The 57,671-nt window shown below is 64.9% G+C and carries 25 protein-coding genes, 1 pseudogene and 1 CRISPR repeat array (1 of these 27 running past the window's edge); of the genes and pseudogenes, 14 read left to right on the top strand and 12 right to left on the bottom strand.

Annotated features, from left to right (window positions below; translation table 11 throughout):
* From ACPDIX_RS13820 to ACPDIX_RS13800, 5 genes are all read left to right on the top strand, one after another.
* Nucleotides 1-2,106 carry the 3' portion of a hypothetical protein gene (locus ACPDIX_RS13820; protein ID WP_423432387.1) on the top strand. Its footprint begins 858 nt before the window's first position, so 2,106 of the gene's 2,964 nt are visible here — the last part of the coding sequence; its start codon lies beyond the left edge, outside the window; its stop codon occupies nt 2,104-2,106.
* Nucleotides 2,107-2,124: 18 nt separating this feature from the next.
* Nucleotides 2,125-11,511 (top strand): Calx-beta domain-containing protein, encoded by a 9,387-nt coding sequence (locus tag ACPDIX_RS13815; RefSeq protein WP_423432386.1) that lies wholly within the window; start codon nt 2,125-2,127, stop codon nt 11,509-11,511.
* A gap of 103 nt (nt 11,512-11,614) precedes the next feature.
* The gene (locus ACPDIX_RS13810) at nt 11,615-18,769 is read left to right on the top strand and encodes a M36 family metallopeptidase (RefSeq protein WP_423432385.1); all 7,155 of its coding nucleotides are present in this window, start codon (nt 11,615-11,617) and stop codon (nt 18,767-18,769) included.
* A gap of 214 nt (nt 18,770-18,983) precedes the next feature.
* The gene (coaE, locus tag ACPDIX_RS13805; protein WP_423432384.1) at nt 18,984-19,601 is read left to right on the top strand and encodes a dephospho-CoA kinase; all 618 of its coding nucleotides are present in this window, start codon (nt 18,984-18,986) and stop codon (nt 19,599-19,601) included.
* Between the two features lie 146 nt (nt 19,602-19,747).
* On the top strand, nt 19,748-21,898 hold the full coding sequence (locus ACPDIX_RS13800) for a protein-disulfide reductase DsbD family protein (RefSeq protein WP_423432383.1): 2,151 nt from the start codon (nt 19,748-19,750) through the stop codon (nt 21,896-21,898).
* 115 nt (nt 21,899-22,013) lie between these two features.
* Here the strand turns inward: ACPDIX_RS13800 and lpdA are convergent, their stop codons facing one another.
* Both lpdA and ACPDIX_RS13790 read right to left on the bottom strand, forming a co-directional pair.
* Nucleotides 22,014-23,432, bottom strand: coding sequence for a dihydrolipoyl dehydrogenase (gene lpdA / locus ACPDIX_RS13795; protein WP_423432382.1), 1,419 nt, complete (start codon nt 23,430-23,432; stop codon nt 22,014-22,016).
* Between the two features lie 48 nt (nt 23,433-23,480).
* Nucleotides 23,481-24,845 (bottom strand): 2-oxo acid dehydrogenase subunit E2, encoded by a 1,365-nt coding sequence (locus ACPDIX_RS13790; RefSeq protein ID WP_423432381.1) that lies wholly within the window; start codon nt 24,843-24,845, stop codon nt 23,481-23,483.
* A gap of 984 nt (nt 24,846-25,829) precedes the next feature.
* On the opposite strand from ACPDIX_RS13790, the gene ACPDIX_RS13785 reads away from it, so the two are divergent.
* From ACPDIX_RS13785 to ACPDIX_RS13750, 8 genes are all read left to right on the top strand, one after another.
* Nucleotides 25,830-27,827: an alpha-1,4-glucan--maltose-1-phosphate maltosyltransferase gene (locus ACPDIX_RS13785; protein WP_423432380.1), complete on the top strand. Its 1,998-nt coding sequence runs from the start codon at nt 25,830-25,832 to the stop codon at nt 27,825-27,827.
* Nucleotides 27,828-27,847: 20 nt separating this feature from the next.
* The gene (gene treS, locus ACPDIX_RS13780) at nt 27,848-31,225 is read left to right on the top strand and encodes a maltose alpha-D-glucosyltransferase (protein ID WP_423432379.1); all 3,378 of its coding nucleotides are present in this window, start codon (nt 27,848-27,850) and stop codon (nt 31,223-31,225) included.
* Nucleotides 31,222-33,108: a 1,4-alpha-glucan branching protein GlgB gene (gene glgB / locus ACPDIX_RS13775; RefSeq protein WP_423432378.1), complete on the top strand. Its 1,887-nt coding sequence runs from the start codon at nt 31,222-31,224 to the stop codon at nt 33,106-33,108. The genes treS and glgB overlap by 4 nt, the downstream gene beginning before the upstream one ends.
* Nucleotides 33,109-33,131: 23 nt before the next feature.
* Complete coding sequence (locus tag ACPDIX_RS13770) at nt 33,132-35,555, top strand: DUF3536 domain-containing protein (protein WP_423432377.1); 2,424 nt, start codon at nt 33,132-33,134, stop codon at nt 35,553-35,555.
* Between the two features lie 4 nt (nt 35,556-35,559).
* A complete protein-coding gene (gene treY / locus ACPDIX_RS13765) occupies nt 35,560-38,070 on the top strand; it encodes a malto-oligosyltrehalose synthase (protein ID WP_423432376.1) in 2,511 nt (836 codons plus the stop codon).
* Nucleotides 38,067-39,797, top strand: a complete 1,731-nt coding sequence (treZ, locus tag ACPDIX_RS13760) for a malto-oligosyltrehalose trehalohydrolase (RefSeq protein ID WP_423432375.1) — start codon at nt 38,067-38,069, stop codon at nt 39,795-39,797. The genes treY and treZ overlap by 4 nt, the downstream gene beginning before the upstream one ends.
* Nucleotides 39,798-40,101: 304 nt before the next feature.
* The gene (locus tag ACPDIX_RS13755; RefSeq protein ID WP_423432374.1) at nt 40,102-41,415 is read left to right on the top strand and encodes a 4Fe-4S dicluster domain-containing protein; all 1,314 of its coding nucleotides are present in this window, start codon (nt 40,102-40,104) and stop codon (nt 41,413-41,415) included.
* A gap of 221 nt (nt 41,416-41,636) precedes the next feature.
* Nucleotides 41,637-42,179, top strand: a complete 543-nt coding sequence (locus ACPDIX_RS13750) for a BMC domain-containing protein (protein ID WP_423432401.1) — start codon at nt 41,637-41,639, stop codon at nt 42,177-42,179.
* 305 nt (nt 42,180-42,484) lie between these two features.
* Here ACPDIX_RS13750 and ACPDIX_RS13745 read toward each other — a convergent pair whose 3' ends face one another.
* The 7 genes and pseudogenes from ACPDIX_RS13745 to ACPDIX_RS13715 all read right to left on the bottom strand — a co-directional run bounded on the left by ACPDIX_RS13745 (nt 42,485) and on the right by ACPDIX_RS13715 (nt 53,837).
* Nucleotides 42,485-43,954 (bottom strand): glycosyltransferase, encoded by a 1,470-nt coding sequence (locus tag ACPDIX_RS13745; protein WP_423432373.1) that lies wholly within the window; start codon nt 43,952-43,954, stop codon nt 42,485-42,487.
* Between the two features lie 182 nt (nt 43,955-44,136).
* Nucleotides 44,137-44,418 carry a lactonase family protein gene (locus tag ACPDIX_RS13740; RefSeq protein ID WP_423432372.1) on the bottom strand — a complete coding sequence of 94 codons (282 nt, stop codon included), beginning with the start codon at nt 44,416-44,418 and terminating at the stop codon, nt 44,137-44,139.
* Nucleotides 44,419-44,480: 62 nt separating this feature from the next.
* Nucleotides 44,481-45,284 (bottom strand): annotated as a pseudogene (locus ACPDIX_RS13735) (lactonase family protein); the annotation flags it as partial.
* Between the two features lie 968 nt (nt 45,285-46,252).
* The gene (locus ACPDIX_RS13730; protein ID WP_423432371.1) at nt 46,253-46,462 is read right to left on the bottom strand and encodes a hypothetical protein; all 210 of its coding nucleotides are present in this window, start codon (nt 46,460-46,462) and stop codon (nt 46,253-46,255) included.
* Between the two features lie 737 nt (nt 46,463-47,199).
* A CRISPR array of direct repeats spans nt 47,200-50,739; the repeat unit is 36 nt; unit sequence GCTTCAATGGGGCCGCGCTCTTTCGAGCGCGGAAAC.
* A 223-nt stretch (nt 50,740-50,962) separates the two neighbouring features.
* Nucleotides 50,963-52,828, bottom strand: coding sequence for a CRISPR-associated endonuclease Cas4g/Cas1g (cas4g/cas1g, locus tag ACPDIX_RS13725; protein ID WP_423432370.1), 1,866 nt, complete (start codon nt 52,826-52,828; stop codon nt 50,963-50,965).
* 87 nt (nt 52,829-52,915) lie between these two features.
* Entirely contained in the window at nt 52,916-53,206 is a 291-nt protein-coding gene (gene cas2 / locus ACPDIX_RS13720; protein WP_423432369.1) for a CRISPR-associated endonuclease Cas2, read from the bottom strand.
* A gap of 418 nt (nt 53,207-53,624) precedes the next feature.
* The gene (locus ACPDIX_RS13715; protein WP_423432368.1) at nt 53,625-53,837 is read right to left on the bottom strand and encodes a hypothetical protein; all 213 of its coding nucleotides are present in this window, start codon (nt 53,835-53,837) and stop codon (nt 53,625-53,627) included.
* A 576-nt stretch (nt 53,838-54,413) separates the two neighbouring features.
* Here ACPDIX_RS13715 and ACPDIX_RS13710 point away from each other — a divergent pair.
* Nucleotides 54,414-54,572, top strand: coding sequence for a hypothetical protein (locus ACPDIX_RS13710; protein WP_423432367.1), 159 nt, complete (start codon nt 54,414-54,416; stop codon nt 54,570-54,572).
* 91 nt (nt 54,573-54,663) lie between these two features.
* Here the strand turns inward: ACPDIX_RS13710 and ACPDIX_RS13705 are convergent, their stop codons facing one another.
* The 3 genes from ACPDIX_RS13705 to cas7g are packed head-to-tail and all read right to left on the bottom strand — an operon-like array spanning nt 54,664 to nt 57,431.
* Complete coding sequence (locus ACPDIX_RS13705; RefSeq protein WP_423432366.1) at nt 54,664-54,864, bottom strand: hypothetical protein; 201 nt, start codon at nt 54,862-54,864, stop codon at nt 54,664-54,666.
* A gap of 14 nt (nt 54,865-54,878) precedes the next feature.
* Nucleotides 54,879-56,438, bottom strand: a complete 1,560-nt coding sequence (csb2, locus tag ACPDIX_RS13700) for a type I-G CRISPR-associated protein Csb2 (protein ID WP_423432365.1) — start codon at nt 56,436-56,438, stop codon at nt 54,879-54,881.
* Nucleotides 56,439-56,447: 9 nt separating this feature from the next.
* The gene (gene cas7g / locus ACPDIX_RS13695; protein WP_423432364.1) at nt 56,448-57,431 is read right to left on the bottom strand and encodes a type I-G CRISPR-associated RAMP protein Csb1/Cas7g; all 984 of its coding nucleotides are present in this window, start codon (nt 57,429-57,431) and stop codon (nt 56,448-56,450) included.
* Nucleotides 57,432-57,671 lie beyond the last annotated feature (240 nt).

The following is a 57,671-nucleotide window of genomic DNA, read 5'->3' as shown; positions in this document are numbered from 1 at the left end:
CTGACGGAGTTCCTGACGCCCGAGAACTACAATTTCAATCTGACGAACGGTACACTGTACGTTCCGTCGCTGAACCCCGTCGGTGCATTCCAGCCATTCAACTTCTTCCTCAGCGGCGTGGATCCCGGTTTCTTTTCCGCGCTCCCGCAGGTGCCGCCCGAGGATTTCGATGCTTCGATCTATTCGCTGGGCACGAACATCTTTGTGGACACCACGAATTCGGGTTACCGGACACGCGTGATACCCGCGGTCATGGTGCCCTCGGAGACCCAGCCGGGCAGCGCTTTCTCCAACGTGATGGGGCGCATCGAGGTCGTTGCCCGGCGGGCATTGGACCTGACCCAGACCCGGTTGAGCGCGCCCAGCTATTTGCGGCTGGAGTCGCTCGGACACTTCGTCGGCAGCACCAACGCCCAGATCGAGACCCCCTACAGCGCGATCCGGCTCGCCTCGACCAATGGCCTGCTCGAGGTGCGGCAGCTCCAATTGCCGCGGGTGTCGCGCATCGTGGGCGAGCTCCAAGCCTGGGTGGGCATCTGGACCAACATCTCCGCCGCCGGAATCGGTCTGGAGTACAAGGTGTTGATGGTGAGCAACTACCTGAGCGCCAGCTCGGAGCCAATGGTCGAGGGGCTCGAGTTGATGAGTCCGGAGGGGCAACGCGAGGTTCGTATTGCGGACAAACTGAACGTGTTCGGAAGCCTGTTGATTGACGCCGAGCGACTCACCTTGACCACAAATCCGCCCGTGGAGTTGAGCGTCCCGCCGTGGATCGTCCAGCCATTCAGCCCGGCTGGGGAGTTGAATCTTCTCACCAACCGGATCTCCTGGGCGGAGAGCACGCCGCGGCTCCGCTACCTCACCAACTACGGAACGATTGCCATCAGCAACGTAGCAACGTTCACCGGACTGCGGCGGCCGCCGTACCATCCCTCGGCCTTCCAGGAACCATACAACGCATTTGAGAACTACGGTCGCCTGATCGCGGAGGGCCTGGCCATCCAGACCGCCTACTTCAGAAACTGGGGAACCAATCTGGCCACTGTGGGGTCGCTCCAACTGGAGGCGGCGGAAGCTCACTTGGGCAGCGGAGGGACGAATCTGTGGGGTCGGATGTCCGCCCTATTGGCTGACGTGAGCCTGCAGGCCGGCCGACTGGTGGTTACGAACCATGTCGTGGTGGCAGGGCGCAAACTCGTCCTGGGCGCGAACGAATTGCTGAGTGACGCCGACACGACGAACAACGTCTTTTCCGCGCGGGATGGCCTGGCGCTGACGGCCCGGCCCGTTGCCGGCGACCTGCGGGGCACAACGATCACCAACACGGCCGCGCCCTACAGTCAAAATGTGATCGTCTGGACCGGCGAAGACCGCGGACCCATCCCTGCCGGGTTCACGAACAATGTCGCCGTCGGCAGGCTCGTTTTGGACGGGCATTTCGGCTCAACCTTTACCATCCAGGGAACCGGCGAAAGGAATGCCCTCTACGTGGACCAGCTCATCCTGCTCAATTACGCGACCAACGAGCTGAACAACGCGTTTTCGGCGCTAAACATCGCGCCCAATATCACCATATACTATGCGGACCTGCTGGTGGGCACCAACCGGCTGGCCGAACCCGTGGATTCCAGCCGATACAACAACGGGCGCCTGCGTTGGGTGCCCACGTACGCCGGCGGGTTCTACGGCTCCACGAACATTCTCATCGGTACCCGTGAGATCCGGGTGAACACGGCCCTGGCCAGCTCGACCGAGCGCGACTCCGATGGCGACGGCATTCCGAACGCCTCGGATCCGGTGCCGATCCTGGTGCCCGAGGACGTTCCCATCACGGCCCACTGGGAAGGGGCGCAGGGGTTGGTGCTGATCTGGCCCTCTGTTCCGGGGGCGACCAACACGGTCTGGGAGGCCACCTCCCTGGCCGCGCAGGACTGGCGTGTGGTGGTGCAGACGAACTTTGCAACCCTGCCGTTGCCGCCGGCAGGGCCGTGCCCCGCACCGCCCTGCCCCGTCAACATTCTCCCGGGCCGCGCAGCCGTCCGATTGCCGGCCGCGACCCAGGGCGAACGCTTCTACCGGGTGGAGGTGGAAATCCCAGCACGCTAACCGATTTTCGTCTGAACTATGAGGAGATTGACAGGTAAGCCCGGAAACGGCTGGACCCGCCGCTGGACGCAGTGGCTCGTCTGCGGGTTGGCGTTTGGCTGGTCGGTTGCCTCATGGGCCCAGCCGGCCAACGACAACTTCACTGCCGCCGAGGAACTGACAGGCATCCACGGCACGGTCGAGGGCAGCCTGGATCAGGCGACGTTCGAAATCGGCGAGCCCAGTCATGCCGGATTCCCCGTCCCCTCGATTTGGTACCGCTGGACCGCACCGCGCAGCGGGGAGGTGACCTGGGACACCCTGGCCAGCCCGGGTGGGCCGGACACGGTGCTGGCCGTTTATACGGGTGAGACCCTGCAACAGCTGCGGCAGGTGGCGGCAAATGACGATGCGCCGCCGGTAGCATATGCCAAAACGCCCTACGGAAACCTGGGTTCGCTGTTCGGCTTTCTGACAGGCCGGCCCAGTGCACTCCGGTTCCATGCGGAGGAGGGTCGCACCTATTACATCGCCGTCGGCCTGAAGCTTGGCCTGCTGCCGCAGGCCGGCGCGGACGTCATCCTGAGTTGGGCCTATCATTCGGGGGGTGTCTTTCGATTTGCCACTGAGGATATCGCCACAGCCCTGACTCCGGAGGGTCCGCGGCAGGTCCCGGTGGTTCATTGTTCGGAATGGGAGAGTTTGGCCACGGAAGACGCCAGCACTGTCGAGACCTATTACCGGTTCGGAGTGCCCGGTGTGCTGGTGACCGTCACGCGCGTGGGAGGCGCCAGCGGACGGATGCTCGTGGATTACGCCACCGAGGAGATTGCCGAGGACGAGGTCCTCGTACCGGGGCAGGAAATCCCGGCGGTCGCATTCCAGGATTTCATCCCCGTACAGGGAACCCTGGTGTTTGATCATGGCGAGATGACCAAGCGGATTCTGATTCGGATCGTGCCGGATGACATGCTGCCGAACACGAACCGGTCCTTTGCTGTCGTTTTGTCCAATGCACGCCCGGATCCGAATGAATCGCTCGAGGTGGCCCCGCCACGTGTGGACGGTGCCTTTGGCCGCATCCTGGTACGCATCTTGGACACCGACATTGATCCAGTTTGGCAGCGCAACTTTCAGGCCATCGGCACGAATGATCCTCCCGACCTGCTGTTCCAGCCCACGAATGCCATCTTCAATTTCACCCGGGTGGCGTACCGGACGCCCGAGGACGTGAACGAATATTATGCCAGGGTCCGGATCGGGGTAATGCGCTCCGGCACCAACCGCGAATCGGTCACCCTCCGGTATCGCGTGAACAACTTCCTGGGATCCGGGGACCAGGCGGATCCGGCCGAGTTGGACAACAACATATTCCCCCTTCAACCTGGCTCCGATTGTGCCACACCGACGCCCCCGGACGATCCCATTGGCATCCACGGCACCAACTCGGACTTCGAGGTGCTCGGGAATTACAGCTTCCCCGGAGGGGGGAGCTTGGACTGGGGCCAGGACGACTTTCGTGTGAAGGAAATCGAGTTGATCGTGACCAACGACACACTGACGGAATTCAATGAGGACTTTCAGTTGTTCCTGTACCGCAACGTGGACAACCGACCCACGCTGGTCGGAACCATCAACCAGACCACGGTAACCATCCTGTTCGACGATCGCGACCCGCCGGCCGGGTCGGTGGACCAGTTTTACAATCCGGATTTTGGAGCGACGATGGTGCCGGCGGTCACCACCTCGCCGCCGAACCTGCCCAACCCCGGTACCGACGGGGTGGTGTACGACCTGGCGCTGCAGTCCGACAACCGGGCCATCATCGTGGGTGACTTCACCTCGTACAACACCATCGGCAGGTCCAGGATCGCACGGTTGAACGTGGACGGTTCCCTGGACACCAGTTTCAGCCCCGGCACCGGCGCAGACGCCTTCATCGCCGCCATTGCGGCTTCACCCGGTGGCCAATGGGTCATCGGCGGCGGATTCGCCTCCTACAACGGGCAACGTCGGGTGGGCGTGGCGCGGATCAACGCCAACGGTTCGTTGGACCCGACCTTCGACCCGGCCGACGGGCCGAACGGCGCGGTGTGGGCCGTGGCGGTGGCCCCGGATGGCAAGGTTTACATCGGCGGTGAGTTCACCGCGGTCAACGGCATCCCGCGCCCGTACGTGGCTCGGCTGAACCGTGACGGTTCCGTGGACACGGGTTTTGATCCCGGCGTGGGACCGGACGGTCCGGTCTGGGCGCTGGAACTGCAGCCGGACGGCCGGTTGCTGATCGGCGGCGAGTTCTATCGTGTGTCCGGCGTGGTGCGCGGCGGGATCGCGCGTCTCCTGGATGACGGTCGTCTCGACGCCACTTTCAATCCCGGTGCAGGTACCGATGGTCGCGTGTTCGCGATCCGGCGGCAACCGGACGGCCGCGTGCTCATCGGCGGAGAGTTCTCGAGTGTGAATCTGCAGCCGCGAAACAATCTGGCGCGGTTGACGGCCGGCGGCGCGTTGGACCCGGCCTTCGATCCGGGCAGCACCGGCACGGATGGTCCGGTCTACGCCATTGAACTGGCCGGGGGCCGGATCTACATCGGCGGCAGCTTCGATACTTACAACGGCACGCCGCGCCGGAGCTTCGCCCGGTTGTACGAGGACGGCACGTTGGACACGACCTTCCTCGATACTGCCTACAACCAGTTCGCGGGACTGTTCCGGGCGCGATTCGCCGACCCGCGCGGCATTGTCTTCGCCACGAAGATCCAGAGCGACGGCAACGTCCTCATTGCGGGGCTGTTTGACAAGGTGGGTGGCGGCCAGGCATCCGCGCTGGTCCGGCCGGAGGCCAACGGGGATCCCAACCTATGGATCGAGCACAAGTCCCGCGATGGCGTGCGCAACCGGTCCAATGTCGCCCGCCTGGTGGGCGGCGAAACACCCGGACCCGGCAACATTGGCTTTGCCCGGAGTTCCTACACCGCCAACGAAAACCAGTCCATGTTGTCGGTGGACCTGGTTCGAACCAACGGCGCCCTCGGCTATCTGAGCGCCAATTTCGAGGTGGAGGACGGGCTGGCACGAAGCGGCACCGATTACATCTACAACGCCGTGCCGCCGATTTACCTGACATCCTGGCAGGCACCCTGGCCGGCAAACGAGCCCGGCGCCACGACCCGGATGATGAGCGACGGGTTGTTCGGCGACAACTTCGTGCCGACCTCCATCTTCGGCCAGCGCTTTTTCAATTACCGTGAGGGCTGGCTGAACATCACCATCCTGAACGATCAGATCAGCCAGGGCGACCGGAACACGACCTTCCGGCTGGCCAGCCCGACCTTTGCCGATGTCTTCTTCCTGGGCGGGGAGAACATTCCACTGGGCGGGGCGCTCGGACGGTCCCGGGCGCCGCTCAACATCGTGGACGATGACAAACAGGCCGGTGTGCTGGGCTTTGCCTCCACGAACTTCGTGGTGCTGGAAAGCGCCGGACAGGCCGTCATCACCGTCATCCGCACCAACGGCAGCTTCGGCACACTGACCTGTCAGTATGAGGTCATGCCCGGCGGAACAGCCACGCCGAACACGGATTACCAGCCGCGTTCGGGCACCCTGACGTTCCTCAACGGTGTGACCAACCAGACCTTTGTCATTCCCATCTTCAACGACAGCCAGGTCGAGCCGGATGAGACCGTGCGCCTGCGGTTGATTGGTGTCGCGGTGGGCGGAATCAGCAACACGGTGTTGACCATCGTGGATGACGACACGCCCGGTGGCCGGCTGAACTTTGATCCGCCCGTGGTGGGTGGATTGGAGGGATCAGGCCGGGTTCAGGTCACGGTCACACGCCGTGGCAGCAGCAGCGGGACCCTCACGGTGACCGCGGTTACCGAGGACGGCACCGCCACGGCCGGCTCCGACTACCTGCCGGTGAGCACGGTTCTCACCTGGGCCCACGGAGATGTCTCGCCGAAGACTTTCTGGGTCTCGCTGGTGGATGATGGCGCGATCGAACCGGACGAAACGGTCGTGCTTCGGTTGATGGATCCGATGTTGAACGGCGTGCCGAATCCCGGCGCACTCGGCCCGCAAGCGGTCGGTACGCTGTGGATTACCAACGACGACCGGGTGGGATTCGTGGCCTTCCCCTACGCCGAGTACCGCGTCAACGAGAACGGTGGGAAAGCCCTGATCACGGTGGTGCGAACGGACGGTGCGGCGGGATCGGTCACCGTGAATTTCCGGGCCGAACCGGGCACGGCAGTGCCCTTCACGGATTTTGTGCCCACCAACGGCAGCTTGAGCTTCGGTCCCGGCGAGACGGCCAAGAGTTTCGAGATCCAGATCTTGGACGGCCCGTTTGCGGATGCGGCTGACCGTTTTGTCACACTGACCCTTTCCGGGGCCAACCCGGGTTCGGCGCTGGGCCAGCCGGCCACGGCGATCCTGAGGATCGTGGACGATGAAAGTGTAAACGAGCCGGCTGGCGAGTTGGACACGCTGTTCGGATCGGGTCACTTCAATGACGCCGTCCTGGCGCTCGGATTGCAGCCGGACGGCAAGTTGTTGGTCGCGGGTGATTTCACCCTGGCCAACGACGCCATCCGCCTGCGCTTGGTGCGGTTGAACGGAGGGGACGGGTCGCTGGATCCGAGCTTTTCCGCCTCTGTCAATGGCGCGGTGAATGCCCTGCTCCCCCAGGCTGACGGCCGGATCGTGATCGGCGGTGCATTCAGCCAGGTCAACGGCCTTGCCCGACCATTCCTCGCCCGGGTTCAGACCAATGGTGTGGTGGATACCACATTCGATCCGGGTAGTGGACCGGACCAGCCGGTGTTCGCCCTGGCTGAAAGCTGGTGGCAGGGTCAACCCCGGATGGTTGTGGGCGGGGCGTTCGCGACCTATCGCGGCGTGGGGAGGAGAGGTGTGGCCCGGCTGCTCGCCAACGGTGCATTGGACACCAGTTTCGATCCGGGCACGGGTGCCAACGGCACCGTCTACGCGGTGGTTGCCTACCCCACCAACAGCGTTCATGCCGGCAAGATCCTGGTGGCAGGTGAGTTCACAGAGTTCAACGGCCGGACCAGCCCGGGCATCGTGCGACTGAATCCGGATGGCAGCGTGGATCCCACGTTCCGCGTGGGGACAGGCCCCGATGGAGCCGTTCGTGCCGTCCTGCTCCAACCGGATGGACGGATCGTCATCGGGGGCTCGTTCACCAACGTCAACGGTCAGACGCGGGTCCGTCTGGCGCGGTTGCTGGACAACGGGGACGTGGACGCGACCTTCGATCCGGGCGCCGGCGCGGATGACACGGTCTGGGCCCTGGCATTGCAGCGGGATCTGAGAATTGTCGTGGGCGGCGCCTTCCGGCATTGCAACGGCGTGACCCGCGGCGGGATCACCAGGCTCAATCCCGACGGTTCGGCCGATCCGAGCATCAATTTCGGCGCCGGTGCCGATGCATTCGTGGCTGCGGTACTGGTCCAGCCGGACGGGAAGATCATCTTGGGCGGCGGATTCGAAACCTACGATGGACAACCCCGGCGCCGGCTGGCCCGGATCTACGGTGGCTCCGTCTCCGGCAGCGGCCGGATCGAATTCGCCAAGGGCAGGTTCGTGGTCTGGGAGGACCAGACAAATGCCGTGGTGACCCTCCGGCGGCGTGGCGGCACCGCCAACGCACCTGACGGCCAGCCGGTACGGGCCCGGTTCGCCACCGCGGACGGGACTGCCACCAACCAAGTTCACTACGTCGGCGGAAGTTACGAGGTTGCTTTCCCGCAAGCGGAGGTGTTTGCCGAAGTCCAGATCCCGCTGGTGGACGACTTCGAGCTCAACCCGGCTCGCAGCTTCTGGGTGAGCATCACCAACCTTTCGCCGGCCGGTGCGCCGGGATTGGCCCTGGGGAACCAGCCGATTGCCGAGGTCCAGATTGTCAGCGATGACACGGGCGTTTCGTTCTCGCAGCCGAATTTTGCCGTGAGCGAGAACGTGGCGGGTGGGCTGGCCCGCATCACGATCCAACGGCAGGGCAACTTGGAGCGGACCACGGTCGTGGATTTCACCACCACCACGAACGGAACTGCCACCGCGGGAACGGACTTCGTGCATCTGACCAACACCCTGACGTTCCTGCCCGGTGAGACCACCCGGTTTGTCTTCATCCCGATCTTGGACGATGCACAACCCGAGGGCGAGGAAACCGTGACCATGGCCCTCACCAACGTGACCGGCGGGTTCCTGGTCAGTCCGTTCGAGGCCACGTTGACCATCCTGGACGACGAACGTGCGCCGGGCGAAATCCGACTCGTCCAGAGCAACGTGTGGGCCGGTGAAGCCGCCGGTCAGGTGGCCATCCCGTTGGTCCGGACCAACGGTCGCAGCGGCGTCGTCACCGTGGGATACGAGACGCGCGAGATCACCGCCACGGCCGGACTGGACTTTGTTCGTTCGGGCGGGTTCGTGACCTTCGGAGACGGCGAGACCAACAAGGTCATCCTGATACCGATCCTCAACGACAGCCTGGTCGAGGGCGAGGAAACCTTCCTCCTGGTGCTGACCAACGTGACCGGTGGCGCCCGCCTGCAGGGCCCGACCAATGCCGTCGTGACGATTGCCGACGACGAGCTCGGCTTCGGCTTCGCCGCGCCCACGTTCCTGGCATCCGAAGCGGACGGAGGCCTGACCTTCCTGGTCCGTCGCGTCGGTGACACCAACCGGGCGGTTCAGGTCAGTTACACCACCGAGGACGAGAGCGCCACGGCCGGCAGGGACTATGTCGCCACCAGCGGCAGTTTGAGCTTCGCTCCGGGTGAGTCGCTCAAGTCGGTGAGCGTGCCGCTGCTGGAGGATCGGTTGGTCGAGGGCGATGAAACCTTCCGGCTGCGCCTGCTGCAGCCCAGCCCGGGGACGGAGATCATCCAACCCACGGCGGTCGGGGTCATCCTGGACAATGATGCCGGGTTCAAGCTCGCGACAAACCGGTACACGGTCGCGGAGAGTCACACCAATGGCCTGGCCACCAACGTGGTCGTGGAGGTGATCCGGGTCGGTTCGTTGCACGGCACCAACAGCGTGGGGTACACGACCGTTGGTGGTTCGGCCGTGGCCGGGCAGGACTTCGCCACCACGGCCGGCACGCTCGTGTTTACCAACGGCGAATCCATGAAACAGGTGGTGGTGCCCATTTTGGACGACACCCTTGTGGAGGAAACCGAGACCTTCGCCTTCCAGCTGGTCAACCCGGACAGCAACTCCTCGGTGGTGGAGCCCTCCACCGCCACGATCAGCATTGTGGATGACGACGCCGGGTTGCGGTTCCTCGAACCCGCCTACACGATCTCCGAAGGCGGCGTCAGCGTGACGCTCACCGTCGAACGGACCGGCGTGCTCGACACCCCGGTGTCGGTGGAATGGCGGACCGAGGATGGCTCGGCCCGCGCCGGGCAGGATTACGTGCAGGCTTCCGGTCGTCTGAACTTCACCAACGGGGTGGCGAGGCAGACTCTGACGGTGTCTGTGCTGGATGACACGGACGAGGAAGGGACCGAAAGCTTCAGTGTCCGATTGTTCAACGTGACCGGCCCGGCCACTTTGGTGGCGCCCGAATCGGCCACGGTGACGATCGTGGACAACGATGGCGGGGTGGTGGTTCCGGCCGGATCGAAGTTGCTCAGCGATCCCAACGGCAATGGCGCGCTCGATCCGGGCGAACGCGTCACGGTCCGTTTCGCCATGCGCAACGCCGGCACGGTGCCCCTGGGCAATGTGGTGGCCACGCTGCTGGCCACCAACGGCGTGGTCCAGCCCGGGCCGGCCCGTAGTTACGGCGCCCTCGCACCGAACGGCCCCTCGGTGTCCCGGGACTACAGCTTCACCGTCCAGGGAACCAACGGCAGCCTGGTCCGCGCGGTCTTCCTCGTCAGGGACGGTGACCTTGACCTGGGCCGGGTGACGTTCAGCTATCTGGTCGGCACACGGACCGCCACCTTCTCCAACACGGCGCAAATCGAAATCCGCGACGACGCCGCGGCGGTGCCGTATCCGTCGGTCATCAGCGTCACGGGCCTGGTGGGCGTGGTCAGCAAGACCGTGGTGACGCTCACCAACCTGCACCATGCGCGGCCCAGCGACATTGACATGCTGCTGGTGAGCCCCGCGGGCGGGAAGGTGATGGTGATGTCCGATGCGGGTGCCGGTTACTGGGTGACCAACGTGACCCTCACCTTGGACGACGCGGCGGCCCAGCCGTTGCCGGAGACGGCCCCGTTGGTGAGCGGGACGTTCAAGCCCACCAACTACGGCGCCTTCGACCTCCTGGATGTGCCCGCGCCCGAACCGCCCTACGCCACCAGCTTGTCGGCGTTCAACGACACGAACCCGAACGGGCAATGGCGGCTCTTCATCCGGGATGACGCTCCCGCCCAGTCCGGGCACATCCGGAACGGCTGGCTCCTGCAGATCACGACCAGCGGGCGGTTCCTGCCGGAGGCGGATCTCTCCGTGACGGCCGAAACAGCCGCCAGCACGGTGGTGGGCAGCAACTGGGTGTTGACCCTGCAGGTGAGGAACCACGGTCCGTGGGACGTGACCGGTGTCAACCTCACCAACCTGGTGCCGGAGGGCGCCGTCCTGGTGAGCAGTCAGGTCACTCAGGGGCAGATCCAGACCAACAACGGCACCGTACGGTGGTCGGTTGGCGACTTGGCCATGGATCAGGATGCCCGGGCGACACTCGTGCTGCGTTCGGACAACCCGGGCGTGTTGAGCTGGACGGTGGGTGCATGGTCGGCTCAGGCAGAGTCGCACCCCGGCAACAACACGGCCGACCTCCAGGTCGAGGTCCTGTCGCCGCGCGCCGACCTGGAGGTCTTCCTCGCGGATGAACCGGATCCGGTCGCCTTGGGCGGGTTGGTCAGTTACACCGCCTGGATCACCAATCACGGACCGGCCACCGCGGAGCGTGTCACCCTGACCAACCGGTTGCCGGCAGGGTTCGCCGTGGTGCAGACCGCGCCCGGTGTGTATCTCCAGCAGGGTAACCAGCTAATCTTCCGTGACCTGGGTAACCTGGGCGCGGGCGCAGGCATGATGGTGCGTGTGACGGTTCGCCCGGCTGTGGCGGGTGAATTCCCGGTCCGGGTGGATGTGGGCTCGGCCACCGATGACCCGGCCAAGGCCAACAACGTCGCCACCGTGCGCACGACCGTCACAGGTACCGAATTGCGCGCCCGGGTGACCAACGGTCAGCTCGAATTGCGCTGGCCGGTGACAGCGGGCAACGTGGTGCTGGAGCGGGCCGACACGCTCACGCCACCGGTGCAATGGGTGCCAGTGCAGGTGATGCCGGTTCTCGACGGGGATCATTACCGGGTGAACCTGCCGCTCGACGGATCCGGCGGGTTCTTCCGGCTGCGCATGGGCCCGTGACCGGTTGGGAGAAGCGTCAACGCCTGAAACTGCGGCCGGCCGGGCGGTCCCCGGCCGACCGAAGTCGTCAATGGAACGAGATTTAGACCGAGTGAAGCGTCCGATGAACAGGCCAGTGTGGAGACGATGGACCGGGGCGGTCCGGGCCGCCACGGGATTGGTGCTGGCGTGCTGGCTGGGTGGTCTGCCCCAGGCACTCGCCCTCTTGCCGCGAGACCGGGGGACGGCCTTGCCCGACCAGGACTTGCGCGGAACGCCGGGAGTGGCACCCGCCGAGCGTGCCAGACGCGAAGCCGCGCTGGCACGGCTGCAACAGGAACTGCCGGGTACGAAAGTGGACGTCGACCCGGTCGTTGGATCGGCCCGGTTCGTCCGGCGTCTTTCGGGTTTCCTCACACCCGCAGTCGCCGGTACGTGGGCGGGTCCCCGGGCGGCGGCGGTGGCACCGGCCGATCCCGAGGCGATCGTGCGCGCGTTTTTGGATGCCCATCGGGACGTGTTCGGTCACGGCGGAGAAGTGCTGGACCACGCCCGGCGCGTCCGGGACACCGTCAGCCCTCACAGCGGACTCCGCACGGTTGTCTGGCAGCAGGAACTGGCCGGGCGACCGGTCTTTGAAGCCGATTTGATCGCCAACCTCACTGCCCGGGGAGAGCTGGTTACGCTCGCCAGTCGCATGGTCGCCGATCCGGCCGCCGCAGCCGACCTTGGCACCCCGAACTGGGCGGCGCGGCTCGGGCAGACGAGTGTGCGGGAGGCGCAGGCATTGGAAAAGGCGGCCGCAGCCGCAGGCGCGGCAGGCGTGGCCGGGGAAGCCACCGACACCGGCGCGGTCGTGGGTGACGGGTACCGCCGGTACCTCCTGCGGGGTCGGCCCCTGTTGATGCGTGAAGTCTGGCTGCCAGTGGATGGCACACGGTTGCGACCCGCCTGGGAGGTTCATTTCCCCAAGCCCGGCACGCCGGAGGTGTATCAAATGGTCGTGGACGCCGAAACCGGCGAGCTATGGCTGCGTCGGCAAACCACCTTCTTCATCAGCGACGCGTCTTACCGGGTTTATACAAGCGACAGTCCCTCGCCCTTCACCCCCGGGTGGGACACGCCGAACCCCGCGCAGCCACCTTATACAAACCGGATCCTGGTCACGCTGAGCGCGTTGGACGTCACCGCCTCGCCCAACGGGTGGATCAACGACGGCGACAACGAGACGATGGGTAACAACGCCGATTGCTTCCTCGACCGGGACTTCGATTTCCAGCCGGACGGGCCGCGGCCGCAGGGCAATCCCCCGCGCGTGTTCGACTTTCCGCTCGACCTGAACCAGGAACCGATCAACTACACAAACGCCTCCATCGTGCAGATGTTTTACTGGGTCAACTGGTATCATGACCGGCTGTACCAGTTGGGCTTCACGGAAAGCGCGGGAAATTTTCAACGGGACAATTTCGGCCGGGGCGGCCTGGGTAACGACCCCATCATCGGCTACGTCCAGAGCGGCGCGGACGCCGGATTCTTCAACAACGCATTCTTCATCCCTTCACCCGACGGCAGCCCGGGGCAGATTGCCATGTTTCTGTGGGACTTTCCGACGCCCGACCGGGACGGCGATCTGGATGCCGAGGTCATTCATCACGAGGCCACGCACGGCCTGACCACGCGCCTGGTCGGTGGCGGCAACGGCATGACCGCATTGCAGTCCCGCGGCTTGGGAGAGGGTTGGTCGGACTTTTATGCGCTGTCGCTGCTGAGCGAGCCCGGCGACAACGTGGACGGCGTCTACCCGATGGGCGGTTATGTTACGTACCAACTCCTGGGCCTGCGCGAGAACTATTATTTCGGGATCCGCAGGTATCCTTACACCACCGACATGTCCAAAAACCCGCTTACTTTCAAGGACATTGATCCCAACCAGATCAGCCCTTACCCCGGTATCCCGCGCAATCCGATCTGGCCCTACAATCCACAGGAAGCTTCGGAGGAACACAATCAGGGTGAGGTGTGGTGCGCCATCTTGTGGGAGGTCCGGGCGAATCTGATCCGGAAATACGGTTACCCGGGCAACGAGCTGATGCTGCAGTTGGTGACGGACGGTCTCAAACTCTGCCCGCCCAACCCCAACTTCGTGGAGGCGCGTGACGCCATCATCCTGGCGGATCTGGTGGCCACCGGGGGCCGGAATGCCCGGGAGTTGTGGACCGGGTTCGCCAAGCGCGGGCTCGGCTTCAGCGCCAGATCGCCCGACAGCCGGACCACCGTGGGTGTGGTGGAGGCTTATGACACGCCCGGACTCACCGTGGTGGGTGCCATCGTCGCCGGCGGCAACGGAAACGGACTGGTGGACAACAACGAGTGCAACGATCTCTACCTCTTGGTCGCGAACTTCAACAACTTCACCGCCACGCGCGTACGCGCCCGGGTGACCACCACCACGCCGGGCGTGGGCCTGGGCGTGCGGGAGTCGGATTACGTGGATCTTCCGCCGCTGGCCGTGGGTACGAACCTGGTGCCGTTCCAACTCAGCACCGCGCCTTATCTGGTCTGCGGAACACCGGTTGTGCTGCAGGTCTCTCTGGAATCCGAACAGGAACAGGTCACGCAGACCTGGACCCTCAACACCGGCCTGCTGGGCGAGGTGCAACGCTTCGACAGCGAGCAGCGCGTCCCCATCCCGGACAACGACCCGGCCGGCGCCACCTCGACCATCGTCGTGTCCAACATCCCCTCGGCGCTGCGGAAGGTGGCCGTTTCCGTCTACATCACACACACCTGGGTGGGTGATCTCCGGCTGGAACTGATCGCTCCCGACGGCACCAGCGTGTTGTTGAGCGACAGCAATGGCGGCTCCGGCGACAATTACGGCGTGGCCTGCAGCCCGGACCGGCGCCGCACCACCTTCGACGATGACGGACCGCTCTCCATTACCGTGGGCATCCCGCCCTACATCGGGACGTTCCGCCCGCAACAACCGTTGGCCACCCTGGTGGGCAAATCGGGCGATGCGTTGAACGGCCCCTGGCGATTGCGGGTGGTCGACCAGGAGCAGCTCGACACCGGCGCCATCGAGTGCTGGTCGTTGTTCCTCTGGCCGGCCGAGTGTACCGACGGCGGCGGAAGTTGTCCCGGCGCCGACCTCGCCGTCACCATGAGCGCCACCCCGGACCCGGTCTTCCTGGGCAGCAACCTGGTGTACACCATCACCGTCACCAACCGTGGACCTTCGGCAGGCCGCTCCACCGTGGTCCGGCACGAACTGCCATCTGACGTCGTCTACATCAGCTCCCAACCGGGTCGGGGCACCGTCACTCCCGCAGGGAACACGGTGGTTTGGAACGTGGGCGATCTGCCCTTCGCCATGAGCGCCCAACTGAGGGTGACCACCCTGCCGGCCAAGGCCGGGACACTCACCTCTCGCGCGGTGGTGACGTCGCTGGACCCGGACGGAGACCTCAGCAACAACGAGGCAACGGTGGTGACGCGAGCGATGCCCCAGGCATCCGACCTGGTCCTGGAGGCGGCTGCCGACCCCGCATCCGGTTTGCGCGGTCAGCCACTCCAATACCGGTTGCGCGTGCGCAACCTGGGGCCCTCTCCCGCATCCGGTGTGAGAGTCACCAATGAGCTTTCGCCAAGCTACATCTTGCGTGCCATCACACCCTCGCAAGGTTTCTGGAGCGCGACCTCTTCCGGCCTGGTCTGGACTGTTGGCTCGCTGGGTGCGGGTGCACAGGCCGAGCTGCTGCTGGAGGGAACACCCGCGGCCGAGGGCACACTCCTGTGGCGTGCCCACGCGGTCGCGCTGCAGGGCGATCCTTTCCCGACCAACAATGTGACCGAAGTGCGTACCGTGGTGGGCCCGGCGGCGAATCTCGTCCTCCGAGCCGAAGCCCGGCCCAATCCCGCAGTCGTCAATGAACCGTTCCACTACATCCTGACGGTCAGCAACGCCGGGCCGAGCCTGGCGTCAGCCGTGGCACTGAACGCACTTTTCAGCGAGGGCCAGACCGTCGTTTCCAACTTCACTTCCCAGGGTCGTGTGTCCGGCGCCGGCCGCGCTTGGACAGCCGCGCTGGGAACCCTCCTGCCGGGCGAAACTGCAACCGTGACGTTCACGGCCGTGTCGGCCGGTGGCGGCCCCACCCTCCGGGTGGATGTGGCCGCCATCCAGGCTGATCCCGTGGACGCGGACAACCGGGCCACCGTGGCGGTGGTGGTGGCGGAACCCTTCGTCCGGATCGAGGCCGCCGGCGCGACCCTGGTTTCGGAATCGCTCCAACCTGCAAACGGCGCCTTGGACGAAAACGAAACCGTGACCCTCGTGCTTCGACTCCGGAACGCGGGCAACGTGGACAACACCGATCTGGTGGCCACCTTGTTGCCAGGAGACGGCGTGGACAATCCGTCCGGCCCGCAGAGTTATGGGGTGCTGCAGGCGGGCGGGCTCCCGGTCGGCCGGTCGTTCACCTTTACGGCACGTCCCACGGCCGACGGCATCGTCCGCGCCAGGCTCCAGTTGGCGGACAACGGTCAGCCTCTGGGAGACGCCGAGTTTCTCTTCCGCTTGCCGACCGTGTTGACCTTCTCGAACCCGGCGCCGGTTCAGATCCTCGACAATCGCACGGCTCGGCCGTATCCGTCCGTCATCCAGATTGCCGGCGTCGCGGGCACCGTGGGGCGGGTGATGCTCACACTGTCGAACGTTACGCACACATATGCGCCGGACGTCCAGGTGTTGCTGGTGGGACCGCGTGGCCAGAAGAACCTCTTGATGGCCCATGCGGGTGCCCCATACGGCATGGTGGACGCCACGCTGCTGCTGGATGAGGCGGCTGACCAGCCGCTGCCGCAGGATGACGCGTTGGTCAGCGGCCGGTATCGGCCGGCGGCCTATGGCACGGTTGCCAGCTTCGCGGAACCGGCGCCCGCCGCACCGTACGCGGTGGGTCTGTCGTCCTTTGCCGGAGCCGATCCGAACGGCACATGGTCGCTCTACGTGCGGGACGTCACCGCAGGCGATGCCGGACAGATCGCCGGCGGTTGGAGCGTCACGCTCTACATGGTCACGCCCATCAACAAGCTCGCGGATCTGCGCCTGGTTGCGCCCCGATCCGTCCCCGCCCGGGTCGGCGAGACGATCATTCTGAATCTCGTGCTCACGAACCTTGGACCCGACCTGGCGCAGGGCGTGTTGTTGTCCAATGTCTGGCCGGCTGCGCTGACACCGGTCGCGGTGGAAAGTTCCCAGGGATCTGCGTGGGTGGATGGCCAGACCGTGTGGCTCATGCTCGATGAACTGCCGCCGGGCGGGAGCGTTCAAGTGGCCGTCACTGCCGGGGCGAACCTGGCCGGCCTGCACGAAATCGTCACCGGTGTCACGTCAGCCGACGTGGATCTCAACGGCTCGGACAACGCGGCCGTCACCCAGATCGCCGTGGATCTGCCGCAGGCGGATCTCCAACTCGCCCTCGACACCACGAGTCTGAACGCCGTCATCGGCCGGCTGGTGCAGCTGCGGTTGCACCTGAGCAACCTTGGGCCGGAAGTGGCTCTGGAACCCGAGGTGCGCGTCCCGCTGCCGGCAGGCTTGGAGTTCGTGTCCGGCTCCGCCGATGGCGGGTCCGTCGAGCTGGGAGACGGATCGGTGATCGTCCGGTACGGGCGACTGTTGCCCGGCGTCACCACCGAGGTGGTGATCGTCGCCCGGGGTGCACAGGCGGGTGAGGGCGAAATCCGTGCCGAGGCCACCAGTCGGTCGGCCGAAGTGGCTCCCGGCGACAACGTGGCGGTGGCCAGCTTGAGCGTCGTACCCCCGCAACCGAAGGTCGTCATCGCCGGAATGAAGCTGGTGGCCGAGAGCGTGGCTCCCGCCAACGGCGCGCTCGATCCGGGCGAGGAGGTGACGTTGTCACTGGGCCTGCGCAACATCGGCGAGTTGCCCACCCAGAACCTGATGGTCCACCTGGCTGAAAGCGGTGGTGTGGCCGGCCCGGGTCCGGTCCAGAGCTACGGTGCGCTCGAGCCCGGCGGGCCGATCGTGTGGCGGGCCTTCACCTTCACCGTGGACCGCCCCGCCGGCGCGGAGGTCGAAACCACCTGGACCTTGCAGGACGGAGAGACCGAGTTGCCGGGATTGACGCGCTTCCTGCGCGTCACCGAGAAACGGACGGTGGAAAACACCGCTGCGATCACCATTCCCGAGCGTGGACCGGCCACGCCATATCCTTCCGTCATTCATGTGGACGGTCTGCCCGGCGTGGTCACCGGTGTGCGGGTTACCCTCCGCGGGCTGACGCACGGGTATCCGGACGACCTTGATGTGCTGTTGGTCAGCCCGTCGGGCCGCCCCTTGATGCTCATGTCGGACGCCGGCGGTGCGTGGGCGGTGACGAATCTCACACTGGTGTTCGATGGTGCGGCAACCGTGGACCTGCCGGACCGTCAGCCGCTCACCAACGGCGTTTACCGCGCCACCGATTACGAGAATCAGGACAGCCTGCCGCTGCCCGCTCCGCAACGCCCGTACGCAGGCGGTCTTGCCGGTCTGCTCGGTTCGGAACCCAACGGGTCCTGGTCGCTCTATGTGGCGGACGACGTGGCGGGTGAACGGGGGCAGATCGGTGGCGGCTGGGCCCTGGAGCTCGCGACGGCCGAGCCCGTGAGTCCGCTGGCCGCGCTCCGTCTCACCGGCACAGCCTCGGCCGCATCGGTGCCTTCTGGCGGCTTGGTCACCTACACGTGGGAACTGGTGAACGATGGCCCGGCAACGGCCGAGGAGGCCGTGCTCAACGTGAGCCTGCCCGCCGGGGCGGAGGTCCAGCAAACCACCGTGTCCCAGGGCAGCGCGGTCACCAAACCGAGCGGTGTGGAGGTGGCCTTCGGCACGGTGGAACCCGGTTCGGTGGTTCAGGCCCGGTTGACCCTCCGATTGCACGGTACCGGCCCCGTCGCCGTTCAGGCAACCGCGGATGCCGCCACGACGGATCTCGATCCGTTGGACAACGCCAGCAGCTTGGTCACCGAGGTGGTCGGCATCATCCCCGCCCGGCTGGCGGGTGAATACGACCGTGAGGCCGGGCTGTTCCGGGTCACCCTGACCGGTCAGCCGGGACAGACCTACCGGCTGCAGGTCTCGGAAGATCTGCGGACTTGGACGGATCTGCAGAGCCAGACCGTCCCTGCCTCGGGTGAGGTCAAATTCACCGATCCGGACGCAGCCGGGCGCACGCAGCGGTACTACCGCGCGGTGCTGGTGCAACCGTGATCGGAACGGGGCAGGGCTTGGAGCTCGCATCCCCGGTCCGGAGGGAAATGGCTTGCCGGGGAAGACCAATCGGGGGGCACCCGGAAGGTCTGGATGTGCGGCAAACCCGGACCATCCCGAAAACCATGGCCGCCGGCTGAGCTCGACACGCCGGCGGTATCTGGATTCCTGAAGCGTCCCTATAACCGCATGGGCCGGTCTTGAGGTTGTTCTCATGGAACGGATCGGTCTGACAGGCGGGCCGGGCATGGGCAAGACGGCCGTCGCGCGTTTGTTCGAACAACGCGGGGTGCCGGTGGTGGACACCGACGAACTGGCGCGGCAGGTGGTGCAGCCCGGACAGCCCGCCCTGCAGGAGATCGTTGCGGCTTTCGGCTCGGGGGTTCTCGACGACGGGGGACGTCTCCGGCGGGCCGAGCTCGCCCGAATCGTGTTTGCGGATGAACGGGCCCGCCGCACGCTCGAAGCCATCACCCATCCCCGCATTCGCCAGCTCTGGCACACGCAAATGGCGGCCTGGGAAGCGGCTGGGCTGCCGCGCGCCATCGTCGTGATCCCCTTGCTTTATGAAACGGGGGCGGAACGCGAACTGGATCGCGTGGTCTGCGTGGCCTGCAGCCGGGCCACGCAACACCAGCGGCTTCGCCAGCGAGGCTGGTCCGAGGCCGACATCCAGGCGCGCTCCGCCGCTCAGTGGCCTGTGGAAGAAAAAATCGCCCGGGCCGATCATGTCATCTGGACCGAGGGAAGCCTGTGGGCCGCCGAGGCTCAGGTGGACCTGCTGCTGGGTCGTTGGTGCCAAAGGGATGGTGCGTTTGCCGGCGCGGTCTAGCACGCGGCCGGTTCGTGCCCCGGCACGGTGAGTCGTGCGAGGTCGGAGACGGCCGGAACGACCCATCGGGCGGATCAAACTGCGCGGACAAATCGCAGACGTATTGCGTGCACGAGCCGGCATTCCGGCTACTTTGAGTGCGTGTCATGAAAGGGATTCGATTCTGGTGCGTTTGGATCCTGGGCGTTCTCGCCCTGACATCCGGCCGGGCGTCAGCCGCCCACACCCAGGCACGGCTGGTCCTGTCGGCGGCGGAGGTGCGCCCGGGCGACACCCTTTGGGCGGGCATCCATCTCCGCATGGATCCGGAGTGGCACACTTACTGGCGAAACCCGGGTGCCTCCGGCATCGCCACCGAGGTGGAATGGCAGCTTCCCGATTTCATCCGTGCCGGGCCGATTCACTGGCCGCCGCCCGAGAAATATGCGGAGGGCGACCTGGTCACCTACGTGTACCACCGGGAGGTGATGCTACTGATTCCCCTTTCTGTGGCCACCAACGCCCCTCGTGGTGCGGTGGAACTGCGTGCCAGGGTTACTTGGTTGGAATGCAAGGAGTCCTGCCTGCCCGGCACCGCCGAGGTGGGCGCCGCGTTCACCGTGGGGGAGGGCTCGCGCCCTTCTGCCGATGCCGGCCTCATCGAGCGCTGGCAGGCCCGCCTTCCACAGGACGGCATTGCACTGGAGTTCCGCGGCCGATGGGATGCCCCCGCCGGCACGGGTCGAACCCGGCCGGTGGTTTTGGAATGGAAAGATCCGACTGCTGCAGACTCCGGCATGGCAACAGGGTCGTGGGATTTCTTCCCGTATGCCTCCCCGGAGTATGAGGTGCAGGCGCCGACGTCCGTCCTGCCCTCACCGGACGGCCGGGTCCGCGTGCGCAAGGCGGTGGAGACGTTCACGGGGAAGTGGCCGGCGGAATTGTCCGGCCTGGTGATCCGGCAAACGGGCGACACTGTTCAAGCATGGGAGGTTCACGGGCCGGTTCAGGAATCAGAAACAGTGGGCTTCGAGAACGTCGCTGGAGTGCCCGCTTCGAGCACGCCCCTCTCCCTCGGCAGGGTGCTGGTCTATGCCTTCGTGGGTGGGTTGATCCTCAATGTGATGCCCTGCGTGCTGCCGGTGATCGCTTTGAAAATCCTCGGGTTCGTGAACCAGGCGCGTGAAGACCGCCGCCGGGTGCGCCGCCTCGGGTTCGTGTACACGCTGGGGGTCCTGGCTTCATTTGCCGTCCTGGCGATGTTGGTCATCGGCCTGCAAACGGCCGGGCGACAGGCGGGGTGGGGGATCCAGTTCGGCAATCCGTACTTCCTCGTGGCCATGACGGTGTTGGTCACCCTGATTGCTTTGAACCTTTTCGGCGTGTTCGAGGTGACTCTGGGCGGGCGTGCATGGGAGGCGGCCGCACGCCTGACCCGGCGCGAGGGTGCAGCCGGAGCGTTTTTCAGCGGACTGCTCACGACCGTGCTGGCGACCTCCTGCACGGCGCCTTTTCTGGGGGCGGCCGTTGGGTTTGCCTTTGTTCAACCCCCGCCCGTCGTGCTCTTGGTGATGCTCACCGTGGGAGCAGGCCTGGCGTTTCCGTACCTGGTCCTTAGTTGGCAGCCGGGTTGGTTGAAATGGCTGCCCCGGCCGGGACCATGGATGGAACATTTCAAGATCCTGATGGGCTTTCCCATGCTGGCAGCGGCCGTGTGGTTGCTGACCCTCGTGGAGGCGCATTACGGGGATCGCGTCTGGGCGCTGGGCTATTTTCTGGTGGTGCTGGCTGTGGCGGCTTGGTTGTACGGAACGTTCTGGCAGCGCGCCGTCCGCCAAAGCAAGGTCTCGCTGCTGGCCGCGTTGATTCTGCTCGCGGGCGGCTACTGGTACCTGCTGGAAGGGGCGATGCAATGGCGCTCGCCAGCGGCGGCATCTGATGGCCCGATCACGGTTGAGGAGGGCGGGATTCCGTGGCAGGCCTGGAGTCCCCGGGCCGTGGAGGAGGTACGCCGCCAGGGCCATCCGGTGCTCGTGGACTTCACGGCACGCTGGTGTCTCACCTGTCAGGTCAACAAGAGGTTTGCCCTCGAGGTCCCGGCGGTGCGCGAGAAACTGCGGGAGATCGGGGCAGTGGCCTTTCTGGCCGATTACACGCATTTTTCGCCGGAAATCGGTGCCGAACTGAAACGGTTCGGCCGGGCCGGCGTCCCGTTGGTGGTCGTCTATCCGGCGGATCCCTCAAAGGAACCCTTGGTGCTGCCCGAGGCCCTCACGCCCGGCATCGTGCTGGAAGCCCTGGATCAGGCCGCCCGCTGAACGCAGGATAAACAGGGGCCGGAGTTGTCGGGCGGGAACCCACGAGCGAAGGAGTGCCCGCTCCGGCCGACGGACTGCCGGGAGCGGTGTGGTTGACGACCCCGGGCGCAGGGTGTCAGAGCGCGCGCTTGCGGCTCAGCGTGTGGGTGGCGTAGCCGTAATAGGCCTCGGCCGCCTCCATGAGGGTCTCCGAAAGCGTCGGATGGGGATGCACCGTGAGGGCGATGTCCTCGGCGGTGGCACCCATTTCAAGCGCCAGAGTGGCCTCGGCAATGAGCTCGCCGGCGCCGTGCCCCACGATCCCCACGCCCAACACGCGGTCGCTCTCCGGATCCACGATCAACTTGGTCATGCCGTCGGTGCGATCGAAAGAAAGGGCCCGACCCGAGGCGGACCACGGGAAACGGGACACCTCGTGCGGGATGCCGCGTTCCTTGGCCTCGGCTTCCGTCAGGCCGCACCAGGCCAGTTCGGGGTCGGTGAACACGACGGCCGGAATGACGATGTTCTCGAAGCGGCTCTCCTCCCCGTTGATCACTTCGACGGCGATGCGCGCCTCCTTGTGCGCCTTGTGCGCCAAAAGGGCACCTCCCACCACGTCCCCGATGGCGTAAATGCGGGGATCGTCCGTCTGCATGTACTCGTTGACCTTGATGAACCCCTTGTCGGTGAACTGGACCTTGGTGTTTTCCAGTCCCAGATCCTGCGTGTTGGGCACCCGGCCCACGGCCACCAGCACGCGGTCGTAGAGCTCCTCCACCTTCTGCCCGTTGTACTCGATGACGGCGCGAATCTGTTTGCCCGCCGTGGCCATGCTGACGACCTTTGCCTGCAGTCGAATCTCCTTGAACGCCTTTTGAGCGCGCTGGACCACCGGACGCGAAAGATCAGGATCCGCCCCGGCCAGGACCTTGTCCAATGCCTCCACCAACACCACCTCGCTGCCCAGGGCGGCGTAAACGGTGCCCAGCTCCATCCCGATGTACCCGCCGCCCACCACCAGCAGCCGGCGCGGGATCTCCTCCACTTCGAGCGCCTCCGTGGAGGTCATGATCCGGGGATTCCCCAGGTCGAACACCTTGGGCATGGCCGGTAGCGAACCCGTCGCAACGATGGCTTTTTGATAACGGATGAATTTCTGACCCTCCTCGGTCTCCACGCGCAGGGTTTGAGAATCCTCGAAATAGCCGCGCCCGCGCAGGACCTGCACGTTCCGTTTCTGCGCCAGAAAAGCCACGCCTCCTGCCAGCTTCTCCAAAATGGACTCCTTCCATGCCCGCAATTTGTTCAGGTCCACAAAGGGCGGCCCGAAGGCAATGCCGCGATGGGCGGATTCCCGCGTCTCGGTGATCAGATGCGTGGCATGCAGCAACGCCTTGGAAGGAATGCACCCCACGTTGAGGCACACCCCGCCCAGGCGCTTGTCTTTTTCCACCAGGATGACCTTCTTCCCCAGGTCGGCGGCATAGAACGCCGCCGCATAACCGCCGGGGCCCGCACCCACCACCACAAGTTCGGTCTCGATCGGCTGCATAAAACTGGTCCCTCGCCGGGGTTTCAAAGGGCCGCGCCTTTCGCGGCGTCACAACCGGACGGCGTCCTCGGGGAAATCCTCGAGGGCCCGCACCAGATCCACGATGAACCGCGCCGCGGATCCGCCGTCTATGACCCGGTGGTCGTAACTGACGGCCAGCGGCACCATCAACCGGGGCGTGACCTGGCCGTCCCGCACCACCGGCTTGACCGTGCCCCGACCCACCCCGAGGATCGCCACCTCCGGGCGGTTCACAATCGGCGTGAAATGGCCCCCCCCGATGGCCCCCTGATTGGAGATCGTGAAACTGCCGCCCTGCATCTCTTCCCGCGCCAGTTTGCGCTCCCGCGCGCGTTGTGCCAGAGACTCGATTTCCCGGGCCAGCTCCAGCAGCGATTTCTTGTCCGCATCCCGCAGCACGGGCACCAGCAGGCCATGTTCGGTGTCCACCGCCAGCCCGATGTGGTAATACTCCTTGACCACCAGTTCGCGGGCCACCTCGTCCAGACTGCTGTTGAACACCGGATGTTTGCGCAGGGTTTCCACCACGGCCCGCACGATGAAGGGTGTCACGGTGAGTTTGACCCCCTTCTGTTCGTAGGCACCTGCGTGCGCCTTGCGCAGCTCGTTGATCCGGGTGAAATCCGCCTCGTCAAACTGGGTGACGTGCGGAATGGCGTTCCAACTCTGCCACATCCGCCGCGCAATGACTTCGCGCAGCGTGGTGAGCGGCTCGCGCCGGACCGGCCCCCACTTGGAGAAGTCCACCGGTTCGGCAGGAGGAGGCCCTGGAGGAGCCGCGGCAGGAGCGGCCGCCGGCGCGGGCTGCCGCGACACGACCTGCTTGTACTTCACCGCGATGCGCTGCAACCGCTGGATGTAGTTGCGCAGGTCCTGCCGGGTGATCCGCCCGCCCGGATCCGTTCCGCGAACCTTGCTCAGGTCAATCCCCAGTTCCCGCGCCAGACGACGAACCGAGGGCGGTGCCACCGGCGCTGCCACGGGCCGTGGAGCTTCTTCTTCCTCCTCTTCCTCTACCTCCACTGCGTGCTCGAACCCGGCGGCGGCGCCTTCTTCAGCCGGTTCCTCCACTTCTTCCGGAGGCGGCGCGGCGGGTTTCGCCGCGCGCCGGCGGCTTTCCGCAGGCTTGGACGCTCCGGCCTCCGCCGGGGCGGCACCGGCACCGGTTTGAAGCTTCAGGATCCGTTGGCCGACCGAAACCTTCTCGCCCGGCTTGACGCACACCTCGACCACCGTTCCAGCGTGCTCGGCCGGAATGGTGGCGATTGCCTTTTCGTTCTCCAACTCCAGCAGTGGCTGGCCGGGACTGACCGTGTCGCCCGGTTTGACCAGTACACTCACCACCACGCCACTGTCGGCACCTTCTCCCAGAGGTGGAAGTTTGATGTCCATGATTCGCAAACGTCCGGGAATGTTAATCCGGAGGGCCCTGTTGGCAAGCCTCAGCACCCGGCGTTGGCCGCACAACGGCGCCGTTTCGCCGGGCCGCGGCGGAGTCCGGATCCGTCCGCAGCGCGGCGAGCACGGCAGTCTGGAGGGAGTTCCATCGGCACGAACAGCGTCGCGGCAGGGCCGCATGGCACAAGCCTGGGCCGCCACGCCCGGGGCCCCCCCTTCCATGCGCCGTACCCCGGCAGCTTGTGCCCGTGCCCGTCCTCACCCGGAATGCGCAGGCTCCCGAACAGGTCCTTCGGTCTCCTTCCCTGTGCCGGACCGCCGGGTCCCATCAGGGTCCTCTCACGGCTGGCGAACAGGGAGTCCGGAGCACCCCGGCACTTGCTGGCGCCGGAGTCCGTGAGAAAAAAGCTGCCGGGCGGCGGACCGGCTTGTTGATTGGACAAGTCGAGGACCCTGCTCCATAATCATGTGCGATGTTGAAGACCGGATGCAGACTTCGCTCCTGCGGACTCATTCAGGCGGTTTTCTCGGGTGAGCAACATGCGTATGGCGGCTTTTTGCGCGGCCGGAGGCCGCGTGTCCGGGCCACACCTTGTCCCGCCTCGCCGAAACGGGCGGAGCCAGATCGTATACTTTGGGGATCGAGGCGGGGTGCAGGGCCTGCTGCAGGGCCTTGGTGCAACACGGCTCGTCGCGCGACTTCGCCGGCGGCCTGGATCCCTTCTGGGTATGCGTGCCCGGTTTCCTGATCTGTGAACGGGTCGGACGACCCCGTCGGGCTGTGGCCTGACAAATTGGGTTCCCTGGGTCCCACCACGGCCCGGCCCATCGCACGTACCATGAATGAAGAAGAACCGCACCCAGACATCGCTGAAAAGAACGGCCGGACCGGCCATACGCATCGCGCGAACCCGCAAGTCCGCCGCGATCGCGCAGCCGGCCGCGGAATCGCGACCCCCTGAGACGGACCACCCGGGCATGCCCGAAGACCGCGTCGGCCGCGCTCGCGTGATCATCGAGGGTATCGCCCCCGAGATTGATGCTGGACGTTATCCCATCAAACGTGTCGTCGGAGAAAAGGTCGTCGTGGAGGCGGACATTTTCGCCGACGGCCACGACGTCCTGTCCGCCCGGCTGCTGTACCGCCAAGCCGGCGAATGCGAATGGCACGAGACCCCCATGATTCCGCTGGTAAACGACCGGTGGCGGGCGGAATTCGAAGTCACGCAGATCGGCAGGGCTTGGTACTGTCTGGAAGCCTGGGTGGATCATTTCAAAACCTGGCGCCGGGATACTGAAAAAAAGAAAAACGCGGGCCAGGACATTTCCGCGGAATTGTTGATCGGAGCGCGGCTCTTGGAAGAAGCGGCGGAACGGGCTCCGGCCGAAGCGGCCCAGCTTCGTGCCTGGGCGGCGCGGCTGTCCGAAAAAGACCCCGCCACCTTGGAAGAACGGGTCCGACTGGCCCTCGGCGACGAAGTGGCCGCGGTCATGGAACGGTGCCCGGACCGGCGCTTCGCCACGCGCTACGAACGGGAGCTCTGTGTGGTCGTGGACCCCGTGCTGGCCCGTACGGGTGCGTGGTACGAGATGTTTCCCCGTTCCTGTCCGGGCAAAAAGGGTCGCCACGGCACGTTCCGTGATGTGGAGGCGCAGTTGCCGCGCATCGCCGCCATGGGATTCGATGTCCTCTATTTCCCGCCCATCCACCCCATTGGACACACCTATCGCAAGGGCCGGAACAACAACCCGGTCTGCCAGCCGGGTGATCCCGGAAGCCCCTGGGCCATCGGATCGGAAGAGGGCGGTCACACCGCCATTCATCCCGAGCTCGGGACCTTGGAGGATTTCCGGCGGCTCATCACGCGAGCCCGGGAGTACGGGATCGAAATCGCGATGGACCTGGCCTGGCAATGTTCGCCGGATCACCCGTGGGTGCGCGAGCACCCGGAATGGTTCCGCAAACGCCCCGACGGCTCCATCCAATACGCCGAAAACCCGCCGAAGAAGTATCAGGATATCTACCCCCTGGACTTCGAGACCCCCGCCTGGCGTTCCCTGTGGTGGGAACTCAGAAACGTCGTGCAGTACTGGATTGACCAGGGCGTGCGGGTCTTCCGCGTGGACAATCCCCACACCAAGTCGCTCCGGTTCTGGGAATGGTTGATCCGCGAGATCAAGGACCGTCATCCGGAGATCATCTTTCTGTCGGAAGCCTTCACCCGGCCGAAGCTCATGTACGCCCTGGCCAAACTCGGCTTTTCCCAGTCGTACAACTACTTTCCGTGGCGGAACACCAGGTGGGAACTGACCGAGTATTTCCGGGAACTGACCCGCACCCAGGTGCGCGAGTTTTTCCGGCCCAATCTCTGGCCCAACACACCGGACATCCTGACCCAGTACCTCCAGTTCGGAGGCCGGCCGGCTTTCATCATCCGCCTGATCCTGGCGGCCACCCTGGGCGCCAGCTACGGAATCTACGGCCCGGCGTTCGAACTGTGCGTGAACCAGGCCCGCGAACCGGGCAGCGAGGAATATCTCGACTCCGAAAAGTACGAAATCAAGGATTGGAACCTCGACCAGCCGGGCAACCTCACCGACCTGATCGCCCACGTGAACCGCATCCGCCGTGAAAACCCGGCCCTTCACAGCAACGATTCCCTCGAGTTTCACACGGTGGACAACGACCAGATCATCGCCTACAGCAAGGCCACGCCCAACCTTGAGAACATCATCCTCACCGTCGTGAACCTGGATCCCCACCACGTCCAGAGCGGATGGGTCACGCTGAACCTGGAGAGCCTCGGCCTCCAGCCCGACCGGGTCTTCCAGGTGCACGACCTGCTCACCGGCGACCGGTACCTCTGGCAGGGTTCGCGGAACTATGTGGAATTGCGCCCGCATCTCATGCCCGCCCACGTCTTCCGCGTGCGCCGGCACGTCCGAGCCGAACGCGATTTCGACTACTTCATGTGAAAAGCAACCCGAAAAACGCCTTGGCCAGGCGAACCGTATCCTCCGAATCGCTCCCGTCCGAGCCTTACTGGTACAAGAGCGGTGTCATTTACGAGGTCCATGTCCGCGCCTTTTACGACAGCAACGGCGACGGCATCGGGGATTTCCAGGGGCTGACGCAGAAACTCGACTATCTCAAGGACCTCGGCGTCACAGCCGTCTGGCTCCTGCCGTTCTATCCCTCGCCACTGAAGGATGACGGATACGACATCGCCGATTATTACGGGGTGCATCCCATCTACGGCGCCCTCGCCGATTTCAAACATTTCCTGCGCGAGGCTCACCGGCGCGGCCTCCGGGTCATCACCGAATTGGTTCTCAACCACACCTCCGACCAGCACCCGTGGTTCCAGCGCGCCCGGCGTTCCCCGCCGGGATCGCGCTGGCGCAACTTTTACGTCTGGAGCGACACCGCGGACCGTTACAAGGAGGCCCGCATCATCTTCAAGGACGTGGAACATTCCAACTGGGCATGGGACCCGGTCGCACGCGCCTACTACTGGCACCGGTTCTTCTCGCACCAGCCCGACCTCAATTACGACAACCCGGAGGTCCACCGCGAAATCATCAAGGTCGTGGATTTCTGGCTCGACCTCGGCGTGGACGGGCTCCGTCTCGACGCCGTGCCGTACCTCTACGAACGCGAGGGCACCAGTTGTGAGAACCTGCCGGAGACCCACGCCTTTCTCAAGAAGCTGCGCGCCCACGTGGACGAAAAATATCAGGGCCGCATGCTCCTGGCCGAGGCCAACCAGTGGCCCGAGGACGCCGCGGCCTACTTCGGTGAAGGCCGGGGCGACGAATGCCACATGGCCTTTCATTTCCCGCTCATGCCGCGGCTCTTCATGGCCTTGCGCATGGAGGATCGAACCCCCATCGTGGACATCCTCGAACAAACGCCCCCCATCCCGGAAACCGCCCAGTGGGCCCTCTTCCTGCGCAACCATGACGAGTTGACCCTCGAAATGGTCACCGACGAGGAGCGCGATTACATGTACCGGGCCTATGCCCATGTTAATCAGGCCCGGCTCAACCTCGGCATCCGCAGACGCCTCGCCCCGCTCCTGGGCAACGACCGCAAACGAATCGAGTTGCTGAACGCGCTGCTGCTCTCCCTGCCCGGCACGCCCGTCCTCTACTACGGCGACGAAATCGGCATGGGCGACAACATCTTCCTGGGCGACCGCAACGGGGTCCGCACCCCCATGCAGTGGAGCTCGGACAAAAACGCCGGCTTCTCCCGCGCCAACCCGCAGAGCTTGTATCTCCCCGTCATTTACGACCCGGAATACCACTACGAGGTCGTCAACGTGGAGGCCCAACTGCGCAATCCCCACTCCCTGCTGTGGTGGATGCGCCGGTTGCTGGCCCTTCGGAAACGCTGGCGCGCGCTGGGCGAGGGGAAATGCGAGTTCCTCCACCCGGAAAACCGCAAGATCCTCAGTTACCTCCTGCGATACGAGAATGAGACCCTCCTGGTGGTGGCGAACCTGTCGCGGTTTGTCCAGGCGGTCGAACTCGACCTCGCGGCCTTCCGGGGATACGTGCCCGTCGAACTGTTCGGCCGCACGGAATTCCCCGTCATCCGGGATAAGCCCTACTTCCTGACCCTGAGCCCCCACGCCTTTTTCTGGTTCTCGCTCGAACCCAAGAGCGCGGTCCTCACCTGGCTGGCGGGACCCGAGGCCCCCGCCGCCGGGGCGGTCCGGCCCGCACTCGCCGTCCCGGACCGCTGGACCCGGGTCGTCGAGGACACGTACCGCGCACGCTTCGAGGCCGCCCTCCAACAGTGGTTGCCCCACCGGCGGTGGTTCGGTGGCAAGGCCCGGCCCGTCACCGGCCTGCACCTCCGGGAATGGGTGGAAATGCCGCTGGAACACGGATCCGCACTGCTCTGCTTCGTTCAGGTGGACTATGCCCAGGGAGAGTCCGACCTCTACGTGGTCCCTCTGACCTTCGCGCAAAACGAGGTTGCTCAAAAACTGCTCCGGGACAACCCCGCCGCCGTGTTGTGCGACCTCCAGCTCACCCGCACCTCCGACCAGGGCGTCATCCACGATGCCCTCGTGGATCGCGCCTTCTGCCGGAAACTGGCCGAGTGGATCGGCTCGCGCAGCCGCATCCGGGCCGCCGGGGGCGAACTGATCGCCACGCGCACGCCCCTGTTCCGCCGTCTCCTGGAGGGTGCCGCCGTGCCCGAGCCCCAACCCGCCCGCGCTGAGCAGAGCAATTCATCCGTACTCTATGGTGACAAGTTCATCCTGAAACTCTTCCGCCGCGGCGACGTGGGCGTGAACCCGGACCTGGAGATCACACACTTCCTCACCGCCCGCGAATTCCCGTACGCCCAGCAACTCGCCGGGGCACTGGAGTTCGTCCGACAGGACAATCAACGCATCACCCTGGCCACGTTGAACCGGTTCATCCCCGGTGCACGCGACGCCTGGTCCCACACCCTGGACGCACTGGGGCGGTACTTCGATCGCGTCGCCACTTTCCTGCATGAGGGCCGTGTACCACCGGCCGAGCCCGTACCGCCGCCGCGCTGGATACGCCTGGCTGTATCGGAAGAGGTCGGTCAGACCGTCGGCACCTACCTCGAGCTGGCCCGGCTCCTGGGTGAACGCACCGCCGCTCTTCACCTGGTCCTGGCCTCCGAAACCGAAGACCCCGCGTTCGCGCCGGAATCGTTCACACCGCACTATCTCCGCGGGCTGTTTCAAGCGTTGCGAAACCTGGCCCGGCAAAACCTGGGGCTGCTCCGGCACCGGCTGGCCTCCCTGCCCGCCGCAGTCCAACCGCTGGCCGAGCAGGTCCTGGCACGCGAACCCGCCATCATCGGACTGTACCGGCGCTTGTACGAGAAAGGCGTTCAGGCGCGCCGGATCCGGTGTCACGGCGACTATCACCTCGGTCAGGTGCTCTACACCGGCAAGGACTTCGTCATCATTGACTTCGAGGGCGAACCGGCCCTGGCCCTGAGCGAGCGGCGCATCAAACGGTCGCCCTTGCGGGATGTCGCAGGCATGCTGCGTTCCTTCGACTACGCCGCATGGGCCGGGCTGGAAGAGCACATCCAGCGAGGTGGCCTCCAGCCGGAGCAGCGGCCCCGCTACCAACCCTGGGTGAAGTTCTGGGTGCAAACCGTCAGCGCGGTCTACCTGCAGGCGTACCTCGACCAGATCCAGCCCGCTCAACTGCTGCCCCCGTCCGAAGAAGACCTGGCCCTCATGCTGGAAGCCTACCTGCTCAACAAAGCCGTGTACGAACTGGCCTACGAACTGAACAACCGACCGGATTGGATCCGGATCCCCCTGCAGGGAATCCTGCAGCTGCTTCCGGAAGAAGCCCGGCCATGAGTGAATCGACTCTCGTACAACTCGCTTCCTGGCTGGAACCCGCCGAGTGGGAAGCATTTCGCTCCGGCACCTGGTGCCGTGCCTGGCAAAAACTGGGCGCCCGCCCAACCGTTTACCAGGGCACGCCCGGAACCCATTTTGCCGTTTGGGCGCCTCGGGCGGCACGGGTATCCGTAACCGGCGACTTCAACCGTTGGACCCCGCACTCTCACCCGCTCCAGCCCTGGGGCGGAACCGGTTTTTGGACCGGGTTCGTCCCCGGCGTGGGACCTGGCGCAAAGTACCGCTTCCATGTTGTGCCCCGCGTGAGCGTCCGGGGCGTGGACAAGCTGGATCCGTTTGCCTTTCGCCAGGAACTTGGCGGCGAGCCGGTCTCGGTCGTCGGTGTGCCCCACTTTTCGTGGAAGGACGCCCACTGGATGCGCACCCGCGCAGAGGCCCAGTCCCCTGCCAGGCCGGTTTCCATCTACGAGGTCCATCTGGGCTCATGGATGCGTGTGCCCGAGGAGGGAAATCGGCGCCCGACGTATCGCGAGCTCGCACCGCGCCTGGCCGACTATGTGCACCATCACGGCTTTACTCATGTCGAGTTGCTGCCGATCACCGAGCATACCGAAGACGCTTCCCTGGGATACCAACCGCTGAGCTTCTTCGCCCCGACCGCGCGACACGGCTCTCCCGAGGAACTGATGGAACTGGTGGACACCCTGCATCGGGCCGGTGTCGGCGTCGTGTTCGACTGGGTGGCGTGGCGATTCGATGCCGCCCCCTTCGGACACGGCAGGTTCGATGTCGCACCTCTTTACGAGACGGTACCGGCCGATCCCTTGGGCGGACAGGGTTCCGTGCGCTTCGATTTCAGCCGCCCGGAGGTGCGGAGCTTTCTCCTCAGCAGCGCGGTTTTCTGGCTGGAGCATTATCACGGAGACGCACTGCGTCTGGGCCGGTTGAGCCGGTTGTTGGAGCCCGCCGGGGAGCACGGCGGCCCGACCCCGGGGAGCGAAGACCCCGCAGCCATCACCTTCCTCCGGCAGCTCAACCAGATCGTCTCCCGCGAGTGCCCCGGCGCGCTGACCATGGCAGCCGAGACCGGCGGCCGGCTGCAGGTCGCCCGACCGGTTCATTTGGGCGGCCTGGGGTTCGGACGGGAATGGGACGCCGGCTTTGCAGCCGATCTTTTGGACTATCTGAGCCGCGACCCGCTCCACCGCAAGTTCTGCCATGAACTGCTCACCCGCCGCCTGGAAGCACCCTTCCGGCCGAACCTCCTGCTGCCTCTCTCCCATGCGGACGCCTCTCCCGGAGGGCCCTCGTTACTGGCGCGCATGCACGGCGATCCGGGATCCAAATTCGCCCACTTGCGCCTGCTCCTTGCCTGTCTGTTTTTCCAGCCGGGCAAGAAACTCCTGTTCATGGGCGGCGAATTCGGCCAGTGGCAATCCTGGCGGCCGGATACCAGCCTGGATTGGCACCTGATCGCCGACGGCAATCCGCACAACGGACTGCAGAAACTCGTCGGCACGTTGAACGGGCTGTACCGCAACCATCCGGCCCTTCATGCAACCGACGACCATCCGGAGGGTTTCCAATGGGTGGACCCTCACGACCGGGACGAGAGCACTCTCTCCTGGTTGCGTAAGGATCCTCAAACCGGCGAAGTTTTGCTGGTGACCTGCAACTTCACGCCCGTGCTCCGGCAGGGAAGAAGACTGGGCGTCCCGCGCCCGGGCACGTGGCGCGAGATCTTCAACAGCGACGCTCCCGAGTACGGAGGGCAGGGCAGGGGTAACTTCGGCGGAGTGGACGCCTTTCCCATCCCCTGGCACGGACAGCCGCACAGCGTGGTCGTCACTCTGCCGCCGCTGGCCGCCGTGGTCTTTTAATCTGTTTGAGGAAGTGTTTTCATATGGATCGTTACCTTTGCATTCACGGCCATTTCTATCAGCCGCCGCGGGAAAATCCCTGGCTGGAAGCGGTGGAACTCCAGGATTCCGCCTATCCCTATCACGATTGGAACGAGCGGATCACCGCCGAATGTTATGCCCCCAACACCACCGCACGCGTATTGGATGGTGAGGGCCGAATCGTGGATATCGTCAACAATTTCGAGCGCATCAGTTTCAATTTTGGCCCCCCCCTGCTGGCCTGGATGAAGGACAATGCCCCCGATATCCTGGCCGCCGTGGTGGCCGCGGACCATCAAAGCCGCAGCCGCTACGCCGGACACGGTTCCGCCCTGGCCCAGGCCTACAACCACATGATCCTGCCGCTGGCCAATCGGAGGGACAAGGTCACCCAGGTCCGTTGGGGGATCCGCGCTTTCGAATACTACTTCGGTCGCAAGCCCGAGGGACTCTGGTTGCCCGAATGCGCCGTGGACACGGAGAGCCTGGAAGTGCTGGCGGAACACGGGATCACCTTCACCATTCTCTCGCCGTTCCAGGCCGCGCGGGTCCGCCCCATCGGCACCTCCGATTGGCGGGACGTCAGCGGCGGACGCATCGATCCCTCGCAGGCATATCTGGCGCGGCTACCGTCCGGACGCAGCATCGCTCTTTTCTTCTATGACGCACCAGTGTCCAAGGCCGTCGCATTCGAACGGCTGCTCAACGACGGGTTGGTCTTCGCCGAGCGACTCATGGACGGCTTCGACCACAGCCGCGGGCATCCACAACTCATGCACATCGCCACCGACGGAGAGTCCTACGGACACCACCATCGCTTCGGTGAAATGGCCCTGGCCTACGCCCTTCGCCATATCGAGGAAAACGGACTGGCGCGATTGACCAATTACGCCGAGTTCCTCGAAAAACACCCGCCCACCCACGAGGTCCAGATCCATGAGCCCAGCGCCTGGAGTTGTCCACACGGGGTGCGGCGATGGTACGCCGACTGTGGCTGCAACAGCGGGGGCCGACCCGGCTGGCGACAACATTGGCGGCAGCCCCTGCGCGAGGCGTTGGATTGGTTGCGCGACCGTCTGACACCGGCCTACGAGCAGCGCGCGGCCGAGTTCTTTGCCGACCCCTGGCAGGCCCGGGACGCCTACATCGACGTCATCCTCGACCGTGCGGAGGAGCGGGTGAACCGATTCATGGAACAACAGGCCCGCCGCGCGCTCACCGGCGAGGAGCAGGTCACCTGCCTGCGCCTGCTGGAGTTGCAGCGCCATGCCATGTTGATGTACACGAGCTGCGGATGGTTCTTCGACGAGATCTCCGGCTTGGAAACTGTGCAGATCCTGCAGTACGCCGGGCGCGTCGTCCAACTGGCACAAAACGTGTTCGGCGAGGACCTGGAACCGGAGTTTCTGGCCAGACTCGAGAAGGCCCCCAGCAACATCCGGGAACACCGGAACGGCCGCGTGGTGTACGAGAAGTTCGTCAAACCCGCCATCGTCGACCGGGAGAAGCTCGGCGCCCATTTCGCCGTCAGTTCGCTTTTCGAGGACTACCCGGATCGCGCCAGGATCTACGCCTACACCTTCGAACAAGAAGACCGCCATGTGCTCACCGCCGGGCGGGCGCGGCTGGTGATGGGTCGGACCCGGGTGATCTTCGAGACGACACGGGCCGCCGATCGCATCAGTTATGCCGCCCTGCACCTCGGCGATCACAACGTCAATTGTGGCGTGCGCGAGTACCAGGGCGACGACGCCTACGCACAACTGCTCCGGGAACTGGGAGAGGCCTTCGGCCGGGCCGATTTCCCCGAGGTCATCCGGCTGATGGACCGGCACTTCGGCGAATCGAATTACTCCCTGAAGAACCTGTTCCGGGACGAACAGCGCAAGGTCCTCCAACAAATCCTGGCCAGCACCGCCCAGAACATCGAAACCCACTACCGCCAGATCCTCGATCAGTACATGCCCCTCATCCGGTTCCTCAAAACCATTGGCGCCCGCCTGCCCGCCCCGCTCCAAAACACCGCCGATTACATCCTGGCCTGCGAGCTCAGACGACAGTTCGAAGCCGACGACGCCGATCCTCAGCAGATCCGCATCCTCCTGGACAACGGCGAAAGCCTCAACATCGAACAACACGGAGAGGCCCTCGGCTACGCCATCAAGGCCCAGCTGGACCGGCAGCTCGAGCGGTTGACCCGGAACCCGGAGGATCTGAACCGCCTGGCACGCACCGCCGACCTGGCCGAACTGGTCCACCGAATGGGCGTGGAGGTCAATTTGTGGAAAACCCAGAATCTCTATTTTCACCTGTTGAAAGAGGTCGCGCCCGGTTGGGAGGACAAGGCCGCCCGGGGCGATCCCGCCGCTCAACAGTGGCGGGAACATTTCCGGCGACTGGGTGAACAGTTGGGGTTCAAGGTTTGACCACATGAGCGGACAAGCCCCTTCGGCTCCGGAACGGGTGGTGCCGCGCGCCACCTACCGCCTCCAGCTCCATGGCCAATTCACCCTGCCCGACGCCCTCCGCCGCGTCCCCTATCTCCATGCCCTGGGCATCAGTCACCTTTACGTTTCGCCCCTCACGAGCGCCTGCCCCGGCAGCACCCACGGCTATGACGTGTGCGATCCCACACGGCTCAATCCCGAACTCGGCACGGAAGAGGACCTGGCTGCACTGGTGGCGGAACTGCGGCGGAGGGGCATGGGACTGGTCGTGGACATCGTGCCCAACCACATGGGTATCTGTGGCCCCCACAACCCTTGGTGGTGGGATCTGTTGAAGCACGGACCCGCAAGCCGTTTTGCCCGGTATTTCGACGTCGAGTGGGAGGCGCCCATCCCGGACTGCCGGGGACGTGTTCTGTTGCCCGTGCTCGGCGATCTCTACGGCCGTGTGCTTGCGCGCGGGGAGGTCAAACTCGTGCGAGAATCGGGTGAAATAAGGGTTGCTTATCATCAGCACCGCTTTCCCCTGGACCCGGAAACCCTGCCGGACACGGCGGATCTGGATGACCCGGCTCTGGCCGCATTGTCCGCCGATCCCGAGGCACTCCATGCCCTGCTCGAACGCCAGCATTACTCCCTGGCCTGGTGGCGCCGGGGGCTGCGCGAGCTGAATTACCGCCGGTTTTTCGACATCGCAAGCCTCGCCGGCGTGCGTGTCGAGGATCCGGAGGTTTTCGAGGCGGGTCACACCCTCATCCGCCGCTGGTACGAAAAGGGATGGATCGACGGATTGCGCGTGGATCATCCGGATGGTTTGCGCGATCCCACTGCCTACTTCCAACGGCTGCGCGCCCTTGCGCCCGGGGCATGGATCGTGGCGGAAAAGATTCTGCAGCCGGACGAAACCCTGCCGGAAGACTGGCCGGTGGACGGTACCACCGGTTATGAATTCATCCGACGCGTCACAGGACTCTTCGTGGATCCTTCCGGCGAAGGGCCGTTGACCGATTTCTACGCCCGGTTTACCGGCGAACCGGCCGAGTTTGCCCGCGTGCTCGAACAGAGCAAACGTCTCGTGCTGGACGACCTGCTGGTGACCGAGATGAACCGCCTGGTGCGTCTGCTGCAGGATCTGACCGAACGGCACTGGCGCCTCCGCGATCTCTCTGCGGAAGACCTTCGAACCGGCCTCACGGAGTTGATTTGCCAGTTGCCGGTGTATCGCACCTACGTTCAGCCCTCCCGGGAAAAGGTGGCGCCGCATGACGAGACCATGCTGGCCTGTGCTTTCGAGAACGCCCGCCGCCGGCACCCGGCGTTGCCCGCCGAGGTTTTCGACCTGCTGGAGCAGGTGCTGCGGCTGCGCATTTCCGGCCCGGTCGAGGAGGAATTCCTCCTGCGCTTCCAGCAACTGACCGGACCCGCCATGGCCAAGGGCGCGGAAGATACCGCCTGTTATCGCTTCAACCGCCTCATTGCCCTCAACACGGTCGGAGGCGATCCCGCCCGTTTCGGCCTTTCCCCCGAAACGTTCCTTCACGAATGCCGCGAAAGCGCAAAACGCTGGCCGCATTCCATGCTGGCCACCTCCACACACGACACCAAGCGTGCCGGCGACGTCCGCATCCGCATCTGCCTGCTCTCCGAGATCCCCGACCGGTGGGAACAGGCCGTGCGTACGTGGTCGGCCATGAACGAGAAATACCGCCTCAACGGCTGGCCGGATCGCAACCTCGAGTACTTCTATTACCAGACACTCTTCGGGGCCTGGCCCATCTCCGCGGATCGGGCACGGACAGTCATGGTCAAGGCCGCGCGCGAGGCCAAACAGCATACCTCATGGCTGCAACCGAACACCGCCTACGAGCAGGCACTGGAACATTTCGTGTGTGCCACGCTGGCTGACACGGAATTCCTCGCCGCTTTCGAAGCGTTCTTGCAGCCCATCCTCGAGGCCTGGCACATCCATGCCCTGGGCCAGACCCTTTTGAAACTGACCGCCCCCGGCGTGCCGGATTTCTACCAGGGGGACGAGCTGTGGGAACTCAGCCTGGTCGACCCGGACAACCGCAGGCCGGTCGACTTTGACCTCCGCGAGCGCATGCTGCAGGAGATGACATCCGTGACCGTCGAAGAAATCTGGCGCCGCCGGAAAGAGGGATGGCCCAAACTGTGGGTTATCCAGCGAACCTTGCAACTGCGCAAGGAACATCCCGATGCGTTCCGCGGCGACGCCGCCTGCGACCTCGCCGAGGTCCGGGGCAGCAAAGCCGCGCATGTCCTGGCTCTCCTGCGCGGCCAGCGAATCGCCGCTGTCGTGCCCCGCCTGGTCCTGCGCCGGGGAGGCGATTGGGGTGATACCACCGTCAGCCTGCCCGAGGGCCGCTGGACCAACTTTTTCACCGGCACAACCCTCGCCGGCGGCACACGGCCCGTTCAGGAATGGCTCGGTCCTTTCCCCGTGGCCCTTTGGTTGCGCAAGGATTCCGCATGAAACAAACGTTCCGTGTCTGGGCAATTCTCCCGAAGCGCGTGGAGTTGGTGCTGGCGGACCGACGCCTGCCCATGACCCCAGGCCCCGACGGTTGGTGGGAGACCATGGTTGACGTTGCTCCGGGCACCGATTACGGGTTCCTCCTCGACGGCGAGGGACCGTTTCCGGATCCGCGCTCGCCCTGGCAGCCCCACGGGGTGCATGGCCTCTCCCGTGTCGTGGACCACGGCGCCTTCGCCTGGTCGGATCATGATTTCCGACCGCCGCCGCTGGCCTCGGGCCTCGTCTACGAGTTGCACGTGGGCACATTCACTCCCGAGGGAACGTTCGACTCCGCCATCGGCCGCCTCGACCACCTCGTCGAACTGGGCGTGACCCACGTGGAATTGATGCCCGTGAACGAGTTCTCCGGCGAACGGGGTTGGGGATACGACGGCGTGGACCTTTTTGCCCCTCACCATAGCTACGGAGGGCCAGACGGACTCAAGCGCTTCGTCAACGCGTGCCATGCCCGTGGCCTGGCCGTCCTTTTGGACGTGGTGTACAACCACCTGGGACCCTCCGGCAACTATCTGGGACGTTTTTCCCCCTATTTCAATGACCGATATCACACGCCCTGGGGCCCCGCCGTCAATTTCGACGGCCCCTACAGCGACGAGGTCCGGCGGTTTTTCTGTGACAATGCCCTCATGTGGCTGCGCGACTACCATTTCGACGGGCTCCGCCTCGACGCCGTCCACGCCATTTTCGATCAAAGTGCACGTCCGTTTCTCGAACAGCTCGCCGACGAGGTCCGCGAGCTCTCGCGCACCCGTGGCCGGCCGCTCCTCCTCATCCCGGAGAGCGACCTGAACGATCCCCGCCTGCTTTGGCCGCGGGAACGCGGAGGTTTCGCCCACGACGCGCAGTGGAGCGATGATTTCCACCATGCCCTCCACGCCCTGCTCACCGGTGAACGCAAGGGATACTATGCCGACTTCGGCACCTTGGCGCACCTCGCCAAGGCCCTGCGCCAGGCCTACGTGTACGACGGTTGCTATTCCCACTATCGAAAGCGATCCCACGGCCGTAAACCCGAGGGCCTCGACGGATCCCGGTTCCTGGGCTACGCGCAGAACCATGATCAGGTGGGGAATCGGGCCCGCGGCGAGCGGCTCTCCCAGCTGCTCAATCAACGGCGCCTCAAAATCGCCGCTGCCCTGGTGCTGACCTCGCCTTTCGTGCCCCTGCTGTTCCAGGGTGAGGAATGGGCCGCCTCCAGCCCTTTTCTCTACTTCACGGATCACCGTAAACCCGAGCTGGCCCGGGCCGTCCGGGAGGGCCGCCGCCGGGAGTTCGCCGCGTTTGGTTGGAAACCCGAGGAGATTCCCGATCCACAGGACCCCGACACCTTCGCCTGGTCGAAATTGGATTGGTCCGAGATCCACCGGGAAGGGCATGCGGACTTGTTGGCTTGGCATCGGCAGTTGATCCGGCTGCGCCGATCCGAGCGCGCCCTGCATGCGGGCCCTCTGGACTCGGTACAGGTGGTGTTCGACGAGACGGAACAATGGCTCTCGTTTACGCGGCCGCCCTTCGGCATCGCCGTGAACCTCGGCGCTTCTGCCCGGGTGGTCCCGCTCCCCATGCGGGCTCGCACCCTTGTCCTGGCGTCCGACCCTGCCGTGGCCTTGCGGGACGGCGGTGTATGGCTGCCGCCGGATAGCGTCGCGATTCTCAAGGCCTGAGCGGTTCAGACCCGGAACCCGCCGCGGCTCCGGTTGCTGGGGCGGTTCGCTCCGACAGGTCCGGGCCTCGAACCGCTGCCGGGGAATCTGAACACCGACACGTTCGATCGCCTGCGATCCTCCGGGTACGTCCTGTCCATCGCCACCGGCCCCGGGGTGGCACGGGCCGAGCCGCACCCGCTCTTTGCACGACCGCGCACCCCAGAGCTGCCTCCGTGCCTTCCGGCGCACAGGATGGCCGTGAGGAATTCCTTTGAGATTGGCAGATTCGAGCCGTGGGCGCACACTGCTCCGGCGTGGGAAAATGAACCTGGCGGAACAGGTCCACCGGGCGGGCGTCATGGGTGCCGGCGGTGCCGGTTTCCCCACCCACGGCAAACTCTCCGGCCGTGCGGAGATCGTCATCGCCAACGGGGCCGAGTGCGAGCCGCTCCTTCACAAGGACGCTGCCATCATGAAAAACCACGCCGCAGCCCTGGTACGCGGCGTGCAGCGAGCCATGGAAGCCGTGGGCGCGTCGGAGGTCGTCATTGCCTTCAAGGCAGAGCGGGTCCGGGCCGTCGAGGCCGTGCAGGCAGCCTGCCGGGGTACCGCGATCCGCATGCACCTGTTGGGCGATTACTATCCCGCCGGTGATGAATACGACCTCGTTTACACCGTAACCGGGCGGCTCATCCCGTCGCGTGGGATTCCCCTGAACGTGGGGGTCCTGGTCAGCAACGTCGAGGCCTTTGTCAATGTGGCCGCCGCAGCAGACGGCCGGCCCGTCACGCACAAAACCCTGACAATCGCCAGCGCGGTGAGGAATCCGGTGACCTTGCGGGTGCCGATCGGAACCCCCTACCGTGATTGCATCGCGGCCGCGGAAGGCTTGCTCACCGACGAACCCGTCCTGGTTATCGGCGGGCTGATGATGGGGCAGGTCACCGACGATCTCGACACTCCCGTCACCAAAACCGCTACCGGCGTCGTGATCCTGCCACGGTCTCATCCCGTCATCCGCCGCAAGCTCATGCCCGACAACCTGCGTGCACGCATCGGCAGGTCGGCCTGTGACCAGTGCCGCTATTGCGCCGAGTACTGCCCGCGCTACCTCCTCGGTTATGCGGTGGAACCCCACCAGGTCATGCGCACGCTCGCTTTCACTGCCAGCGGGGCGGAGCTGTTAAGCCGGTGGGCCGCGCTCTGCTGCGCCTGCGGATTGTGCACCTTGTACGCCTGTCCGGAAGAACTCTACCCCAAGGAAGCTTGTGACGAGGCCAGGGCCTATCTACGCCGCGCCGGCATTCCATGGACCGGATCCACCCGGGTCAGACCTCATCCCATGCGCGAACGTCGACGAGTCCCGATCCGGTCTCTAATCCGCAGGCTCCATGTCACGGAGTTCGATCGGCCGGCACCGCTGCGCGACGTTACTCTCTCTCCCGCCCGGCTCACGCTGCCCCTCCGGCAAAGCGCCGGCGCGCCGTGCATACCCCGGGTTCGCACCGGCCAACGCGCGCACGCCGGCCAGGTCATCGGCCTGCCGCCCGAGGGAACGCTGGGAGCCCAGTTGCACGCGCCGGTGCATGCCACGGTCCGCACCGTTACCGATCAAGAAATCCTACCGGAGCCATGATCGGGATCGTCCCTCTCCTCCGAGCTTTTCCGCCACGGTCCCGGCAGGTCCCGGGAATCGGAGACCGGCACCCCGTGCTCTCTTTCGTGCACCGGGACAGGGGAATCTTCGTGCATGAAACCATCGAATTCCCGAACCCCGACCGTCCAGCGTCCCGGGAACCTGATTCGGACGCAATGCGCTCTCTTGCGCACCGGAGATTCTGAACCCATGGCGGAGACATCCATCGGCCGGATCGAACTTTCCAGCGTGGCGGCAATGGCTTTGCCGTTGCCGACACCGTTCTCAAAGGAGGCAACGCACGGCTCCTCCTCTCACGGTCCATCTGTTCGGACAAGTACATGATCCTCGTGGGCGGGGACACGGCAGCCGTGGAGGCGGCCGTGGCGGCGGGCGCCGAAGCGGCCGACGGTTGCCTGATCGACATCGTCACACTGCCCAACCCCCATCCGGACGTCTTCCTCGCCCTGGGCCGGATGCAACCGGTCGAACCGACCGGCGCCTTGGGAATCCTGGAATCGTTCAACGTGGCTGCCCTCGTCCGGGCCGCCGACGCGGCGGCCAAGGCGGCTGCCGTCCGATTGCTGGAGATCTGTATGGCCATGGCCCTCGGCGGCAAAGCGTTTTGTACCATGACCGGGGACGTGGCGTCGGTTCGAACAGCCATTGAGGCGGGACGAACCGTTCTGAGCGAGGCAGGCGTGTTGGTCAACGCGGTCGTTATCTCACGGCCTCATCCGGACGTCTACAGTGAAATCGCGTAGTCACGGATCCACCGGTATGGGCGCCCCTTCGCGCGCAGGCAGCGTCACCCTGACCCTCATTGCCGGGACCGACCCCGAGGCCGCAGCGCTGGGCGACCCACCCCCAGGAGTCCTTGGAAACGCCCTCGCCCGCCCGGCCTTACTCGAATCTGCCGCGGTTCCTCAGAGCCCCTCACGAATCGGCGTTCGGGCATTGGCCCGCTTGGAGGAACCTGCCTCCGCGGCCGGCGGGCGGAGAGGAGACGGGGGCCCCGCGGGAAACCCCGGCGGAGGTTTCACGCACGGCGACCGGCGTGAAAGCCGGGTTATTTGCGGGTCACCCTCGTCCAGAGCCTCAGCCAGCGGCTCAACTGGGCAAAGACCAGAAACTCGTTGTACACGCGCAGTTGGGCATTGCGGCCCCAGCGTTCCAATGCCGGGGGCTGCTGCATCATGTCATCCAGCACGGCAGCGATTTCGTCGGGATTGGTCGGTTCGCTCACCATCCGACCGTCCACACCATCCCGCACCTGCTGGCGCAGTCCGCACGCCGAGCTTGCCAGCACCGGCACCCCTTTCCACATGGCTTCCGTGACGGTGAGACCAAATCCCTCCCGGAGGGAATTCTGCACCACGACCACCGAGGAGCGCTGGAGTGCATTCACGATGAGGGCATTGAGCTTCCGCGAATCCATCGGCAGGCTCAGGATCACAATGTCCCGGTGGCACTCCGGCGGCAGTTCGCGATATCGGGCACACAATTCCTCCAGCACCTCAACCCCCTCCGGATCGTCCTGGATGGAGTCCGGATCCGGACCCGCCAGCACCAGTCGCACGATCTCACGCCTTCGAGTGTGCCGCATCTGGCGTTGGTTCGCCGCGGAAGGGCGGCATTGTTTGAAGCGCAAAAAGCCCTCCATCAAGGGAGCAAAACCTTTCAGGCTATCCCAACGGGACACCTGCGTCACAATGGGCCGGTAAAGCAACCCGATCTCGTCCGGTTCGGTCGCCGGTCCGAACCGGCCGTCTGCCTGAAGCCTTCGCGCCGGTGTGGGGAATGGTGCCGTCAACACCGGCGCATGCGTCCCTGCCAGCCCGGCATTGCAAAGAATCCCCACCAATTTGTGCGGGTGCAGGACGCGGTTCTTGTGGCTCAGCGGATCGATGGCCGGATGGATCACCGTGGCTCGACCCGCCAGAAAATCCGGGATGTACTCCGGCGCCGAAAACACCACGTGATCGTACACCTCCGCATGGGGCCGCAGGAATTGCCACGCCGCCCGGGTCGCTTCGTTGTGCTCGTCCAGCCCAATGTGGCAGCGCCATATCGCCTTGATTGGCAACTCGCGTCGCAACAGGCAACCGGCCCCCAGCGGCTGGGGATCGTGAACCACCAGGATGTCGTTCGGTCGCAGCAGCTCGCGAAGCCGGTCTGCATTCTCCCGACTCACCGCGTCATACAACGCCCGTGCTTCGGCATCCAGACGCGGCGTCCCCTCTCCGTGAATCAGATTGTGAATGTGCTTGGTGAGTTTGAAGAACTCCGGACGGTCCGATTCGATCACCGCCCAGTTCACCTCCAGGCCCAGTTCGCGCAACAGTTGCACCTGCGTGGGCAACATTTCCGCCACACCCCCGCCCTGCGCGGTGGAGTTCACCATCAACACGCGCCGGCTCTGCAGCCGCGGTACGAGCGTCCGCGCCTCCGCCCGCAAATCCTCCACAGCGCGCGCCAAATGCGCAAATGAGGCGTAGTCATCCAGCGACAGCGTTTTCTTGACCTCGACCAGTTTCATCGCCTTCCTCCGTTCCAGATCCCGTTCTTTACTCCCTCCCACGAGCCACCCCGTCCGGCAGCCCCGGCCGTCCGTTTTGCCCGGCGCATGGGAGAAACCGTTCGTCTGCCGCTCCTCTCGCCGCTCTTCGGCGTCCCTGCAGGCCGGCCGCAGGGACTTGCGCACCAGCGGTCCCTCATGGTTCAGCGGTCGTTGCCCCTTGCAAATACCGCACAAACCGGGCTGGATACCCGGATGGAATGTCCCCTGTACAAAAGTCGCCCCGTCCGGGCATCCACGCGAAACACCACGACCGTGTCGCTGTCCTGATGGGCCACCGAACACCAGCGCCCGTCCGGATCCAGGGCAAAATGCCGGGGTCTGCGTCGCCGCGTGTTCTCCTGTCCCAGCAACCCAATCCGACCGGACTCCGGATCCACGCGAAACATCGCAATCGAATCATGGCCGCGGTTCGATACGTACACTCACTTCCCGGACGGATGCACCGCCAGCTCGGCCGTCGTGTTCGTGGAGTGGTCGACCCCGGTGACAGCGTGGAAAGCGTTTGCAACGGATTCAACCGGCCCGACCTCCCGTCCCACCGGCAGGCGGTCAGCGTCGAATCCAGCTCGTTGACCACGTACGCGTACCGTCCATTCGGGTGAAAAGCCAAATGCCGCGGTCCGGAGCCCGGAGCCGTCGCCAGAACCGACACCGGTGCCTCCTCCAGCGCGCCACGCCACAGCCGCCACCGGTAAACCCGGACCTGGTCCGGCCCCAAATCGCATACCAACACATACCGGCCCTCCGGACTCGGCAGGCTCTGATGAGCATGCGGCCCGCGCTGCCGCTCCGGGTGAACCCCGGAACCCGTGTGACGGATCAACTGCCTGGGATCGCCCGGCCGCCCCTGCCTGTCCACTGGCAACACCGCCACACTCCCGCTCCCGTAATTCGCCACGAACAACCAACGCCCACGCGCATCCGTGGAAACGTGGCAAGGGCTGTCCCCGCCCGATAACCGTTGTCCCAAAGGGCGCAACGATCCTGCCCGCTCGTCCACGGCAAACCCGGCCACCCGGCCACCGCTGCCCCGGCCATCACCAGTCTCGCTCACCGCGTAGAGAAAGCGACCGTTCCGAGCCAAGCTCAGAAAACTCGGTGCGGCAGCTCCGCGCAAAGCTGCGGCGGCGTGAGCCGGCCCCGGATGCCGTCGAAACGCGATACGTAAATCCCCCGGCTTCCGCTGCCCGTGTACGTGCCCCAGAAAACCCACCCATCCCACTCCCACCGCCCGCCCGGCTGCGAGACCCAGTATACACACCCACAAAGCCACGCGAGGCCCGTGCATGCCCCGAAAAAACACGAATTCCCCGCCATGGCAAGTCCGTCCGGACCCACGGATGGCAGGCCCATCCTCTCAAATCCTGCCTGCCTCCGCTGCCACCCCCTGATGGGGCTTTCGGCTCCGGCCTCGAGCCGGGATCGAGGAAACCTTGCTGTCCGGACCCTCCGACTACCGACACCACCGAAGCTGCTGCATGGCCGGCCGCCTGCAGGCCGGATGGATTTGTCGTGCCACCGCTCGCACCGACAGGCCCGCGCTGAACACTCGAACCCGCGGCTCGGGCAGTACCTTGAATGGGAACGGCGCCAGTGCAGCGGCGGCAATCGCACTTGCAGGCTCACCGGTCCGGCCCGGGCCGCGCCGGATGTCCGCACTCTGCGGAGCGCGGATATCCATCAATTCAACCGGCGCAGTCCGCCCACGCTTTGTGGACTTGCCCTCGCGGACGTTGTGATGTCCACGACCTTCCCTGAAAAAGTGGCCGGGTCGACCAATGAACCCGCCGGTTGACCGCCCCCGCCCGGTGGGCCATCGGGAAGCGCCGCACTTTCCCATCCAAGGGATCCATGGCGACGGTCAGCCCCACTCTCGACGATGGTAAAGAGGCCTTTCGGCGCGGCATCCCGTTGCGCCCCTCCGAGCCCGCCACCCGGGCCCCCGACGTGCAGGGCGAGTTCGGATCGATCCCTCGTCGATCGGCCATTCGCGCCAACCGGTCCCCGGTTATCCCGCCCCGGAAACCGCCCGCCGGAACGCCCCATGCATGCACGCGGAAAAAAACCGCCCTTCTTTTCACGTGGCACGCGGGGCCACCCTGGTCGGCCCTGCAGCCGGCTTGGCGCCGGACGAGGCCCGGGCATGCACCCGGACGAGCTCGAGCTCCGAGCCGGGCAGCTGTATGAGCAGAGCCCGGCTGGTGACGCATGCGCCCTGCGCGCGGCCATGCATGCCACGGCGTCATCCCTTCGGCACTACTGGCGCGTGCTGGAATCCATGACCCAGTCCAACCAGGCAATGAACAGGGCGGCCGGCAGGAGCCAAGGCCAGATGGCGAAGCCCGGGCCAGCCACAAACAGGCTGACCATGGCAACCATCATGCCCAACACCACCATCAACAGCCCCATGCCCGCGGAGTAAAACGAATGGAAACGCCGCTCAAGATCCTCACGCGCGTGGCGCACGGGAACCCCGGCAGCAATTGGACAGTATCGGCCGGGCCATAGGCGACCAGAAACCCACCGTGTGTGAGCGCAACGCCGGTCCGGCCAACAAGACGTCAGCAGGCCAGCAACCTGCACCATGGCGGCCACATCCATCGGCGAGCCGTAACCATGCAAATCCGTGCCCACGGCGCAGACGGCCTGCTGGCAGGCCGCTCTGGTGTGTACCGGCCATGGGCCGTTTCGCCCTGTCTCCGACATAAACGACAGCCCGGCGCAGCCTCATGCCGGCGCTGCACAGATGGCGTGCCGGTCCTTTCATCCTTACCGGCCTGCTCAGGGCGGTGACACGATAAATGATCCCTGGGCAGGCCCCGGGATCCCCGTGTGGGCTCCTGTGCCAAGGGACATCCTCTGCAGCCACCCACCGGGCGCGGAACTGTGGTTTGGCATCGCCGCGATCATCGGTTTCCTCGTAGACGGCTCGGCGTGCGAGCTCGGCAAACCTTCCGCAAGGTCGAGACCTTCGGGCTGACGATACTGAATCGGCTTCTGGGTGTGATCCTCCGGACACGAGCCGCGTGGGCGCAGCTCCTGCACATGCAGGGCGCCAACGGTGCCAACGAATCTTGGCTGCGCATATTGGGCGATGGCCGGGCAGATGCTGCAGACGGATCCGCCGAAGACACCCCCGAAACCTCAACCGGTACAGTTGCAAAAACCGCCTCCTGTTTCCCGTACATCGCAGGCTTCGCACGACATCAATGGGGCCGCGCTCTTTCGAGCGCGGAGACGCAGGAGGAGATCCGCAAGGCACAAGAAGAGGAACAGCTTCAATGGGGCCGCGCTCTTTCGAGCGCGGAGACCAAGTGGGGCCCTGAACCCGCGCCAGAAGCCAAAATGGCTTCAATGGGGCCGCGCTCTTTCGAGCGCGGAGACTCAGCCACTCTGACAACCGTGTCGTTTACCGCCCCCACGCTTCAATGGGGCCGCGCTCTTTCGAGCGCGGAGACGCGTGGGAGCCCGGCGCGCCAGGTGGCCACCTACCGGCTTCAATGGGGCCGCGCTCTTTCGAGCGCGGAGACATAAACGTCAAGGACTTCGGCGCGAAGGGCGATGGAGGCTTCAATGGGGCCGCGCTCTTTCGAGCGCGGAGACAGGACGGAGTTTCCGCTTTGTTCAGTGCCCACATTGTGCTTCAATGGGGCCGCGCTCTTTCGAGCGCGGAGACGCACGACTATTTTGGCGGGATCCTGCAGGCGCTTCATGCTTCAATGGGGCCGCGCTCTTTCGAGCGCGGAAACGTTGAGAGCGCGAACAATTTCTTCAGAAGTGCCTCTGGCTTCAATGGGGCCGCGCTCTTTCGAGCGCGGAAACGACATCGTCCGGCTCGCCGTGGACCAATTGATCGGCGCTTCAATGGGGCCGCGCTCTTTCGAGCGCGGAAACTCTCCGCAACCGGACGCAGGTTCCCGGTCTGGTCAAGCTTCAATGGGGCCGCGCTCTTTCGAGCGCGGAGACTATCGCGGCGGCCGAGCGATAGGCCCTTGGTGCGTCCGCTTCAATGGGGCCGCGCTCTTTCGAGCGCGGAAACAGACATGGGTGTCCGCGGCGGCCCTGGCGCGGGTCAAGCTTCAATGGGGCCGCGCTCTTTCGAGCGCGGAAACCCAGAGGCTTGGCTCCGGCGGCCAGGAACCACAATACCGCTTCAATGGGGCCGCGCTCTTTCGAGCGCGGAAACAAGAAACGCCTCCGGGTCCTCGGTTTTGATCGGTGGCTTCAATGGGGCCGCGCTCTTTCGAGCGCGGAAACGCGCGCCCCATGCGCGCCGGTAGAGAGGCAGTGTATGCTTCAATGGGGCCGCGCTCTTTCGAGCGCGGAAACTCGGCCCATCGCCATCAGTCCTCGATGCCGAGAGTGTCGCTTCAATGGGGCCGCGCTCTTTCGAGCGCGGAAACTTCCCGGCTCAAACCATTCAGGACGGGCGCCATGCTGCTTCAATGGGGCCGCGCTCTTTCGAGCGCGGAAACCCGGAGGGGGCCGCGGAGCGATGGGTTAGAGCGACGAGCTTCAATGGGGCCGCGCTCTTTCGAGCGCGGAAACATGCATGTTCGGTGCGGCCAAGGGCGACGCGTCTGCTGGCTTCAATGGGGCCGCGCTCTTTCGAGCGCGGAAACATGCATGTTCGGTGCGGCCAAGGGCGACGCGTCTGCTGGCTTCAATGGGGCCGCGCTCTTTCGAGCGCGGAAACCGAAACACATCGATTCGACCTGTAGGAAGCCTCAGTGCTTCAATGGGGCCGCGCTCTTTCGAGCGCGGAAACGTAGGCGAGCGGCCCCGGCCAGGTTGGCCAGTACCATGGCTTCAATGGGGCCGCGCTCTTTCGAGCGCGGAAACCGGTTGTCCAGGCATGGGGCCGTGGCACGGCCGGACTGCTTCAATGGGGCCGCGCTCTTTCGAGCGCGGAAACAGCGAAATGACTAAACGCAACCGCGCCGGCGTTTAGCGCTTCAATGGGGCCGCGCTCTTTCGAGCGCGGAAACAGCGAAATGACTAAACGCAACCGCGCCGGCGTTTAGCGCTTCAATGGGGCCGCGCTCTTTCGAGCGCGGAAACTTGCGGGGGTGGAACCCCGCGAGCGCGTCGAAGTGGCTTCAATGGGGCCGCGCTCTTTCGAGCGCGGAAACGGGTGTCTTCACCCACGCGCATCCACAATTCACCGGCAGCTTCAATGGGGCCGCGCTCTTTCGAGCGCGGAAACGAGATGCAGATCGTGAACAAGTTACGGCACAAGTTGCTTCAATGGGGCCGCGCTCTTTCGAGCGCGGAGACGTTGTGCGTGCCGGTGCCGTCGTCCGCCTGGGAACGGGCTTCAATGGGGCCGCGCTCTTTCGAGCGCGGAGACGGGTTCAGCGTGGAGAATGCCGACTATCTTTTGGTAGCGCTTCAATGGGGCCGCGCTCTTTCGAGCGCGGAGACAGCTTCGTGTCCGGATCGTCGGGTTGTCTGGCCATCTGCTTCAATGGGGCCGCGCTCTTTCGAGCGCGGAGACGCGACATCGAGCGCGCGCTCATCCATCTCTGGTATGAGCTTCAATGGGGCCGCGCTCTTTCGAGCGCGGAGACCCGGGCGGGTGAGATGCCCGCGTAGGTGTATGGACCCGCTTCAATGGGGCCGCGCTCTTTCGAGCGCGGAAACGAGCTGGAAATGAACTCCATCACGAAAACTGATAAAACGCTTCAATGGGGCCGCGCTCTTTCGAGCGCGGAAACCTGCTCGTACCAATTGCGTATGTCACGGGCGGAATCGCTTCAATGGGGCCGCGCTCTTTCGAGCGCGGAAACCCCCCCGTGATCACCACCATCGCAACATGCGATTTGGGCTTCAATGGGGCCGCGCTCTTTCGAGCGCGGAAACCTATATGTTGGGGGTTGCGCCTGGTGGGGGTGGGTAGGCTTCAATGGGGCCGCGCTCTTTCGAGCGCGGAAACAACAAATCAACGGCTTCCTCTCTCGTGATTTGCAACATGCTTCAATGGGGCCGCGCTCTTTCGAGCGCGGAAACAGCGAATGGCAATCGGGTTGACATCCACACCCCAACCTGCTTCAATGGGGCCGCGCTCTTTCGAGCGCGGAAACAGATGCCATCTGCCGTCGTTACAAACACAGCCTTTGCGCTTCAATGGGGCCGCGCTCTTTCGAGCGCGGAAACGCACCATTGGAGCTCACAAGCTCGCCGGACGTCGAACGCTTCAATGGGGCCGCGCTCTTTCGAGCGCGGAAACCGGCTGAATTGGCTTATAGATGGACATGTCCGCCAGCTCGCTTCAATGGGGCCGCGCTCTTTCGAGCGCGGAAACTGTAGTCAGTGTCGGCCGTGTCGCTCGGATTGGAGCCGCTTCAATGGGGCCGCGCTCTTTCGAGCGCGGAAACGCCAAACAAACGCCCGCTCCATCATCGCCAGGCTCCTGCTTCAATGGGGCCGCGCTCTTTCGAGCGCGGAAACTTGATCATCGGGACGGTGCGGTGGGGCGATGCCTTGCGGCTTCAATGGGGCCGCGCTCTTTCGAGCGCGGAAACGGGCGCAGTGCCGCGGCCCGTGCCCTCATAACGGCTGCTTCAATGGGGCCGCGCTCTTTCGAGCGCGGAAACGCAACGCGCGACGGTGGCTCAAGGTGAACGCGGCCGGCTTCAATGGGGCCGCGCTCTTTCGAGCGCGGAAACCGGCCTGGCGCGCTCCTCGATGCCAGGCTTGTCATCCGCGCTTCAATGGGGCCGCGCTCTTTCGAGCGCGGAAACAGCGCTCGTACAAGTGTCTGGTTGTCAAAGAGCTAGTCAAGCGTTTACGAGACCTGCCGCCGAGGAAAGCCCAGAACGGCGCCTGACGTGCAACGCGCAATGCAAGTGGCTGCGCCGCAGGTCATTCTGCGGCGCGAGCGCCTCCCGGGGTTCCGACGCCACCTCGCTGCTCGCATCTGGATCAGATTGTGAGCAAGGTGCTCTTGGGGTCAAGGTTGCGAGGTCATCGAGTGACGAAGGCTGTGTACTGCGGGATCTCGCCGTTGATGTAGCGGGCAAGGAGGCGGGTTTGAATCTCGAGCATGCGACGGTAGCTGACCCGGTAATCGAAGTGGGGGTGGGTGGCCAGCGTGTCCATTCGCTGCTCGTAGGCGCGCAAGAAGCGTTTGCGTCCCTCGGGCTTCAGGGCAACGGAGGGTCCCACCTGTACGAAATCGTCGGGCGTGATCATGCGGTTGTTGATTGCGATCAGGACGGCGCTGTCTGCGATAATGGGGCGAAACGGTTCCATGAGGTCAAGAGCAAGTGCCGCGCGACCGAAGCGCGGCTGGTGATAAAAGCCGATGTACGGATCAAACCCCACGGTCCACGCGGTGATGGTGAGGTCTTTTGCAAGCAGGGAGTAAGCCAGCGACAGGAGCGCATTGACGGGGTCTCGAGGGGGACGGCGGTTGCGGTGAGTGAAGTGAAAGGTGAAGGGGAGGGAGCCCTTTCCGGCATTTTCCCACAGCTCGTCGGTCTTGAGCATCCCGGAAAAGTGGGCGAAGTAGAGGTGGCCTGCCATACCCTCGACGCCCCGCAGGGTCTCCAGAGAATCGGCGGTTCGCGCCTGTTGAGCCAGGCTTTTGAGTGCCGACAGCACGTGCCGGGGAGGCTCGATGTGATTGCGCTGGAGCAGGGTTCGCTGGTTTTGGATTTTACCGGAGACGAGTGCGCGGGCGATTTTGAGACAGGCCCACGGTACGTCCGCGAGTCGAAACTGGTTGCGGCGCAGGAAGACGTTTTTCAGGCTGTGGCCCCGGGTTAGACCGTAAAACCATCCGCCCATGGAAAACCAGGCTATGGGGATGTCTTCCTGGCAGAGGGACTGGATGGCTTGGGTGGTGATCTGAATGTTTCCGAAGATGTTGACCTGATTCACGTCCATGAGCCGGATCTCTTCGACGACCTGGTCCTTGTCGCGAACCTGCAGGACACCGCCGGAGATACCGACGCGGAGCCCCTGGGTGTTGAGGTAGAGCGGTTTTTCGTCGTCGCGAGCGGGGACGAGTCGGCGGACCGGCGGTAGCGGTGTGTCGTCGGTCTGTTCCGGGAAGAGCGTAAGTTGGACGGCTGCCGGCGGTTCGGGCAGTGCGGACAGATCCAAACGAGCCGTGATCCAGGTTTCGTCCGGGAGGCAGATGCCGACCAGTGAACAGCGGGGGCATTTGGGGCTGTTGAAGAGGGGCGGGGGGATCTGGCGCCGTGCAGCGAGGGCACGAGCGCGGCGGGCAAGCTCGAGAGTTTGGCGGACGAGGTCTTCCGTGATGGGGAGGCGAACCCGCTGGCGGGTGCTGCAGTAGTAGACGATGCCCTCATCACAACGGTAGCCGTTCTCCCGGAGGATGATGGCCTGGGCGGCGAGTTGGACCCGATCCGTATCCCACAGTTCGGGTGCTCCGTCGCCCTGACGCGGAGCTCCGCGCTTGTAGTCCACCGGGCAGACGGCTCCGTTTTCGACTTCGACAAGATCGATCCGGGCGATGAGGCCGTGTTGTTCACTGCTGAGGGTGACGGAGCGCGCGTGAATGGTTTCGGCGGTCTGATCGGCGGTGGCCTCGGGTGCCGGCAGGGCGCCTGGACCCTTGTCCACGCGTCGGTGCAGGTGGGAGCCGTGGACCGTGTCGGCGTTGTCCGCCCACAATGCCTCGACCCATTCGTAGTAGAAGAGACGGGGGCAGTAAACGAACTCGTTGAGCATCCGGGCCGGCAGGAGATCGGGCACTTCACTTGCCGGGGCATCGGCGCCGGATGGCCCCTGGGAGCCGGCGTGGAGCGGCGCCGGGGGCTGGCTCTGCGGCTGCTGGCTGCTGTCTGGTGCGTTGGTCATATGTCTCAAAATAGGACCGGGCAGGTCGCTGCCGTGCGTCCCGATGTCACTTATCGGCAGAAAGCGGGAGCAGATTAAGTGTTGGTGTCAGACAATGTAGCAGGGTGCGTCCATGCGGACATAGGGCAGGCCCAGGGCGGTGATGACACGTTCTCCGCGGCCTTCGGCGGGTCCGAGGCAGACGAAAAGGACCTGGTCTTCTGAATGGTTGATGATCGCAGACAGCGCGGCTTCCAGCTCGGCTTTTTCCACCGGGTTGAGGTCGCACTCAAATACGGAATACTGCAAATGGTTCCCGTAGTCCTTGCAGGTTTTGAAGACCTGCCGGAGCCGCTTGTCATCGCAGATGTCGTAGCAAACGAGATAGGTCGTGCGCATCGCATCCCCTCCGCCGCACTGATGGTGCAGCGGTGCCTGTTGGCAAGCAGCAGCTGCAGTGCCAGAGCGTGAATCAGAGTGAAGATTCGTTTGCAGCAGTTGTACTGCCCGTTTGCATGCAAGTGGCCCAACGGCCGGGACTCGCAAGCAGATGCACTGGATGCTTGTGGTCGTGGTTCACAGGGCGACAGGGCTCTGTGGACCGGACAGAGTGTGACCCCTGTGGCACAGTGTTTGCCGGTGAGAACGACCGGACTTGGCAGGGCAAAACAGCTCAGGGGTCGCTGGTCGCCCGCTTTTCACGCGGCCGGGGAGGCACGGTGCGGGGGCAAGCCTGCCGGAGTCTCCCAGAAGCCGCCAAGCATCCCAGGGGGGCCCTGCGTGAGAGGCCCTTCCTCTGCTCGGGACGGCCCGTTCGCTACGGAGGTACTGTGGGGGCAGGTGGGATGCGGCCGGTGCTGCCGATGCCCTGGCCAGCCGGGCGCCACGAGGCGGATGCCTCGAGGGCGCGATAGAGCCGTGCGAGGGTGTCCTCCCGGCTTTCTTCACCGATGCGACGGCGGGCCTTGACTAATAGGTCGAGGGCCAGGGCCTTGGTCACGAGGGGGGTCCGCTCAGGGACCTGTTCCATGAAGGGGCCGCAGGATGGACTTCCAGCCGGGAGGAGGATGCCACCGAGGCGGGGGCAACGGAGTGGCCCAGGGTGGATTCGAGGTTGCAAGCATGGTTCCCCGGTCCGCGCAGGGCGTTCAGGGTCCGTTCATACTGAAACCGGTCCCGGTGGGCGAGGGCGTGAGCCACCAGTCCGGCCGAGAAGGGTTCGCGTTCCGGGCCGGATCGGTTGAGCGCTTCAAGGCGGTTTCAAGGACATCGGCCGCGGTGCTAAAGCGCGGGAGCGGAGCAACCTCAGGGTGGTCCCCGAGACGGGCAATTCGGAAGCATCGGCGCGATTCTGCCAATGGACGACCTTACCGGTGCCGGAAACGACGATGTTCACGCCGTACTTGGTGCGTTTGGTGCCGGCGCCGTGGGCGCAAGGCAGGGTGAACGGGCCGCCACGAGGGCGGGAGCTGCGCTCATGGCCTTGGTGCCGCCGGTGAAGTCGGCGATGACCTCGGGGTCCGGGTGATTGCGGCGCCGGGAGGCGACACGATCGTCGAGGGAGCGTGGTGGCGAAGCCGGTGTCGTTCCGAACATCGGGCACAAGATGGAGATCGTGGTGGCCGGCGTCGAACTCGGGCCGGCCGTTGGTCTGGACGTTGGGGACGATGGCGCCGGGAACAGAGTCGCGGGTTTGAGGGGTGACGATGAAGACGACGCGGGCCGGGCGCCAGTGAAACAGGCTGGCACCGAGCGGCTCTGGTGAGCCGCCAACGGCGGCGGCCAAAGAGGCTGGAAGGGTTCATGCCGGTGGGAAGGGAACGGCAAGTCCGAACGCCAAGTGAAACCACCCGGCGTCATTGGGAGCAGAGGGCCTGGGAGGTGTCCGGTGCAAGCAGTTCCTCCATGGGCAAGGCGCGGCCCGGGCCACCGCGGCCCGGCACACCGTTGGGCTTGTCGATGGGCTTGAGCTCAGCCAGTTCCCGGCCGAGTCGCTGCAGGATTCCGAGCAGGCGGGGCGGGACGAGGCGTAGCAGGGGGTGCGGCCCGGCTTTCATGGGTGACAGTGCTCTCAAGCGTGCGAAACCGGCACAAACAAACCCAGTCCAAAATGGGCGGCGTAGCCGAAGGCGAGAGGGCCGGTGATGGGCTCTGGAAACGTGAGTTCGAAGGCGACCGGGATCGCATGGACGGCGCGGCGTCCGCCGCCGTGGTAGCGGCGGGTCTGGAATTGAATGGGCCGCAGGCGCCGGGAGTGGATCGCGATGTGGGACAATCGTTCGATCCGCGTTGGAAGGGGCAAACCAGACTCTGCGATGAGCCGGCGGAGGTCGTGCTCGGGCGAGCCAATCCACCAGCCGTCGGCATCGAGTTTGGGCCGGCCGTCCCGGTGGGTCTTGGGATGGCGCGTGGGCACAAAGGGCGTAACGGACCGCCACACCGCAGCGGGACCGAAAAGACGGCAGTCCTCGAAAGTGTTTTGATCACCGAACCCCAGTAGAACCAGTTTAAGGTCGTGGCCGCCATGGCCCCAAACCTTTTGAAGGGATTCGATGGCCCGACGTGAAGGGGCATCGAAGCCCTGGCGGGCGTACAAAGTGACATGCGTGATCGTGTCGCGCGGGCCGTTGGACTCGCAAAAGATATGGACGTGACGGTGTCCTTCCATCGGTTGTCCGGCCGGGTCGCGGCCGGAAAGAACCGGCGGTGGCGGACCGTTGTCCTTGAACCGGGCGAGCAAGGCTTGGTGGATGCGTTCGGCCACGGAGACCGCGTCCGTGATTCTCGGCAGCACGGCACTGGAGAGAGCGAAGCGAGCCACCGTGAGCTTCGAGCCCCGGCAGGGCAAGCGGCTGCGGGGAGCCACCGCGAAGCAGTTCGAGGGTCGGACGTAGTCCACCCACCGGGCGCCGGGCGGCACGGTCCAGCCGGCCTTTTGCAGGTCGGCGGTTTCGAGATGCAGCGCATCAAACAGGTCTTGCGGCATGGCCGGAGAGGTGGCGTTTCTCCGTCGGCCCTGCCTGCGAGGCCTGGCGTCGTCCGGGGCTGAGGCGGCTTGCTGCTGGGAGCGCCATGCGAGGTAGGCGTCGGGCGTTTGGGGGCAGAGCAGGCGGATGAGCTCGTGGCCCTCGGGGATTGGTTCATTGGCCCGCAACGGCCGGGCATTCGGAACTTCTGACGCTTGCTCCGCGTTCACGCGCACTTCGACCAGAGACTCGGCGCGGCCGAAATAGCCCAGGTCACGGCAGAGTCGACTGAGCGCATGGTTCAGATCGTCATCCAAGTCCAGTTGCCAGGCGACGACCAACGGCCCGTCAACGTGGACAAAGGTGTCGAACACCTTGGTCGTCTCTTTCTTGCGGCCCTCGATGATCGGCATGTAGTGGCGGGTATGACCGGTGGAAGCGCGTGGCAGTGCGAACTCTGGCAAGGATGACGCAAGACTGTCGATGAGCCGGCGCATGACCGGCTCGGTAATGGCGTCTCTGGCCTTCAGGTGCCACGTTGCCACCAGTGCGCGCAGGATGCGCCAGGGCGAGGGCGGCCATTCGACGGCGCCTTCATTGACATGGCGGCCCCATGGCGTTGCATGGAGGCGGCCTGCCGGGAATCGGATTTCGAGCGCAACCATGTTCGCGACTCATTCGGTTTCGGCTTCTGCGTTCGCTTTCTGGGCTTTGCCGGCCGATTCGTAGACCACCGTGGTCTTGGGGGGATCGGCAAAGCGGTTGGCGACCTTTTTGATCAGGCCGGGGAGTTCCTTTTCGACCTCATCGAGTGCCGGCAGCGCGAAGCCTTTGGGACGCTTGACGACGAGGTCGCCGTCGAGCTCGAGGTCACATGCGGTGCGCAAGCGGAGGCCGTCGCGCAGGAAACGGAGGATTTTGAACAGTGCGAGGGCGATCAGGAGCTGTTCCACGTCCCGGCCGAGCCCGTAGCCGCGGATCAGTGCCAGATCGAGCGAGAAGTAGGCGGTGATGTCGCCACAGAATTCTTCGCGGTGGAAGGGCACATTACCGAAGCCCCTGGAGGTGTCGCCGGTGGGATCGACGATGTCGTTCTTGACCCCGCCGCTGGGTGCGGTGGTGACGTGGCGCGCCTCGATGAACGCTGTGAGGGCGCGCGGTAGCCGCATACGCCCTCCTGCGATGTCGGACTTCGCAAGGAACACACCATGAAGCAGGGCGTTGACGTCGTATTTGAGCAACACCTCGGCCAGCAGGCGGATGTTGACGGGCGCCAGATCCTCCACGGCCAGCTCACGCTTGAGCTTTTCGAGAAAGGACTTGTCTTTGCCTTCGAGAATGTAAGGGCTGTTGAGCCGGTGGGCTTCCAGCACGGAGTTGGTGATGGGTTTGCCGTTCTTGTCGGTGACCATCACGCAAGGCAATCCCCGGAGAGGCTTGACCCAGTCATTGGCCACCGTATCCCAGCAAACCGTTTCGAGACGGTTGGCCATGCTCTGGGCGGACTCGACCAGAAGCATGTCGGTGCCATCGGGCAGTTTGTAAAGGGCCGGCCCCAGGTCGGGAAAACCGGTGGGCTGGAAGCGTGTGCCGGCGATGGGCTTGAGTCTGGCTTCGATCAGGAGACGCGGTGAGTTGTTGAGCGCTTCAAGGTTCATGTTTGTTCCACGGTTGAAGGTTCGGTTTTCAGGACGAGCTTGCGCAGCCGGGCGAAATCGCCCGGGGCAAGCGGAAAGAGCAGAGCGGCCGCGCAACGCCGAGCCACGGAGCCGCCGATCGGAACGAGATCCAGGGCGGGATGCTGTTCGGAGGCACGGAGACGTCGGGCGGCGAGTTGGGAAGCCTGGAGACCGTCACCATGGGCGGCATGACGGTGGATCATCGGGGTCAGCGGAATC

Source organism: Limisphaera sp. 4302-co (assembly GCF_049537155.1).
Taxonomy (GTDB): Bacteria; Verrucomicrobiota; Verrucomicrobiia; order Limisphaerales; family Limisphaeraceae; genus Limisphaera.
The sequence above is the reverse complement of the archived record's forward strand: the minus strand, read 5'-3'. Positions and strand labels throughout refer to the sequence as shown.

Bases quoted from the DNA above. Each gene is read 5' to 3' on its own strand.
- ACPDIX_RS13815 (WP_423432386.1), top strand. From the start codon at position 2,125: ATGAGGAGATTGACAGGTAAGCCCGGAAACGGCTGGACCCGCCGCTGG.
- ACPDIX_RS13810 (WP_423432385.1), top strand. From the start codon at position 11,615: ATGAACAGGCCAGTGTGGAGACGATGGACCGGGGCGGTCCGGGCCGCC.
- coaE (WP_423432384.1), top strand. From the start codon at position 18,984: ATGGAACGGATCGGTCTGACAGGCGGGCCGGGCATGGGCAAGACGGCC.
- ACPDIX_RS13800 (WP_423432383.1), top strand. From the start codon at position 19,748: ATGAAAGGGATTCGATTCTGGTGCGTTTGGATCCTGGGCGTTCTCGCC.
- lpdA (WP_423432382.1), bottom strand. From the start codon at position 23,432: ATGCAGCCGATCGAGACCGAACTTGTGGTGGTGGGTGCGGGCCCCGGC.
- ACPDIX_RS13790 (WP_423432381.1), bottom strand. From the start codon at position 24,845: ATGGACATCAAACTTCCACCTCTGGGAGAAGGTGCCGACAGTGGCGTG.
- ACPDIX_RS13785 (WP_423432380.1), top strand. From the start codon at position 25,830: ATGCCCGAAGACCGCGTCGGCCGCGCTCGCGTGATCATCGAGGGTATC.
- glgB (WP_423432378.1), top strand. From the start codon at position 31,222: ATGAGTGAATCGACTCTCGTACAACTCGCTTCCTGGCTGGAACCCGCC.
- ACPDIX_RS13770 (WP_423432377.1), top strand. From the start codon at position 33,132: ATGGATCGTTACCTTTGCATTCACGGCCATTTCTATCAGCCGCCGCGG.
- treY (WP_423432376.1), top strand. From the start codon at position 35,560: ATGAGCGGACAAGCCCCTTCGGCTCCGGAACGGGTGGTGCCGCGCGCC.
- treZ (WP_423432375.1), top strand. From the start codon at position 38,067: ATGAAACAAACGTTCCGTGTCTGGGCAATTCTCCCGAAGCGCGTGGAG.
- ACPDIX_RS13755 (WP_423432374.1), top strand. From the start codon at position 40,102: ATGAACCTGGCGGAACAGGTCCACCGGGCGGGCGTCATGGGTGCCGGC.
- ACPDIX_RS13745 (WP_423432373.1), bottom strand. From the start codon at position 43,954: ATGAAACTGGTCGAGGTCAAGAAAACGCTGTCGCTGGATGACTACGCC.
- cas4g/cas1g (WP_423432370.1), bottom strand. From the start codon at position 52,828: ATGACCAACGCACCAGACAGCAGCCAGCAGCCGCAGAGCCAGCCCCCG.
- cas2 (WP_423432369.1), bottom strand. From the start codon at position 53,206: ATGCGCACGACCTATCTCGTTTGCTACGACATCTGCGATGACAAGCGG.
- ACPDIX_RS13715 (WP_423432368.1), bottom strand. From the start codon at position 53,837: ATGGAACAGGTCCCTGAGCGGACCCCCCTCGTGACCAAGGCCCTGGCC.
- ACPDIX_RS13710 (WP_423432367.1), top strand. From the start codon at position 54,414: ATGGAGATCGTGGTGGCCGGCGTCGAACTCGGGCCGGCCGTTGGTCTG.
- ACPDIX_RS13705 (WP_423432366.1), bottom strand. From the start codon at position 54,864: ATGAAAGCCGGGCCGCACCCCCTGCTACGCCTCGTCCCGCCCCGCCTG.
- csb2 (WP_423432365.1), bottom strand. From the start codon at position 56,438: ATGGTTGCGCTCGAAATCCGATTCCCGGCAGGCCGCCTCCATGCAACG.
- cas7g (WP_423432364.1), bottom strand. From the start codon at position 57,431: ATGAACCTTGAAGCGCTCAACAACTCACCGCGTCTCCTGATCGAAGCC.